Origin of the sequence: Klebsiella michiganensis, assembly GCF_002925905.1 — a bacterium.
GTDB lineage: Bacteria > Pseudomonadota > Gammaproteobacteria > Enterobacterales > Enterobacteriaceae > Klebsiella > Klebsiella michiganensis.
The window spans coordinates 453,339-499,675 of record NZ_PRDB01000004.1 but is presented as its reverse complement, the minus strand read 5'-3'; the positions used below and the strand labels follow the sequence as shown (position 1 = coordinate 499,675).

48 protein-coding genes (1 of these 48 only partly in view) are annotated in these 46,337 nt (G+C 56.0%); 16 read left to right on the top strand and 32 right to left on the bottom strand.

Features of this window, described 5'->3' with window-relative positions; translation table 11 throughout:
• The 19 genes from CDA56_RS13450 to CDA56_RS13360 form a co-directional block, all read right to left on the bottom strand.
• A partial coding sequence (locus CDA56_RS13450) for a beta-ketoacyl synthase N-terminal-like domain-containing protein (protein WP_277949466.1) occupies positions 1-474 on the bottom strand: 474 nt, incomplete at its 3' end.
• Positions 471-1,202, bottom strand: a complete 732-nt coding sequence (locus tag CDA56_RS13445) for a 3-ketoacyl-ACP reductase FabG2 (protein ID WP_014227117.1) — start codon at positions 1,200-1,202, stop codon at positions 471-473. The genes CDA56_RS13450 and CDA56_RS13445, both read right to left, overlap by 4 nt.
• A complete protein-coding gene (locus CDA56_RS13440; protein WP_014227116.1) occupies positions 1,199-1,675 on the bottom strand; it encodes a hotdog family protein in 477 nt (158 codons plus the stop codon). The genes CDA56_RS13445 and CDA56_RS13440 overlap by 4 nt, the downstream gene beginning before the upstream one ends.
• The gene (locus tag CDA56_RS13435) at positions 1,672-2,841 is read right to left on the bottom strand and encodes a beta-ketoacyl-[acyl-carrier-protein] synthase family protein (protein WP_049084052.1); all 1,170 of its coding nucleotides are present in this window, start codon (positions 2,839-2,841) and stop codon (positions 1,672-1,674) included. Before CDA56_RS13435 ends, CDA56_RS13440 begins: the two co-directional genes overlap by 4 nt.
• Before the next feature lies 1 nt (position 2,842).
• A complete protein-coding gene (locus CDA56_RS13430; protein ID WP_014227114.1) occupies positions 2,843-3,427 on the bottom strand; it encodes a DUF3261 domain-containing protein in 585 nt (194 codons plus the stop codon).
• On the bottom strand, positions 3,420-5,741 hold the full coding sequence (locus tag CDA56_RS13425) for an MMPL family transporter (protein WP_103814818.1): 2,322 nt from the start codon (positions 5,739-5,741) through the stop codon (positions 3,420-3,422). The genes CDA56_RS13430 and CDA56_RS13425 overlap by 8 nt, the downstream gene beginning before the upstream one ends.
• A complete protein-coding gene (locus CDA56_RS13420) occupies positions 5,710-6,315 on the bottom strand; it encodes a LolA family protein (RefSeq protein ID WP_014227112.1) in 606 nt (201 codons plus the stop codon). Before CDA56_RS13420 ends, CDA56_RS13425 begins: the two co-directional genes overlap by 32 nt.
• Positions 6,312-6,734, bottom strand: coding sequence for an acyl-CoA thioesterase (locus CDA56_RS13415; protein ID WP_064357703.1), 423 nt, complete (start codon positions 6,732-6,734; stop codon positions 6,312-6,314). Before CDA56_RS13415 ends, CDA56_RS13420 begins: the two co-directional genes overlap by 4 nt.
• A gap of 3 nt (positions 6,735-6,737) precedes the next feature.
• A complete protein-coding gene (locus tag CDA56_RS13410) occupies positions 6,738-8,429 on the bottom strand; it encodes a glycosyltransferase family 2 protein (protein WP_064357705.1) in 1,692 nt (563 codons plus the stop codon).
• The gene (locus CDA56_RS13405) at positions 8,420-8,773 is read right to left on the bottom strand and encodes an ApeI family dehydratase (RefSeq protein ID WP_032719973.1); all 354 of its coding nucleotides are present in this window, start codon (positions 8,771-8,773) and stop codon (positions 8,420-8,422) included. The genes CDA56_RS13410 and CDA56_RS13405 overlap by 10 nt, the downstream gene beginning before the upstream one ends.
• The gene (locus tag CDA56_RS13400) at positions 8,760-10,109 is read right to left on the bottom strand and encodes an AMP-binding protein (RefSeq protein WP_049084046.1); all 1,350 of its coding nucleotides are present in this window, start codon (positions 10,107-10,109) and stop codon (positions 8,760-8,762) included. Before CDA56_RS13400 ends, CDA56_RS13405 begins: the two co-directional genes overlap by 14 nt.
• Complete coding sequence (locus tag CDA56_RS13395) at positions 10,106-10,687, bottom strand: COG4648 family protein (protein ID WP_032694223.1); 582 nt, start codon at positions 10,685-10,687, stop codon at positions 10,106-10,108. The genes CDA56_RS13400 and CDA56_RS13395 overlap by 4 nt, the downstream gene beginning before the upstream one ends.
• A 6-nt stretch (positions 10,688-10,693) precedes the next feature.
• Entirely contained in the window at positions 10,694-10,927 is a 234-nt protein-coding gene (locus CDA56_RS13390; protein ID WP_104011370.1) for an acyl carrier protein, read from the bottom strand.
• A 30-nt stretch (positions 10,928-10,957) separates the two neighbouring features.
• A complete protein-coding gene (locus tag CDA56_RS13385) occupies positions 10,958-11,215 on the bottom strand; it encodes a phosphopantetheine-binding protein (protein WP_049084044.1) in 258 nt (85 codons plus the stop codon).
• Positions 11,196-12,011 carry a lysophospholipid acyltransferase family protein gene (locus CDA56_RS13380; protein ID WP_032719974.1) on the bottom strand — a complete coding sequence of 272 codons (816 nt, stop codon included), beginning with the start codon at positions 12,009-12,011 and terminating at the stop codon, positions 11,196-11,198. Before CDA56_RS13380 ends, CDA56_RS13385 begins: the two co-directional genes overlap by 20 nt.
• Complete coding sequence (locus CDA56_RS13375) at positions 12,008-12,730, bottom strand: beta-ketoacyl synthase chain length factor (protein WP_032694225.1); 723 nt, start codon at positions 12,728-12,730, stop codon at positions 12,008-12,010. The genes CDA56_RS13380 and CDA56_RS13375 overlap by 4 nt, the downstream gene beginning before the upstream one ends.
• 76 nt (positions 12,731-12,806) lie before the next feature.
• Positions 12,807-13,868 carry a class I SAM-dependent methyltransferase gene (locus tag CDA56_RS13370; RefSeq protein WP_014227102.1) on the bottom strand — a complete coding sequence of 354 codons (1,062 nt, stop codon included), beginning with the start codon at positions 13,866-13,868 and terminating at the stop codon, positions 12,807-12,809.
• Between the two features lie 63 nt (positions 13,869-13,931).
• The gene (locus tag CDA56_RS13365) at positions 13,932-14,321 is read right to left on the bottom strand and encodes an LptM family lipoprotein (RefSeq protein ID WP_014227101.1); all 390 of its coding nucleotides are present in this window, start codon (positions 14,319-14,321) and stop codon (positions 13,932-13,934) included.
• Between the two features lie 413 nt (positions 14,322-14,734).
• Positions 14,735-15,784 (bottom strand): AI-2E family transporter, encoded by a 1,050-nt coding sequence (locus tag CDA56_RS13360; RefSeq protein WP_009654337.1) that lies wholly within the window; start codon positions 15,782-15,784, stop codon positions 14,735-14,737.
• A 341-nt stretch (positions 15,785-16,125) separates the two neighbouring features.
• Between CDA56_RS13360 and CDA56_RS13355 the strand changes: the two genes are divergently transcribed.
• A complete protein-coding gene (locus CDA56_RS13355) occupies positions 16,126-17,346 on the top strand; it encodes an MFS transporter (protein WP_102803189.1) in 1,221 nt (406 codons plus the stop codon).
• Here CDA56_RS13355 and CDA56_RS13350 read toward each other — a convergent pair whose 3' ends face one another.
• The gene (locus CDA56_RS13350; protein ID WP_102803188.1) at positions 17,347-17,904 is read right to left on the bottom strand and encodes a DcrB family lipoprotein; all 558 of its coding nucleotides are present in this window, start codon (positions 17,902-17,904) and stop codon (positions 17,347-17,349) included.
• Between the two features lie 73 nt (positions 17,905-17,977).
• Positions 17,978-18,643, bottom strand: coding sequence for a 7-cyano-7-deazaguanine/7-aminomethyl-7-deazaguanine transporter (locus tag CDA56_RS13345; protein ID WP_025106844.1), 666 nt, complete (start codon positions 18,641-18,643; stop codon positions 17,978-17,980).
• A 166-nt stretch (positions 18,644-18,809) separates the two neighbouring features.
• On the opposite strand from CDA56_RS13345, the gene tusA reads away from it, so the two are divergent.
• Positions 18,810-19,055 (top strand): sulfurtransferase TusA, encoded by a 246-nt coding sequence (tusA, locus tag CDA56_RS13340; protein WP_004106582.1) that lies wholly within the window; start codon positions 18,810-18,812, stop codon positions 19,053-19,055.
• Positions 19,056-19,133: 78 nt separating this feature from the next.
• On the opposite strand, the gene zntA is transcribed toward tusA, so the two are convergent.
• Positions 19,134-21,338, bottom strand: coding sequence for a Zn(II)/Cd(II)/Pb(II) translocating P-type ATPase ZntA (zntA, locus tag CDA56_RS13335; protein WP_102803187.1), 2,205 nt, complete (start codon positions 21,336-21,338; stop codon positions 19,134-19,136).
• A gap of 78 nt (positions 21,339-21,416) precedes the next feature.
• Complete coding sequence (locus CDA56_RS13330) at positions 21,417-22,043, bottom strand: lysoplasmalogenase (RefSeq protein WP_004855080.1); 627 nt, start codon at positions 22,041-22,043, stop codon at positions 21,417-21,419.
• A 142-nt stretch (positions 22,044-22,185) separates the two neighbouring features.
• Between CDA56_RS13330 and CDA56_RS13325 the strand changes: the two genes are divergently transcribed.
• Positions 22,186-22,545: a DUF2500 domain-containing protein gene (locus tag CDA56_RS13325; protein WP_004855078.1), complete on the top strand. Its 360-nt coding sequence runs from the start codon at positions 22,186-22,188 to the stop codon at positions 22,543-22,545.
• Between the two features lie 14 nt (positions 22,546-22,559).
• Here CDA56_RS13325 and CDA56_RS13320 read toward each other — a convergent pair whose 3' ends face one another.
• Entirely contained in the window at positions 22,560-22,838 is a 279-nt protein-coding gene (locus tag CDA56_RS13320; protein ID WP_004106574.1) for a DUF1145 family protein, read from the bottom strand.
• On the bottom strand, positions 22,828-23,424 hold the full coding sequence (rsmD, locus tag CDA56_RS13315; RefSeq protein WP_014227097.1) for a 16S rRNA (guanine(966)-N(2))-methyltransferase: 597 nt from the start codon (positions 23,422-23,424) through the stop codon (positions 22,828-22,830). Before rsmD ends, CDA56_RS13320 begins: the two co-directional genes overlap by 11 nt.
• Positions 23,425-23,616: 192 nt before the next feature.
• Here rsmD and ftsY point away from each other — a divergent pair, with 192 nt between their 5' ends.
• The 4 genes from ftsY to rpoH all read left to right on the top strand — a co-directional run bounded on the left by ftsY (position 23,617) and on the right by rpoH (position 27,967).
• On the top strand, positions 23,617-25,134 hold the full coding sequence (gene ftsY, locus CDA56_RS13310) for a signal recognition particle-docking protein FtsY (RefSeq protein ID WP_102803186.1): 1,518 nt from the start codon (positions 23,617-23,619) through the stop codon (positions 25,132-25,134).
• Between the two features lie 2 nt (positions 25,135-25,136).
• Complete coding sequence (gene ftsE, locus CDA56_RS13305; protein WP_004106557.1) at positions 25,137-25,805, top strand: cell division ATP-binding protein FtsE; 669 nt, start codon at positions 25,137-25,139, stop codon at positions 25,803-25,805.
• A complete protein-coding gene (ftsX, locus tag CDA56_RS13300; protein WP_025106848.1) occupies positions 25,798-26,856 on the top strand; it encodes a permease-like cell division protein FtsX in 1,059 nt (352 codons plus the stop codon). The genes ftsE and ftsX overlap by 8 nt, the downstream gene beginning before the upstream one ends.
• Before the next feature lie 256 nt (positions 26,857-27,112).
• Positions 27,113-27,967 carry an RNA polymerase sigma factor RpoH gene (gene rpoH, locus CDA56_RS13295; RefSeq protein ID WP_004106554.1) on the top strand — a complete coding sequence of 285 codons (855 nt, stop codon included), beginning with the start codon at positions 27,113-27,115 and terminating at the stop codon, positions 27,965-27,967.
• A gap of 32 nt (positions 27,968-27,999) precedes the next feature.
• Here the strand turns inward: rpoH and pdxR are convergent, their stop codons facing one another.
• Positions 28,000-29,514, bottom strand: coding sequence for a MocR-like pyridoxine biosynthesis transcription factor PdxR (gene pdxR, locus CDA56_RS13290; RefSeq protein ID WP_102803185.1), 1,515 nt, complete (start codon positions 29,512-29,514; stop codon positions 28,000-28,002).
• Positions 29,515-29,631: 117 nt separating this feature from the next.
• Between pdxR and CDA56_RS13285 the strand changes: the two genes are divergently transcribed.
• On the top strand, positions 29,632-30,897 hold the full coding sequence (locus CDA56_RS13285) for a 4-aminobutyrate--2-oxoglutarate transaminase (RefSeq protein WP_014839711.1): 1,266 nt from the start codon (positions 29,632-29,634) through the stop codon (positions 30,895-30,897).
• Positions 30,898-31,295: 398 nt separating this feature from the next.
• Here the strand turns inward: CDA56_RS13285 and CDA56_RS13280 are convergent, their stop codons facing one another.
• Positions 31,296-32,300: an IS110-like element IS4321 family transposase gene (locus CDA56_RS13280; RefSeq protein WP_000427623.1), complete on the bottom strand. Its 1,005-nt coding sequence runs from the start codon at positions 32,298-32,300 to the stop codon at positions 31,296-31,298.
• Between the two features lie 73 nt (positions 32,301-32,373).
• Between CDA56_RS13280 and CDA56_RS13275 the strand changes: the two genes are divergently transcribed.
• Together CDA56_RS13275 and CDA56_RS13270 are read left to right on the top strand one after the other, a co-directional pair.
• On the top strand, positions 32,374-33,618 hold the full coding sequence (locus tag CDA56_RS13275) for an aromatic amino acid transport family protein (RefSeq protein ID WP_032694228.1): 1,245 nt from the start codon (positions 32,374-32,376) through the stop codon (positions 33,616-33,618).
• Positions 33,619-33,874: 256 nt separating this feature from the next.
• A complete protein-coding gene (locus CDA56_RS13270; RefSeq protein ID WP_014227091.1) occupies positions 33,875-34,978 on the top strand; it encodes a branched-chain amino acid ABC transporter substrate-binding protein in 1,104 nt (367 codons plus the stop codon).
• A gap of 509 nt (positions 34,979-35,487) precedes the next feature.
• Here CDA56_RS13270 and panM read toward each other — a convergent pair.
• Positions 35,488-35,874: an aspartate 1-decarboxylase autocleavage activator PanM gene (gene panM / locus CDA56_RS13265; RefSeq protein ID WP_102803184.1), complete on the bottom strand. Its 387-nt coding sequence runs from the start codon at positions 35,872-35,874 to the stop codon at positions 35,488-35,490.
• 420 nt (positions 35,875-36,294) lie between these two features.
• Between panM and livK the strand changes: the two genes are divergently transcribed.
• From livK to livF, 5 genes are read left to right on the top strand one after another with little or no spacing between them, the layout of a single operon-like run.
• Positions 36,295-37,404 carry a high-affinity branched-chain amino acid ABC transporter substrate-binding protein LivK gene (gene livK, locus CDA56_RS13255; RefSeq protein ID WP_032751577.1) on the top strand — a complete coding sequence of 370 codons (1,110 nt, stop codon included), beginning with the start codon at positions 36,295-36,297 and terminating at the stop codon, positions 37,402-37,404.
• A 60-nt stretch (positions 37,405-37,464) separates the two neighbouring features.
• Complete coding sequence (gene livH / locus CDA56_RS13250) at positions 37,465-38,391, top strand: high-affinity branched-chain amino acid ABC transporter permease LivH (RefSeq protein ID WP_014227088.1); 927 nt, start codon at positions 37,465-37,467, stop codon at positions 38,389-38,391.
• On the top strand, positions 38,388-39,668 hold the full coding sequence (gene livM, locus CDA56_RS13245; RefSeq protein WP_102803183.1) for a branched chain amino acid ABC transporter permease LivM: 1,281 nt from the start codon (positions 38,388-38,390) through the stop codon (positions 39,666-39,668). The genes livH and livM overlap by 4 nt, the downstream gene beginning before the upstream one ends.
• Entirely contained in the window at positions 39,665-40,432 is a 768-nt protein-coding gene (gene livG, locus CDA56_RS13240; RefSeq protein WP_004855045.1) for a high-affinity branched-chain amino acid ABC transporter ATP-binding protein LivG, read from the top strand. Before livM ends, livG begins: the two co-directional genes overlap by 4 nt.
• 17 nt (positions 40,433-40,449) lie before the next feature.
• Positions 40,450-41,163 carry a high-affinity branched-chain amino acid ABC transporter ATP-binding protein LivF gene (livF, locus tag CDA56_RS13235; protein ID WP_004126158.1) on the top strand — a complete coding sequence of 238 codons (714 nt, stop codon included), beginning with the start codon at positions 40,450-40,452 and terminating at the stop codon, positions 41,161-41,163.
• Positions 41,164-41,207: 44 nt separating this feature from the next.
• Here the strand turns inward: livF and CDA56_RS13230 are convergent, their stop codons facing one another.
• The 4 genes from CDA56_RS13230 to CDA56_RS13215 all read right to left on the bottom strand — a co-directional run bounded on the left by CDA56_RS13230 (position 41,208) and on the right by CDA56_RS13215 (position 46,061).
• A complete protein-coding gene (locus CDA56_RS13230; RefSeq protein WP_102803182.1) occupies positions 41,208-42,803 on the bottom strand; it encodes a UxaA family hydrolase in 1,596 nt (531 codons plus the stop codon).
• A 33-nt stretch (positions 42,804-42,836) separates the two neighbouring features.
• Positions 42,837-44,147 (bottom strand): MFS transporter, encoded by a 1,311-nt coding sequence (locus CDA56_RS13225; RefSeq protein ID WP_009654269.1) that lies wholly within the window; start codon positions 44,145-44,147, stop codon positions 42,837-42,839.
• An 18-nt stretch (positions 44,148-44,165) separates the two neighbouring features.
• The gene (locus tag CDA56_RS13220; RefSeq protein ID WP_049079028.1) at positions 44,166-45,065 is read right to left on the bottom strand and encodes a dihydrodipicolinate synthase family protein; all 900 of its coding nucleotides are present in this window, start codon (positions 45,063-45,065) and stop codon (positions 44,166-44,168) included.
• Positions 45,066-45,293: 228 nt separating this feature from the next.
• Entirely contained in the window at positions 45,294-46,061 is a 768-nt protein-coding gene (locus tag CDA56_RS13215) for an IclR family transcriptional regulator (RefSeq protein WP_102803181.1), read from the bottom strand.
• Positions 46,062-46,332: 271 nt separating this feature from the next.
• Here CDA56_RS13215 and ugpB point away from each other — a divergent pair, with 271 nt between their 5' ends.
• A protein-coding gene (ugpB, locus tag CDA56_RS13210) for a sn-glycerol-3-phosphate ABC transporter substrate-binding protein UgpB (RefSeq protein WP_004855028.1) crosses the window boundary here: on the top strand, positions 46,333-46,337 show its 5' portion. The gene runs 1,312 nt beyond the window's last position; only the first 5 of its 1,317 coding nucleotides appear in the window; the start codon lies at positions 46,333-46,335; its stop codon lies off the right edge, out of view.

The window sequence follows — 46,337 nt, the reverse complement described above, 5'->3', positions numbered from 1 at the left end:
AACGCGACCGCGCAATCCGAAAAACAGCCCGGTGTTGACGGCGGTGGTATGCGGCATCATCTGTACGTAGGTGGTGCCGGTGATGTTATTGGTGTGTTTTTCGGTCAGCATAGTGGCGAATTCACTCACTGGTCCGGTGCTGCCGGTTGAGGAGCCATAGGCGATACCAGTTTCGCCGTTGGTTAGCACTGCCTCGCCAATTAGCCCTGCCTGTTCCAGCGCCAGTTCAGTGGCGCGAGTGGACATCAGCGATACGCGGCCCATGGAGCGAATACGCTTACGGGTATAATGCTCCGGTGGGGTGAAATCATCGACCGGCGCGCCCAGCAGCGTATGCAGGCCGTCATAAACCTGCCACTCCGGCATTTTGCGTACTGCGTTCTCGTAGTCAAGCAGTCTGGTGGAAACGGCCTGCCAGCTTTCTCCAAAGGCGGTGACACCGCCCATGCCTGTAATCACCACTCTACGCGTCATAACATCCCTCCATTGATGGAAATCACCTGACGGGTCACGTAGCCCGCCACATCCGACATTAAATAGCTGGCAAGCCCGGCCACTTCGTCCGCATGGCCCATCCGTTTCATGGGGATCATTGACATCGCCTCTTTAAGCGCGGCCTCTTCCATTTCGATCATCCCGGTGTCGATAAGCCCCGGTGCGATGCAGTTGACGGTAATTTTGCGTTTTGCCAGCTCAGTTGCCAGCGCTTTCGTCGCCCCGATAATCCCCGCTTTGGCCGCGCTGTAGTTAACCTGGCCCCGATTGCCCATTACGCCGGAAACCGAAGAAAGCGTAATGATTCGCCCGCCCTTACGCGCGCTAATCATCGGCATGATGCACGGCTGAATAACGTTGTAGAAGCTATCCAGATTGGTGTGGATCACCGTATCCCAGTCGTTATCGCTGAGCGCCGGGAAGGCCGCATCGCGTGTGATACCAGCATTGCTCACCACGCCGTACCACGCGCTATGTGCCTCGATATCCTGCTCTAACACCTTGCGGCACTGCTCGCGGTTGGCGACGTCAAACGTCAGCAGGCGGCCAGCGCCGCCTGCGGCGAGAATCGCATCCAGCGTCTCCTGCGCGCCCTGCGCATCGCGATGATAATGGACGCCAACAATAAAGCCGTCCGCTGCCAGTTGGAGGGCGATAGCGCGACCGATTCCCTTGCTGGAGCCGGTAACCAAAACTGAACGATTCATGCGGACGCTCCTTGTTGAAATAGGGTGTTAAGTTCTTCAGATGTTGGCTGGAAGGTGTTAACCCTACCAGTAGCCAACGTCTCTTCGCCAGCGGCAATCGTGCATTCAAAGCTGCCGAAGCGCTCATCCTGCATCAGCAACGTGACGGAGACATTCAGCGTTAATCCGGCGGGAACAATCCCCGCCGCGCAGACCAGTTCACGCGCGCCGAGCACCATGCCTAAGGAAATACTCTCTTGTCCCTGCCGGTGGCGGTGCCAGCCTGACCAGACGCCAACGGTTTGCGCCATAAGCTCCAGGGCAAACCAGCCGGGGAGATGGCCTTCTGCATCGAGAAAGGGGGCCAGCGTGCCATTGGCCGATACCGTGACTCGGCAGAGGGTGGAGTCGTCCGTCACATTTACCACCTCATCAAGCAGCAGCATTGGCTCGTCGTGCGGCAGGTATTCGCCGGGGGGTAAATAGTCGCTCATGAGATCCTCCCGAGCAGAATACTGGCGTTATTGCCGCCAAAGGCAAACGAGTTTGACAGGATAACTGGACGTTCAAGCGGCTGCGGCTGCTCGATGATACCGCAGGGCGGCAGCGTTTCGTCGCGTGGCGAGGAGCGAAAATTCTGCGGCGGTAGTGGCAGGTTGCGTTGCAAAATTAGCATACCGATCGCCGCTTCGGTGATCCCTGCTGCACCCAGCGTGTGGCCGGTTAGGTGTTTAGTGGAACTGCATGGCACCGTTTCGCCGAACAGTTCGTGCACCACTCTGGATTCAATCTGGTCGTTAAGCGGCGTGGCGGTACCGTGCAGATTGATGTAGCCCACCTGCTCTGGCGTGATTCCTGCGTCGTGCAGCGCCTGATGAATGGCGCGGATCGCTCCTTCACCTTGTGGATGCGGCGCTGAAATATGGTATGCGTCGCTCGACTCGCCCACGCCCAGTAAAGCAATAGGCTGCGGTTCACGAGTCAGCAGCATCAACGCGGCACCTTCACCAATAGTAATGCCATTGCGGTCACGACCGAACGGCTGGCACAGCGTTGGGGAGAGGGATTCCAGACTGTGGAAGCCATTGATCGGCATTCGGCTCAGCGTATCCGCACCGCCGACAATCGCGACGTCCGCTAGCCCGGCTTCAAGCAGGCGGCGTCCGCTAATTATTGCCCGGGCGCTGGAAGAGCAGGCGGTTGACAGCGTGAATGCCGGGCCAGCCAGTGCCAGCCAGCGGCTAAGAAAGCGCGATGGGTCTCCCAGCTCTTGTTGCGGGTACTGCCAGGCCGCGCTTTCCTGTCCGTTAAGCGTCAGATTAACGTGCGTATCGCCTTCATCAAGTCCAGAGGTACTGGTACCGAGTATCACGGCAATCCGGTCCCGTCCGTACTGCGTAATAGCCTTATCGACCTGCGGCTGAATGTGTTTAAGCGCCGCCAGTAGTAATTGATTATTGCGTGAACGATGGGCGCTGAACTCATCGGGAATGACCGGCAGTTCGCCATCTACACCGGCTAATACCGCGTGCGGATGTCCCCGAAGCCAGCCTGAACGAGGGCGCATACCGGGTGCCACGCCGCGCGTCAGGTTGGCGGCAATTTCATTGTTATCGCTACCCAGCGCGTTGATCATGCCGACGGCAGAAATATAGATCATTTCAGTCACCCAGATATTGAATGGTGATGTGGTATTTAAAGACATGTTGTTCGATGCTGATCGGCTCACGCTTGCCTTTGCGATTCAAATAGATGATTTCGGTGACCAGCTTACCGCTGGCGTTGCGCAGTTCGCGCTTATCGCCGCAGTCGATCAATGTCCAGCCTTTTGGCAACTGCGACTCCCAGGCGTGAATTGGCCAGTGGCTGAGCATGACATCAGCCAGCACCTGGCTTGCTGGCGGCAACTGCGGTACCACGATTGACTGTTCGCTGTGCAGCCCTTTTTCATCGTAGGTCACAAGGAACAGGCGAATGCCGACAGAAGAGAGTCCTGCCAACGTGAGATTTTTATCGTCAGCATTGAGCAGTACCAGCAGCGACTGGGTTTTGCCGTTAAAGCTGCCGGTGAGCAGTTGCTGTGAATTAATCGGCGGAGAGATGTCCGGCAAAGGCAGTGTGACGCGCGTGCCCGGCTCGAGCCAGGCCTGAGGGCGCCCTTGTTGTTCCGGCTGCGAGCTGCTGCATCCGGCCAGTATCAGCGTTGCGATCAGAGCGATGGCGCGCCAGAACGTCGGTTTAATCATTATCTTTTTTTCTCTTTTTCGCGGGCATCGCCAGTGGTGAAAGCAGAAACGCGGTGAAAATACCGCTTACTAGTACAATGCCAAAACTGCTGATAGCCTGGGTGGCGCTAAAAACCAGCATGCCCAAGGTCAAGATCGTAGTTAGCATCGCCAGCGTAATCGCCAGTAGCGACGTCAGCGGAGTGCCGCGCGGATTGCTAAAAAACAGCGTGTAGTTAATGCCAATTCCGAGCACCAGCACCAGCGCCAGTAGCGAGAACAGGTTTACCGTATGACCGCTCAGCGAGAGTACGGCCAGCCCGCAGCCAAGGGATAACATCGACGGCACCAGGCTTATTAGCCCTTTTTGCCACCCAAGCCGAATCATCGCCCCGCAGGCAATCACCGCTAGCGCAACGCACAGCAGGCCGGTCAGGATATGACGATAAAGTGTGAACAGCTCGTCGAAGCTGCTTTTGCGATCCACCCACGCAACACCAACATATCTTGTGCTGAGAGCATTTAGCGCTGCGCTATTGTTCACGCCTTCTACTGGCACTAGTACGCCGCTTTCTCCATCTGCCAGCGTTATCCACAATAGCCGCCACCCTTCGCTAGCCGGGCTGGCAAGCCAGGCATCAACCGTTACCTGCATGGCGTTGAGGTCGGGATTTACTGCCGTTAGTCCTGCGTTATTCAGGGCTGCGGTAACGGTGGGCGCAGCATTTTTCAACAAACTAAGATCCTGCTGCTGTCGGGCGAGCGAATTTAGCGGAATGGTGCGATACCCGCTGAGCCATCCTTCTGTTTTCGCTTGCTCCAGCTCGGGGGTAAAGCGTTCCAGCCGCTCCAGGGTTTGCTGGGCAGATTTGCCATAAACTACGAACCATTTCTGGTCGACGCTTTGTCCGGTGAGCGCGGTAATGGCTTTTTCCTGGGCCAGGATGTCCTGCGGCAGCGTTTGTAGCTGTGATATATCATCATCAACGCGCAGCGTGGCAAGACCTGCCAGCGAGAACAGCGCCAGCACCACAGGTAAACCGATGGAAAGCTTTTTATTGCGTCGCCATGCGGCAAGCCAGCGCAGCATTTGTACCATGGACGGAACAGGACGGACGGGCAGACCACGACATAGCCACGGATGCCAGAAAATCACCGTTAAACAGGAGGCGCTTAACCCCATCACCGCGAAGACCGCCATCTGACGAATACCGGGGAAGGGGGCGAGCATCATAATCAGGTACGCCGCTACGGTAGTCAGTAGCGCCAGCAGCAGCGCATTCCGCACTTTAGCGAGGCTTTGCCACGGTGACATTTGTGCACCGTGCACCATCCGTTCGGTCAGATAATAGAGCGTATAGTCAGCGGAAATTCCGATAATGCTCATGCTCATCACCAGCGTCATCAGATGCAGCTCGCCGAAAATAAGCAGCGTCACGACCGTGCCCGCCAGCGCGCCAATAGCAATGGATATCAGACACAAAAGCAGCGGGCGCAGCGAGCGGAATACCGCCATAATCAGCAGAATCACGCCGAACAGAGTCGCCACGCCGAGGGTGGAGATATCCTGTTTCGCCTGCTGGCTGGCGTAATCGCTGTAAAAGAGCGTGCCGCGAGACAGCAACTTTGCCTGCGGATATTGCGCTTTAAGTTCAGCTTCCAGCGTTTTTAGCGTGGTGACCAACCGATGCGTCTGCTGCATGTCAAACGAGGAACCGGCCAGCTCGCCATGCATCAGATACCAGTAGTTGCCCTGTTTATCCTGAGTCACCAGCCAGCCGTCCATCAGCCGCAGGCGTTGGCCGTTTTTGGCCATTGCCAGCTGCGAGCCGCGCATCAGCATCAACGGATCGTTTTGCAACTCTTTGCCGCTAACGCCGGAGAATGCCGAGTAGAGTTGGGAAAGTATCCATTGCGCCTGCGCCTCGCCGCCGTTTTGCAAACGCGAACGGGTGTCGCTATCGATTAGTCCGTTGCGATGCTGCCAAAAAAAAGCTCCCCACGCCTGCTGGCTGTTGGCGTCCATTGGGCCTTTCACTTCAGCCAGCGCCTGCGATTTTTGCAATCGCATCAGCCAGTCGTGAGCTACCGCCGGATCGGCTTTCTTACCAGGGCTTACCAACCAGACCAACTGTCGGTCGAGACGCTGCATGAAACCGTCGTTCAGGCTCGGAGGGGTCTTCCCCAGTGTTTGCTTTGGCAGCATCGCCAGCACGCTACTGTTTAGCCGCGCCTGAGGCAGCTGCGTTAGCAGAACGCCCAGCAGGATCAGGCAGGCGATTCCCCATAGCAACGCAGGGCGTTTACTGGGCGGCAAAGCGTTGGCGTTCGTCATCGGTGAGTTGCGCTGGCGTGAGTTGATGTTGGGAAAGTGCGATATCGGTACGATCGCCCTGCTTGTCGTTGAGTTGAATGCTCTCCAGATACGTTTTTCCGGCTAAATCAATGGTCGCGAAAATCTTATCCAGCGGCGTGGTGATGGGGGTCAGGCGCAGCGTCCAGCGTCCTTCGCCTAAGTCTACAAACTCTACGCGGAAATTCTCTTCCAGCACTTTACGATCGGCCTGGAACAGCGCGCGCAGCAGATGGTTGAACTGGAACATCTGAGGGTTGTTCTCGGCGGTGATGGTTTGCGGCGGCTGGCCGTTAATCACTTGCACCATCCGCTTGTCATCCAGCAGCAACTGCATCGGGAAAGGGCTGGTTTGATCCCATAGTAAACCCTGGTCGCGGGCGATCAGCATCTTCCCCTGAGATCGCAACGGCTGCGGCAGATCCTTAATCGTTCTGGTTTGATCGAAATGCGCCCGGACCACCGGCTGTTCGGTAAAGCGCTGTTGCAGATTATCAAGCGTCAGGGCGCTGACTATGGGACTGATGAACAGCGCCAGCAGTGGTAAGAATCTCATGGCGTAACTCCCATACGTTCAAACAGAATCGTGGGGCTGACAAAGCACAGTTCACGACTCTTTTCTTCAACCGCTACCTGAATGGTGTAGCCAGTCGTTGCCCGCTTTCCTGTTTCGGCATCGAAAATTTCATAACCGATGCGCAGGCGGTTTTCGAACTCCTCTATACGCGCGCGGACGCGAATGCGCTGCTCAAAGGTCAGGGGATTACGGTACTTTACGCGCGCATCAACCACGGGCCACAGGTAACCCGAGGTTTTCATCTGTCGGTACCCGTAGTCGAACTGGTTCAGAAGCGCTTCGCGGGCAATCTCAAAGTAGCGGAAGTAGTTGCCGTGCCACACCACGCCCATCATATCAACGTCGTGGAACGGAATAGCCAGCTCGACTTCAGCCGTAAAGCGGGGATCGTTCAGCACCTTTTATTCCTTGTGTTTGGTGTCCGGCAGTTGCCAGAAATCGAAAAAGTTAAACCAGTCCAGCGGCGACTGGAGCGCATAGTGCTCGAGGCGTTCGGCGTAGCGCTCGATAGTTTTCTGCAAGGCATCCTGACGTTCGGCGCGCGGCAGCAGCAGCGGATCGGCGAACGGTTCGCAGTGAATACGCAGCGTTCCCTGCTGGCGCAGGGCGAAAATCAGATCCACCTGACAACCTAAAATCGAGGCGAGAATGAACGGCCCCTGTGGAAACGGAGCGGGTTGGCCCATAAAGCGGCTCCAGCAGACGCGCCATTCGCCGCCGCGCTGGGGATTAACCGCAATGCGATCGCCGACAATGGCAATCCACTCGCCGCGCTCTAGCTTCTCTTTAAGCTGGATGGCGGTCTCCGGGCCGATGTCGGTGACCGGCATCAGGTTGAGTCCAGCCTGCGGAGCCATTTCCTGCATAATTTGCTTAAAGCGCTGGGCATTGTCGCTGAATACCAGCGCGTTGATGATTTTGCTGCCCTGTAATTGCGCTAGCGCGCGGCAGGCTTCAACATCGCCCAGATGTGATGCAAGCAGCAGCTTGCCGTACGGTGAGTTGACGTTGAGCGCTTCTTCCGCGCCAGGCGAAAATACCACATCGCGGCCCAACCGCAGCTCGCCGCGCCAACTGGCAATTTTATCGAGCATTGCATTTCCGAAGCGCAGAAAGTGCTGGTAGCTGGTGAGCGAAGGGGGGACCGGCATCAGACGCTCGGTGAGCTGTTCGCGTACGCGAGATATCCAGTTCCGCGAAGCTTTACGAGCAGTGGAAGCCGTGAGCCAGTAAACGGCGACCACTGGATAGAGTAGCAGAGTAAATGCCTTGCGCCCTAGCAGGCGCCATACCAGAAGCATCACACGCATTCCCCACAATCCCCTGACCTCCTGCTGATGCGCCCAGTGTGGCGATGTGTGGCGGAACAACAGCGATGGGATGCGCGGCAGCATGCCGAAGAACAGTCGCGTGTGCATCCGTGAGATACGCAGGTTATCTTTGAAGGCGTCGAAATGAGATAGCCCGTCCAGCGGATAGGTAACGCGGGTTGGGATAAAATAACTGGTACTACCCTGCCAGTAGAGACGCACCATAACTTCAGTATCGAAGTCCATCCGCTTACCTAGCGCCACGCGCTGCGCTAGCCGCAGCGTTGGCGCAACCGGATAGACCCGAAAGCCACACATGCTGTCTTTCAATTTAAGCGAAAGCGTTTCGATCCACACCCAGACGTGGGTCACCCAGCGCCCATACAGGCGTGAGCGGGGAATGGAGTCATCATAAATTGGCTGTCCGGAAATCAGCGCCGTCGGGTGTTCCTCGGCCAGTGCAAGCAGTTTGGGAATGTCTTCAAGAGCATGCTGGCCGTCGGCATCAACCTGGACGGCATGACTAAAGCCAGCTTCCGCTGCCGTCTGCATGCCGCGAATAACCGCTGCGCCTTTACCTGAGTTAATCGGCAGGCGAATTAAAGTCATATTTGCAGATGCTGCCGCTAATCGTTCGAGTTCCTGTTGCGTACGGAAATCGCTGCCATCATCAACTACGATGCAGTGCAGGCCAAACGGCTGAAGACGCGCCATCACGCGCGACATCATCGCGCCGTGGTTATAGCAGGGGATCAGCACGCACGGGGAAAAATTTAACGGCATAAACGGATCTTCCCGCTGCTGGCTGTGTGTCGCGCTTCGCCGTCGTGGCGCTGATAGCTAAAGGTGAGTATTTGCCGTTCTTCCTGCCAGAGCACGGTGAGCGTAACGGCTGTCTCCGGCAATAGCGGCGCCTGGAACTTCACGTTCTGAATACTATGAAAACGCCAGCCGGGCGCGAGTAGGGTGGTAGCGTAATGCATCACCCAATCTATCTGCGCAACGCCCGGGAGCAGCGGCTGGACGGCAAAATGCCCGCGAAACCAGAACAGCGTGGGGTCGAGATATAAATCGATTTGAATCTGATGAGGTTGTGCTTGATGGCGCTCAATTTCATGGGGTTTCATGAAATAACTCCTGTAATTGCGCATAGACACGCTTGTTCATACTGTTTACCGGAATTTCATCAATCACCCGCCAGTAGCGGGGAACGGCGACCGGCTCCAGCCATGAGCTCAACGCTTTCCGCCATGTTAATTCCTGGGTTTTACCCCAGCGCTTTCGCGCGTTGTTATCCAGGACCAGCAAGGCGCCCACGCTTTGACGGCTGCCGCGTGTTACCGTTAATACCGCTGCATCAAGGATGCCGTCCAACATCAGCAGGCGCTGCTCCACTTCGCTGAGCGAAATGCGCTTCTCTTCAATTTTGACCACCCGCCCCCGGCGTCCAATCAGGCCGAACTGTCCATTTTTTGAAAATTGCAGAATATCATCGAGTAAAAAGCCATCAACATCTGCGATTAGCGGTGAAATAACGCGAAATGAACCATTTTCCTGATGGATGCTGATGCCAGGAAAAGGCAACCATTTCGCATCATCTTGTTGGTAATCGCGGCAGGCGATAACGCCGGTTTCAGTACTGCCGTAGATTTCATCCACCCAAACGTTCAGCCAGCTAGCTGCTCGCGCGGCATCTGACCAGGAGAGCACACCACCCGCGGACAGGATCATCTCTACCGGTGGGGGAGCGAGCTGGCCGTCGAGGCGTTTGAGGAATGCAGGGCTGCTGATAAACGCGTACCGATATTTATGGCTCAGAGCCGCCAACTGCTCTGCGTACCAGAGCATCCCTGCGTGGAGAGGCAGACCTAAGGCCATCGGCAGGAAGATACGGAATGTCAGGCCGTACAGGTGTTGAGGTGTGACTGAAGCGACTATGCGGCAATTTGCAAGACGATCGGCAAAGCGCGTTGCCAGCAGCTGTGCTTCGTTGTTGAGAAGGCGTATTGGTTTGTTCACACGTTTTGGCTGACCAGTCGATCCGGAGGTAAACAGCTCAATATATGCATCGTTGTCGATTGCTGGAAAGGCGAAGGATTCAGTGGCGAGCGTCATGGCGGAACTGACCACCCGCAGCGAGCCCTGCCAGTCCAGCACTTTATCGCTCAATAGACCGTCAAACAGGGTGTGCTGCTCACTCAATAATGTTACGCGGCAGTGTCCAGGGAGCACCGGTATTTTACCTGCATGCAGCGTTGCCAGCAGCGCGACGATGAACAAATAGCTGTTTTCAAAACATAGCGCCCAGCGATCGCCTTCCTGCTGTTGCAGGTATTCAAGCAGATGACCGACATCCTTGCGCAGATGCCCAAGTGTCCAGGTATGTCCTTCCTGCCATGCAATCGACGTGTCGACCGGGCGAGGGGCGTTGAGCCACTGGGCCAGAGTGAGGATCGGCTTCATTGATTATCTCTTTTCATTACCCGCCGGCGTACTAACCACTCACCGGCCATCAGCATGCCCATCAACAGATAAGAGAGCATCCCGTTCCACGCCGTCCAAATGGACATGTCGCCGTGCAGCGCGGTTAAGAGCGCAATGCTGCCGTTGAAGATGAAAAATGCGCACCAAATTTGTGTCACTCGGCGTGTATAACGAACGGCAGTTTCTGGAAGGTCTGGTTCTCGCAGTCGTGCCAGGCGTTCGATAATCGGCATAGCTGACCACAGCGAACCGCCAAAAACCGCTAGCATGACGCTGTTCACTACCACCGGGTAAAACAGTAGCAGTTGGTGAGTTTTGAGCAGATAGCTGGCAGAGCACAGCGTGATGCCTGCGGCAGCAACGATCTGTGTGACGATGCGTAGTGGCCCCGCCTGTCGTCGGATCTGACGACAGCGTAAAAATAGCAAGAGTGCAATTAGCGGCAGCAGCCAGCGCAGGCCGTTATGCGCCAGACCAAACCAGATCAAAAATGGCCAGGTCAGCAGCAATAAACCTGTCAGCAGGGTGATGACCGGCAGCGACCGTGCGCCTGACACGGAGAATTATGCTTCTTTGAGCAGGCGTTCTACCGCATCGACGACATCCTGCACGGTACGAACGGCTTTAAACTCTTCCGGCTTGATTTTCTTACCGGTTTTCTTTTGAAGATGTACGATCATGTCGACTGCGTCGATGCTATCCAGCTCCAGATCCTCGTACAGGCGCGCTTCAGGTTGAATTGCCTGCGCGTCGACTTCGAACAGCTTAATCAGCAGCGCGGAGACTTCTTCGTAAATGGCGTTTTGTGCGGTCGTAACGGCGTCTCCTCAGGTACGTTGCGCATGAATGAAAGATGCCAGCGTGGCAACGGAGAAAAAGTGCTGACGCATCTCTTCACTCTCGGCGGACAGCGCCACACCGTACTGGTTTTTCACTGCCAGACCCAGTTCCAGAGCATCGATTGAGTCCAGGCCCAAACCATCGCCAAACAGCGCCGCTTCGGTTTCGATATCGTCAACGGACAGTTCGTCCAGGTTCAGTGTATTTATGATCAGATTTTTAATTTCAAGATAGAGCGCTTGCATCATTAATTCCTGTGCCAGGCGTAGTACCTGATTGTAATTGAAGCAAAATATGCCGGTTTAACTGCCTTGCCGCCAGCGCCGGTTCTTGTATGTTTGCATCGTAAAATTGGTTGATTTGTAGCCGCTCACCAACCGCAATGGTAAAGCGTGGTTTCGTTGGCGGAGCATCATACCACTTGCTCTGTTTGCCCAGCATATGCTCGGTACAGCGGATAACGACTACGCGCAAATCGCTACCGCAGCGAACCGCGATATTGGCCGCACCGCGCTGTAGCGTCATTTTTTCGCCAGGTAACGTGCGCGTTCCCTCGGGAAAAATCAAAATGGTGTCACCCTGTTGTAAACGCTGGCTGCTGGCCGGAAGCAGGGCATCAGCCTGATCGTTAATCAGATAATCCGCCGCGCGAATAACGCCGCTGAGAAACGGATTTTTCAGCAGCGCGCTCTTCACCAGGCAGTCTGTTTCGGGCATTACTGAAGCGAGCATGACATAATCGATCAGGCTAGGGTGGTTGGCGACGATCAAGCAACCGCGCTCCTGGCGCAAAACGTCGCCGCCTTCAATGCGAAAATCGAGTACACCAACGGCTTTTACCACGGTGAGAAAGAATCGGAAACTGGCTGAAATGCTGCGCCGTGCGAGTCGACGGCGACGGGCTTTGTCGCGAATCGTTGCCAGCAGCAGATTAAACCAGACAAGCGAGAGCAGCAGCCCGCCAAGCCCGAAAAGCGCGAAACAAAAGCCGGTCATTGCCGCTCGCCAAAGACGGTTTAGCTTGGGTAGCATACTATTCATGAGCGGCACCACTGCCACTGCACGCGCTCACCGGGGATGGTGAATGTGCTGGTATTCTGCAAATAGTGTTGTAAAAACAGCAAACTTTGCGGTAGCTCGCTCTCCTCGCCAACCTCGCAGCGTTGGGTTTTACACTGCCATTCGCTACCAGCCTCAATAATCCACGCCGTTGCATAGGGCCAGGTGGGCATCAAAGGTGGTAGCTGCGGGTGATAAAAAACAGGCAGGAAACCGTCGAAATCGACTATTAAAATACGCTGGTACCCCGCATTCAGCAGACCCATGACTTCATACAATCCCTGCTGGAAAGTATCGCGGCCGGCGGAGAGCGACGATGAAACGATCGGCTTTTTCGCGGCGATAGTCAGATTACCTACGGCGGAGTTATGCACGGATAAGGCGAAATCGGTTGGAGAGAGCGCCTGCTCTGTCGCCAGCGCGTGCAGGATCCGGTAGTTACGCTCCAGCTCTCCGTGGCGGCTGGTGTACACAACAGCATCTATCTCATGGCGACGGAGTATTGCCAGCCCGCACTCGACTGCCAGCTTACTACCGGAGCTGAGCCGGCGGGCCGTCATCATTGGCAGCTCGCTGAGCTTAGCCAACGGTGCCGTGGGGTCGATGGCGTGCAAATGCCGTGACCACTTTTGCCACTGTTCGGTGCCACTGACCCCAGGAGCCATGGCTTGCCAGTCAATTATGTTAAATGAAAATGTCATCCGCTCGCGTCCGCGATCAATCAATGATTTTGCTGGCGTTAAATTGAACGCCAAAACAGCGAGTAACGCTGCTTTGTTATTTTATTTTCTGGCATATCAATAAGGTATGCCCAACGCCTAAATTATCCTGACGTTGTTCTACCTGGAATCCTGCCATTTCCAGATAGCGATAAAACTTGTCGACGCTGTAGAACCGGCTGTAACCGTTGGCCATGCAGGTAAAATAGAGCGAAGACGCATTCAGACTGAAAGATGCAGCTTCAAATTTCTGCGCGTCCCAGAACAGTTCCAGAATGCACAGGCGAGCGCCGGGTTTCATCACGCGCGCCACGTTACTGAGCATGGTGATAATTTGTTCTGGTGAAAAGCAGTCAAGAAATTGACTCATCCACCAGACATCCGCTTCCCCGGGAAGGTGCGCGTCGCTCAGCATATCCACAGCATGGAAATCGATGCGGTGGGTAAGGCCTGCATTTTCTATATTTTCACGAGCCAGTGCAATTTGTTGAGGCAAATCTAATAACGTTACCGCGATATTTTCATCATACTGACAGCAGCGTAAAGCCCACTTTCCGGTATTTCCGCCTACATCGTACAGGGTTGCGGGCTGGCTGGCGAATACATACGGCAGTGCAGCATTGAATGCCCCGTCAGAATAGTAATGATCAAAAGCGAACCAGCTTTTACGCGCCGCCTGCGGTAACTGTGCCAGGGCTGGATAAATCGTGGGCCAGTCGCCAAATACTTTTAACCCGGTTGGCTTTCCTTCCTGGAGCGCATTTTCCAGAAAAAACAATCCCTGATAACAAACATCCTGTGTGAAATCCATATTTACCCGGGTCATTGTATCATGAAGTAAGAAATGTCCTACTTTAGCGAGATAATAGCACTCTCCTTTATGAGTAAGGATACGTCCACTTAATCCCATATCCAGCAATACGCTGACGGCGTATTCATTTACCTCGCAATGCTCACAAATAGCCTCCAGCGTCGCACCGAGTTTACCTTGATGGTCGAGGTAATCTAGTACGCCTGAGTTGCGTAGGCATAATGCAGTTTGAAAAAGCATGGGGGCAAAAGCAATCCGCTGCGCTTCGGTAATAGCATCCAGTGCGCTGAGAGTGTCCTTTTTGTACACGATTGACACAGCCTTTACAGTTTAGTGGGGGAACGGGCCGTTATTGGCCCAAAGAGAGTTCATTTACCGAGCTGAGTCCGCAGCAAGGGTAATTTGAATATCTTTATCAAGGTTGTGCACCCAGCGGTTATAGTTTCTATGAATTTTTCCACCGGAGGCCATCAGGTTAATGCTGCTGGCATAGTTGATGGAATAGCTGGTTGCGGAATAGTTAATTTTAATTTCAGCAATATGGTCGCGTATTTGTTGGCGGGCATTGATCACCCCCGGCCCAGCGTCTGACATAATCCATTCTCTCTGGGCACCTGCCTTGATGATTGCATTTTTAACCTCGGCTTCGGTATGGCCTGCGCTTACTGTTGTATGGATTTGTTCAATGGGCGCTGTACGGGCACAGCCTGCCAGAGCACCGATAATCGTTGCGGCGGCAACCCAGCGAATTATTTTTTTCATGAATACTCCCTATCATTTTATTGGTAAAAAAAATAATATATCGTGTTGGAAATATTGATACGTAGATGTTATGCGGCTATCGTTTTTATTCTACATTAATTCGTGTGTTTGTCTGCTTTTAAGTCGTTCAGATAGATGGAGACTCTGATGTTAATGGTTTTTTATTGTCAAGACGAATAATGGAGGCCGCTTGTTAGAGGCCGGTGCAAAAGTATAATTAAATTAATATGCTCTATCAATGAATATAATCAAAGGAGGGATGTTTCTGCTCTGTAGCGAAAAAGTTGAAAATAAATAGCAGGTGAATAGTGTTCTGTTGTGATTTATCTATGAAGCTTATCTGAATAACGTATTTCCCGCATACCCGCTTTTTTAAATACGGGTATACGGATGCATTGATACGACAAGATCAGCTAGCCCGGTAGCCTGCTTTTGGGGCGCCCGGGCCCGAGCAGGATGGCTAACTTACTGCCGCCCCTGGTGGTCTCCATCCATATTTTACACACGCTGGTTAACGGTACCGACAGCAGCATTCCCACCGGTCCAAGCAGCCATCCCCAGACCAGCAACGAGAGGAAAACCACCAGCGTAGACATGCCCAGCCGGTGGCCCATCATGCGGGGTTCGAGAATATTGCCGATAATCATGTGCACGACTAAAAAGAGTGCGCCGACCAGCAGGCATTCATAATATCCGTTAAAAAGTAACGCCTGGATCATCGGCGGGACGGCGGAAATCACCGAGCCAATGTTAGGCACATAGTTCAGCAGAAAAGCCAGCACGCCCCACATCAGCGCAAACTGCACCCCCATTAGCATCAGCCCTAACCAGATAATCACCCCGGTCCACAGGCTAAGCAGCGTTTTCAGCGCCAGATAATGCGAAACGCCTTTTAACGCCCGATGAAGACCGGCGATGTGGATTTGTGGGTTGTTGAGGGCAAAACGGAGTTTATAGGGCACATGCCGGACTTCAAAAAGCATAAATACCACCGTCATAACCAGCAGAACGACGCTGGCCATGGCGCCGGACAGCCCGGTCATCAGGGTGGTCGTGAACGTCATCAGCTTGTCGGAGTCTATGCGTTGCAGCATACGCTCCGGGGACATATGAATATGCAAAAAGGGCAGCGCCTCCTGCAGCCGCAGGACTTTTGCCGTCAGCTCTTTATTATATTTTGGCATCATGGCGACAAATTCGTTAACCGACGCGGCCAGTACGCCAATTAACGCGGTGAGCACGATCAGCATCACCACCACTACGATAGTAATGGCGACCGGGCGACGCACGCCGCGGCGAATAAACCAGGTGACCAGAGGGTTGAGGACAATGGCGAAGAACAGCGCCAGTAATAGCTGCACGATGATATCTGCCGCGGCGTGAATACCGGCGAGGATAACCACCAGTGACGCCAGTTTGAGCAGAATATGCATGCCCGTTTTATCGGGCTGAGGGGTTGTCATTCACTCTTCCTTTCTATGATTTTCATTAAGAGCCCACTCCATTAGGGCTATTTTACTTGCCATTTTGAACACGGGCAGTGCTCGACAAAATACGAAAGTATTTTGAACGCCCTTCAGGGCGGCCCGGAGGGCGAGCGTAGCGAGTCAATCCTCACGTACTCCGTGTACGCTCCGGTTTCTGTGCGCTGTCCGTGTTCAAACTGCCTGCGACAATAACGCCTGGTGGGATAGGCTCTAAGTGTAGCGGCTGGCTTGCTGCCAGGAATCCTAATCTGGCTGCTGATTTATAACGTGTGGCGTGGTAGAAATGAAACACAGTTGTAAAAATCTGGTGGAACCCGATGCCCGAAACCGTCGCCGAACCGGCGCTTAATGGATTGCGCCTCAATCTGCGGATTGTCTCTGTCGTGATTTTTAACTTTGCCAGCTACCTGACCATTGGCCTGCCGCTGGCGGTATTGCCCGGCTATGTTCATGATGTGATGGGGTTTAGCGCCTTTTGGGCCGGGCTGGTGATTAGCCTCCAGTACTTCGCTACGCTGCTCAGCCGCCCTCACGCCGGGCGCTATGCCGATCTGCTGGGGCCAAAAAAGATCGTCATTTTCGGCCTGTGCGGCTGCTTTCTGAGCGGACTCGGCTATCTGCTGGCGGCGCTCTTCGGCGGCTTGCCCGTGGTTAGCCTGGCGCTGCTGTGCCTTGGCCGGATTATCCTCGGCATCGGGCAGAGCTTCGCGGGAACCGGCTCAACGCTGTGGGGCGTCGGGGTAGTCGGTTCGCTGCATATCGGGCGGGTCATTTCCTGGAACGGCATTGTCACCTACGGAGCGATGGCGATGGGCGCGCCGCTCGGCGTGCTCTGTTACTCGCTGATTGGCCTGCACGGGCTGGCGTTGACCATTATGGCGGTCGCGCTGGTGGCCGTGCTGTGCGCGTTGCCGCGGGCGGCGATCAAAGCGGGCAAGGGTAAAGCGATGTCGTTTCGCGCGGTGCTGGGGCGCGTCTGGCTCTACGGCATGGCGCTGGCCCTGGCTTCGGCGGGTTTTGGCGTTATCGCCACCTTTATCACTCTGTTTTATGATGCTAAAGGCTGGGACGGCGCGGCCTTCGCACTGACGCTGTTTAGCTGCGCCTTTGTCGGCACTCGCCTGCTGTTCCCCAACGGAATTAACCGCCTCGGCGGGCTGAACGTGGCGATGCTCTGTTTTGTCGTCGAGATTATTGGGCTGCTGTTAGTGGGCCTGGCGGAGACGCCGCTGATGGCGAAAATCGGCACTTTCTTTGCCGGAGCCGGTTTTTCGCTGGTGTTCCCGGCGCTTGGCGTGGTGGCGGTGAAGGCCGTACCGCAGCAGAACCAGGGGTCGGCGCTGGCAACCTACACGGTATTTATGGATCTCTCGCTGGGGATCACCGGTCCGCTTGCCGGGCTGCTGATGGCGTGGGCGGGCATTTCATCGATCTATCTGGCGACGGCGGGGCTGGTTGCGGTGGCGCTGCTGCTGGGATGGCGGTTAAAAAAACGGCCCCCGGTCGGTGAACCGGAGGCCGCGGCGTCAGGCCAGTAGTTACTGGATGACGAGGGTGTTGATAATGTTTTCCGCTTCGGTCTGCGCCTGCTGCTGGTTATCCGCTGGCAATGTGATTTGCAGCGTCAGCAGTTTGTCATCAACCTTGCCGAGAAGGACGGAAGACCAGGCGGTCTGACCCTTGGCGGAGATGATGCTGTCCAGCTGTTGCAGCGTGTGGCCTTTGATCTCAATGGATTTATTGCTCACGACCTGCAGCTGCGGGTCGCGGCTGCGCTGCTGCTCTTCCAGACGCTGGCTCATCACCGCCAGATCCTCGTTGGTATTGTCACCCACAATCACGATCACCGCTTTCTGGCCGGTGGCATCAGAATAGACGTGCATATTGTTGGCCTGGGTGCCCAGCTTGCCGCTCTGGTCGGTCATACCGGCTGGCAGGGAGAAGCTCAGTTTGCCATCCAGCAGACTAATAGGTTGCCCGCTGGCGTTGCTTTCCGCAGCAGCCCCGGCAGTCGGCGTTTTTGTATCGCTGTTATCACAGGCCGCAAGACCCACAACCAGCAGGCCAATACCGACATATTTAACCAAATTGCGCATTGACATCTTCCTTTCGATAAACGGCCATTAACGGCTCATTCGCTTATCTTATCACATCGTTTCGTGAGTACTCTTAACCTGGCTGCAATGCGGATAAATCAGATTTATCTGCCAGTTTTTTCAGCAGCATATTCAACAACATGCCGTACATCGGCAGGAAGAATACGATGCTAATCAGCACCTTGAAGCAGTAGTCGACGATGGCGATTTCACCCCAGTGCGCCGCCATAAACGGGTCCGGGCTGCGCCAGAAGGCGATAAAGAAGAAGGCCAGCGTATCGCTGACGTTACCAAAAAGGGTGGATGCCGTGGGCGCCAGCCACCAGCGGCGGTTTTGACGCAGGCGGTTAAAGACGTGGACGTCGAGGATTTGCCCCAGCGCGTAGGCCATAAAGCTGGCGGCGGCGATACGGGCGACAAACAGGTTAAAGCTGGTTAATGCGGCAAACCCCTGCCACTCGCCCATATAGAACAGCGCGGAAACCCCGTAGGAGATAACCAGCGCCGGGATCATGACCGCGAGGATAATGCGTCGCGCCAGCGGAGCGCCGAAAATCCGCACCGTCAGGTCGGTGGCGAGGAAAATAAACGGAAAGCTGAATGCGCCCCAGGTGGTATGAAAACCAAAAATGGAGATCGGCAGCTGCACCAGATAGTTACTGGAAGTGATGACCAGCAGATGGAAAAGCGATAGCCAGATCAGCGCTTTTTTACGCTGTACGGTAGTAAACGGACTCATATTGTGACCTTTTTAGTGGTTGGGGTGAGGGAACCCAATAAAAACGGCTGCATGATACTGCGTTGCGAGCGTATTGCAATGGTTGTTTTTCGCGCAAACGTTAACCTGGCTTGCGTACTGGCGAACTGGGGGTAAACTAGGGCCGTTTTGTTAATGTGAGATGAAAATGAGCGAACTTTTCTCCAGCCCTGACCATACGCTTGATGCGCAGGGGCTTCGTTGCCCGGAACCGGTGATGATGGTGCGCAAGACAGTGCGTACGATGCCGGTGGGCGAGACGCTGCTAATCGTGGCCGACGATCCGGCGACGACCCGCGATATTCCCGGTTTCTGCCGCTTTATGGAGCATGAGCTGCTGGCGCAGGAAACCGAGGCGCTGCCGTACCGCTATCTGATCCGTAAAAGCCACTGATCCAGGCTACAAAAAACCAGACCGCGCGAACCTGTAGCCCGGGCAAGGCGCGTCAAGCGCCGCCCCCGGGTATTGTCCCTACTTCTTACGTAGCAGCCGCAGCGCGTTAGCGGTGACCAGCACCGTCGCCCCGGTATCCGCCAGCACCGCCAGCCACAGGCCGGTGAGACCAAGCAGGGTGGTGACGAGGAAAATCCCCTTCAGACCCAGCGCGATAGCGATGTTCTGCCGGATATTGGCGTGAGTGGCGCGCGCCAGCGAAATCATCTGCGCCAGTCCGGTGAGGCGATTGTGGGTCAATGCCGCATCGGCAGTCTCCAGAGCGACGTCGGTGCCGCTGCCCATCGCGATGCCAATGGTCGCCGCTTTCATCGCCGGCGCATCGTTGATCCCGTCGCCGACCATGGCCAGCGGCGACTGGGCATTAAGCGCCATCACCGCCTGCACTTTATCCGCAGGCAGCAGCCCGGCGCGGAACGCCAGCCCCAGTTCGCTGGCAATAGCCGCCGCCGCGCGCGGATTGTCGCCGGTCAGTATGATTCCCTGAACGCCTAACTGATGGAGTTCATCCACCGCCTGGCGAGCATCATCGCGTAGCGTATCGCGCAGCGCCACAATCCCCAGCAGCGCCTCATCGCGCATCACCAGCACCACGGTTTGCCCCGCGCTCTCCAGCTGCTGAATAGGTTCATCGTACTGTGGATCGCGATTTTTACCCGCGGCGCAAATCAGCACCTGACGTCCTTCAACCCGCGCCTCAATACCGGATCCGGCCAGCGCGCGCTGGCCGCTTGCCGGTGGAATGACCAGCTGGCGCTGCTCCGCCTCACGTACGACGGCCTGGGCTAACGGGTGGCTGGAGCCTTGCTCCACGGCGGCCGCCAGCGCCAGCAGATCGTTTTCGCCGATGTCTGCGGTCGTCATCACCGCGGTGACGCGCGGCTGGCCGATGGTCAGGGTGCCGGTTTTATCAAACGCCACCTGGCGCACGCGTCCCAGCTGCTCCAGCGCCGCGCCGCCTTTAATCAGCGCGCCGCGACGCGCCGCCACCGCCAGCCCGGAGGTAATCGCCGCCGGGGTTGAGATCACCAGCGCGCACGGACAGCCAATCAGCAGCAGCGTTAAACCTTTATAGATCCACGGCAGCCATGCGCCCGCAGACAGCAGCGGCGGAACAATGGCCACCAGCAGCGCGACGACCATAATCGCCGGGGTATAGATGCGGCTAAAGCGATCGATAAAGCGCTCAATCGGCGCGCGGCGCTCTTCCGCTTCTTCAATCAGCTTAAGGATACGATCGATAGCGCTGTCGCCCGGTTCGGAGATCACCGTCAGCTGTACCAGACGATCGACGCTGGTCGCGCCGGCCGCCACGCGTTCCCCGGCGTTACGCTCCACCGGTACGGATTCACCGGTTAGCGCGCTCTCATCGAAGCTGGCGAAGGGCGAGAGCAGCTGGCCATCGGCGGGCAGGCGGCCTCCGGCGGCGACTTCAATCACGTCGCCGGGGCGCAGGTCGCGCTGGGCTACGGTTTCACGCACGCCGTCGCGCACGCGGATTGCCGTGTCGGGTTTCAACGCCATCAAGGCGCTGACGCCTTGCCGCGCGCGGCTGGCGGCCCAGCCCTCAAGACGTTCGCCGATTAAGAACAGCAGCAGGACCATCGCCGCTTCGGCGGTGGCGCCGATAAACAGCGCGCCGATGGCTGCGACGCTCATCAGGGTTTCAATGGCGAACCAGCTTCCGCTTTTGATCAGGCGTATTGCTTGCCGGGCGACCGGCCACAGGCCGACCAGCGTGGTTGCGATGAAGGCGATTTCGCCCAGAGGCGGGCTGAACTGCTCCAGCCCCCAGCTGAGCGCCATCATGGCGACGAGGGTGAGGAGCGGCAGATTCTCGCGCAGCCAAGAGGTGGGCTCCTCTGCCCGTGGCGCGTTTTCATCACGCAGCTGATAGCCCGCGGCGCGCACGGCGCTTTCGATCTGCGGACGGACATTGCCCTCGGCGTTGACCAGCAGCTTTTCGGTGGCGAACAGTACCTGCACCTGGCTGACCCCCGGCACCTGGCGAACGGCGGTTTCGACCTTGCGGGCGCACGCCGCGCAGTCCATGCCTTCTACCAGCCAGCTAAAGCGCGCGTGACTCAGCGCATCGTTTTCAGCGGCGGTTTCGCTGCTGCAGGCGGGGTCCGCGCAGCAGCTTTCCGCAGGCTGCGCGGCAGGGGTAAATTTTAACGATGAGAAGTGTGGGACTTTTTTATCCTGCGATTCTGGAGCCGACATAGGACCCTCCGGGTAATGATAATTTTCTCATTACCCGCAGGATACACTCTGGAGTCGACTCCAGAGTCAAGCGCTTAATTACAAATAGAGCGCGCGGACGATCAGGAAGTGCCCGGCGAAGTAAAATGCCGAGGAGATCGCGTTGTCAGCGCGGAAGCGGCGGCGATAATGGCTGATGAGCCAGACCGCGTTGCCGAGCAGCAGGGATGCCGCGCCAGCGAAGCCGGACAGGGCGGTATCCGTCGGGCGGGCGAACCACAGCTCACCGGCCAGCCAGACCATCACCAGCGTCATCGCGATAAAGGTAAACACCGGCATCCGCATCTCTTCCAGACGCGTCCAGATAATCGCCAGCAGCAGCGCGCCGAGGATCAGCAGCACCAGCGGCAGCGGCCAGAAGAAAGATAGCGTCAGCTGGCTGGCAAACCAGATGGTGTAGAGCAGATGCGAGAGAAAGAACGCCCCCACGGCGTACATTACCCGCTGCCGCGGCAGCAGGGTCAGCGCATCGCCGACCAGCGAGGCGCAAAGCCCGGCCAGCACCAGATAGCTGATGGCGTTAAACATCGGCGCTTGCCAGGCCAGTAACAGAAGCAGGATCAGCGTGACGGGTTTAAACACCCAGCGACGCCAGGCAGGCCCACGATAGGACGCATCGACGTAAAGCCATGCGGAGAAACAGACAGCAATAAATGACCAAAGCATAGTAAGTCCCTGTATCTGTTATCATTACGTAAGTGATTGTACTTACAGTACTGAATCTCAGTGTAGTGGTTTGCAGAGGAAGATGACAATGATAATCAAGCCACAGTATGCTTATTCCTGATAATTCCTGGGGGCAAGGTGAATGAGTAAAGTTCCGCTGTTTTTTATGGTTGCCGTTGCCATCATTGCGGTTGCCGCGTCGTATCGCTATGTGCAGCAGCGTCGGGAAAAAATGGATAACGATGCCGCGCCGCTGTTGCAAAAACGGGTGGTGGTGAGCAATAAGCGGGAGAAGGTGATTAACGATCGCCGTTCGCGCCAGCAGACGGTGACGCCTGCCGGCAGCGAAATGCGTTATGAAGCAAGCTTCAGGCCGGAAAGCGGCGGGCTGGAAGTGGTTTTTCGTCTGCAGGCGCCGCAGTATCATGCGCTAAGCGTCGGCGATAAGGGCGTCCTGAGCTATAAAGGTTCGCGGTTTATGGGCTTTACGCCAGACCCCTGAACCTTTTCCTGGCATTACTTCTTCTTCAGGGTCGCCTTGAGCTTTTTCTGCCAGGCGACCAGTTCGAACACGCCGAAGATGAAAATACGAATCTGCTCGAAGCGCCCCAGCGGCGGCATCTCTTTCGTCTGCGTCGCCTTGAGCAGCGTCAGCTGCAGGCCGTGCATCAGAATCATAAAGATCAGCGCTACGTTAACGAAGATGTTCAGCGGTTTTGGGAACGGTTGAAACAGGTTCAGCAATAAAAACGCCCACACGCACAGCATCAGCAAGCGGCCAAAATTAATCAGCATGGTTTTCTCCTTGGGCCTCACGTTGATAGAGACGGTAGGCGACCTGTCCGGCCACTTTTTCACGATAGACGTGCCAGTTCATCGGCACCGGCGGTAAACCGTTTTCGACTTCACTCTCAATGTAGACAAGCGCTTCATCGCTAAGCCAGCCGTTGTTTTCCAGCAGCTTTAGCGTCTCTTCAAGCAGTCCTTTACGAAACGGGGGATCGACAAACACGATGTGATGCGGCGTGCCCGCCTGAGCAAGAAACGCTAAAGTATTGGTATTGACCACTTTAGCGTTGCTGGCTTTGAGGGTCGCCAGATTTTTTTGCAGCTGCTGCGCGACGCCGCGTTCCATTTCCAGCAGCGTGGCGCTGGCCGCATAGCGGGAGAGGGCTTCAAGGCCCAGCGCGCCGCTGCCGGCGAAGCAGTCGAGGCAGTTCGCGTCAACGATCGACGGCGCCAGCCAGTTAAATAGCGTTTCGCGCACCCGGTCGGTGGTCGGGCGCAGACCCGGGCTCTCCGGCACCGGGAGTTTACGGCCCCGCCATTGCCCGCCGATAATACGGATCTGGCCGCTGCCCGCGTGGTTTGGTTTCTTCATCTCTTTGCTCAAGTCTCAACTTCCGGGCTGCTATTCTAACGATCGGCGGCGGTTGACGAAACCTTAATCCGGGGGCGGTGATGCGAGTTAAGTTAAGTGGTAGACTATCCGACTAATTTCATCATTTTTCAGCTTCCGCTACCTACTGGCCGAAGCTGTGCCATGAATTAACAGCGAGGAGTGTAGTCGCAAATGGCGAAAGACAAAAAACGTGGCTTCTTTTCCTGGCTGGGCTTTGGTCAAAAAGAACAGGCGCAGGAAAGCGAAACAGAACAAAAAGTAGAAGCCCAGCAAGAGGTTGAAGAACCGGCTCAGGAAAGCGAAGCGCCTGCGGTTGCGCCGGAAACGGTCGACGCCACTGCGACAGAGAAACAGGATGCCGAAGCCTTTGCCGCCGAGGTGGTTGAGGTGACCGAGCAGGTTGTGGAGAGCGAACAGCCGCAGGCGGTTGTCGAATCCCCGGCGGTTGAGGAGATAGCGGAGCAGCCCGCGGTTGAAGAGACGGTCGCTGAGCCGCTGGTGGAAGAGGTCATCGCCGAGTCGGTAGTGGCTGAAGCCGTCGCTGAACAGACGCCGGAAGAGGTCATTACCGAACCGGAAACGGCAGTTATTGAAGAAACCGCCGTTGACCAGCCGGAACCAGACGAAACGGTAGAAGAGGCTGAGGCCGATATCACCGATGAAGAGCTGGAAGCACAGGCTCTGGCGGCGGCCGATGCGGCAGAAAACGCCGTTGAAGTGGTGCCGGACGAAACCGTCGTGACGCCGTTAGAGCAGGAAAAACCGACCAAAGAAGGTTTCTTCGCCCGCCTCAAACGCAGCCTGGTAAAAACCAAACAGAACCTCGGTTCCGGATTTATCAGTCTGTTCCGCGGTAAGAAAATCGACGATGATCTGTTTGAAGAGCTGGAAGAGCAGCTGCTGATTGCCGATGTCGGCGTGGAAACCACGCGTAAGATCATCACGCGTCTTACCAACGACGCCAGCCGCAAGCAGCTGCGCGACGCCGAGGCGCTGTACGGCCTGCTGAAAGAAGAGATGGGCGATATTCTGGCGAAAGTGGATGAGCCGCTGAACGTAGAAGGCAAAACGCCGTTTGTGATTCTGATGGTCGGCGTCAACGGCGTCGGTAAAACCACCACCATCGGCAAGCTGGCGCGTCAGTTCGAGCAGCAGGGCAAGTCGGTGATGCTGGCGGCGGGGGATACCTTCCGCGCGGCGGCGGTTGAGCAGCTCCAGGTTTGGGGGCAGCGCAACAATATTCCGGTGATTGCCCAGCACACCGGCGCGGATTCGGCATCGGTCATTTTCGACGCCATCCAGGCGGCGAAGGCGCGCAATATTGACGTCCTGATTGCCGATACCGCGGGTCGTCTGCAGAATAAATCGCACCTGATGGAAGAGCTGAAGAAGATTGTCCGCGTCATGAAAAAACTCGATGTCGATGCGCCGCATGAAGTTATGCTGACCATTGACGCCAGCACCGGGCAGAACGCGATTAGCCAGGCCAAACTGTTCCATGAGGCGGTTGGACTGACCGGTATTACCTTGACTAAGCTGGATGGGACCGCCAAGGGCGGGGTTATCTTCTCGGTTGCCGATCAGTTCGGTATTCCGATTCGCTACATCGGTGTTGGCGAACGTATTGAAGATCTGCGTCCGTTTAATGCGGGCGACTTTATTGAGGCACTTTTTGCCCGAGAGGATTAAAAATGATTCGCTTTGAACAAGTCAGCAAAGCCTATCTCGGTGGGAGACAAGCGCTGCAGGGGGTGACTTTCCATCTGCAGGCGGGCGAGATGGCGTTTCTGACCGGCCATTCCGGCGCGGGGAAAAGTACCCTGCTGAAGCTTATCTGCGGTATCGAACGGCCCAGCGCCGGCAAAATCCTTTTCGGCGGCCATGATATTAGCCGCCTGAAGAGCCGCGAGGTGCCGTTTTTGCGCCGTCAGATTGGCATGATTTTCCAGGACCACCATCTGCTGATGGACCGAACCGTTTACGATAATGTAGCGATCCCGCTGATTATCGCCGGCGCCAGCGGGGATGACATCCGTCGCCGCGTCTCGGCGGCGCTGGATAAAGTCGGGCTGCTGGACAAAGCGAAAAACCTGCCGATTCAGCTTTCAGGCGGGGAACAACAGCGCGTGGGCATCGCCCGCGCGGTGGTGAACAAACCTGCGGTCCTGCTGGCGGATGAACCGACCGGTAACCTCGACGAGGCGCTGTCGGAAGGGATCTTACGTCTGTTTGAAGAGTTTAACCGCGTTGGGGTGACGGTGCTGATGGCGACGCATGACCTGGGGCTTATCTCCAGTCGTCCGTACCGCGTCCTGTCCCTCAGCGAGGGGCATATGCATGGAGGCCACATCGGTGAATAAGCGCGAGGCAATGAACCACATTCGCCGATTCGGCAATCGATTCGACCGTTTCCGCAATGCGGGCGGAGCGGGCGGTAGCGGCGGGCGCAATGCGTCGAAGCGGCCAAAAGCGGCGCCGAATCCGGCTTCCCGCAAGAGCAACGTATTCAATGAACAGGTGCGCTACGCCTGGCACGGCGCGGTACAGGATCTGAAAAGCACGCCGCTGGCGACGTTTCTGACGGTGATGGTGATCGCCATTTCGTTGACCCTGCCAAGCGTGTGCTACATGGTCTACAAAAACGTCAGCACCGCGGCGTCGCAGTATTATCCCACGCCGCAAATCACTGTTTATCTGGAAAAAACGCTGGATGACGATGCGGCTGCCCGGGTAGTCGGCCAGCTGCAGGCGGAGCAGGGCGTCGAGAAGGTTAACTATCTGTCGCGCGATGAAGCCCTTGGCGAATTCCGCAACTGGTCAGGCTTCGGCGGCGCGCTGGATATGCTGGAAGAGAACCCGCTGCCGGCGGTGGCGATCGTGGTGCCGAAGATTGATTTCCAGAGCGTTGAAGCGCTGAACACGCTGCGCGACCGCGTGAGCCACGTTCAGGGCGTTGATGAAGTGCGTATGGATGACAGCTGGTTTGCGCGGCTCTCGTCGCTGACCGGGCTGGTCGGACGCGTTTCGGCGATGATCGGCGTACTGATGGTGGCGGCGGTCTTCCTGGTGATCGGCAACAGCGTGCGTCTGAGCATCTTCGCCCGCCGCGATACCATTAACGTGCAGAAACTGATTGGCGCGACCGATGGCTTTATTCTGCGTCCGTTCCTTTACGGCGGGGCGCTGCTGGGGTTCTCCGGCGCGTTTCTGTCGCTGATCCTGTCGGAAATTATGGTCATGCGCCTGTCGTCGGCGGTCACCGAAGTGGCGAAAGTCTTCGGCACGCAGTTTGAACTCAGCGGCTTAGGCTTTGACGAGTGCCTGCTGATGCTGATTGTTTGCTCGATGATTGGCTGGGTCGCCGCCTGGCTGGCAACCGTTCAACATTTACGTCACTTTACTCCCGAGTAGTAAAAATCTGGTATAATCTTTCCCTGCACTGAATATCTCTCTGCAGGGAAAGAGTCCCTGTCGACGCTTCCCTAAACTTCATAACCATGTCACATTTTGTGCGTAATCTATTCACATCATTGCATGGAACTTGTGGATAAAATCACTGTCTGATACTAATGTGAGTGATATTCTCGTTGCTCATCAATGCTGGCATGTTTGTTGCTCCGTTGTGAGGACAGAAAGATGCCAGAAGATATCGATTGAGAGGATTTGAATGACCAAAGATATGCAAACTTTAGCCTTAGCCCCCGTTGGTAACCTGGAATCGTACATCCGGGCTGCTAACACTTGGCCGATGTTATCGGCTGATGAAGAGCGGGAGCTTGCTGAAAAGCTGCATTACCAGGGCGATCTGGAAGCAGCGAAAAAGCTGATCCTGTCTCACCTGCGCTTTGTTGTTCATATTGCTCGTAACTACTCGGGCTATGGCCTGCCGCAGGCGGATCTGATTCAGGAAGGCAACATTGGCCTGATGAAAGCCGTGCGCCGTTTTAACCCGGAAGTGGGCGTGCGTCTGGTTTCCTTCGCCGTGCACTGGATCAAAGCGGAAATTCATGAATACGTGCTGCGTAACTGGCGTATCGTGAAGGTCGCGACCACGAAAGCACAGCGTAAGCTGTTCTTTAACCTGCGCAAAACCAAGCAGCGTCTGGGCTGGTTTAACCAGGATGAAGTCGAAATGGTGGCCCGCGAGCTGGGCGTGTCGAGCAAAGACGTGCGTGAGATGGAGTCACGTATGGCGGCGCAGGACATGACCTTCGACATGTCGTCGGATGATGAGTCCGATAGCCAGCCGATGGCGCCGGTGCTCTATCTGCAGGATAAAACGTCTAACTTTGCCGACGGCATTGAAGACGATAACTGGGAAGAGCAGGCGGCAAACAAGCTGACCGACGCGATGCAGGGTCTTGACGAACGTAGCCAGGACATCATCCGCGCCCGCTGGCTGGACGAAGACAACAAGTCCACGCTGCAGGAGCTGGCAGACCGCTACGGCGTGTCGGCTGAACGTGTACGTCAGCTTGAAAAGAACGCCATGAAAAAACTGCGCGCCGCTATCGAAGCCTAATCTGAGCGCCAGTCCCCCGATAACGCCCCACATTACGATGGGGCGTTTTGTTTTTCTGCCTCCGCCAGCGCCTGCGGGCAGTGCATTTTCAGACACTCAAGCAGGACGTTGAACGCCGGTTCCATCTGCGTTTCCGGCTGCGAAGCAAAACCCATCAACAGCCCTTTCTTCCGCTGCGCCGTCAGGTAATAGCGCGACAGCGGACGCACTAAAATATGGCGCGCGTTGGCATCGCGGGCAATCGCCACGTCATCCGCCTCATCCGGCAAATTCAGGATCAAATGCAGTCCGGCATTATCGCTGAAGTCCGACAGCGCGTGCGGCCCGCAGTGCCGCTGAATCAGCTCGGTCAAAAAGACGCGACGGCGGCTGTAGAGCAGGCGCATGCGGCGAATATGCGCCGAGTAATGACCGGCGTTGATAAATTCCGCCAGCGCCAGCTGAATAAGCGAATGGCCGCCGCGGTAGAGCTCGGCGTGGGCGTTTTTGAGTTCAGCCGCCAGCGGGCGAGGCAGCACGACGTAGCCCAGCCGCAGCCCCGGGTAGAGCGTTTTACTGAACGTACCGACGTAGACCACCGGCGCTTCGGGGACTAAGCCCTGTAGCGCCGGGATCGGCTGGCCGGAAAAGCGAAACTCGCTGTCGTAATCATCTTCCACAATCCAGCTGCCGTGCTGATGGGCCAGGGTGAGCAGGCGCTGTCGGCGCTCAAGGCTCATTACCGCGCCGAGGGGGTACTGATGGGATGGCGTAACGAAGATCAGCCGCGGCGCTTCGGCTATGCTTTCGGGCGGACACAGGCCGCTGGCATCAACCACTACGGGCTCGGCCCGCACTTCATTCATCGCCAGCACATGGCGAATGCCCCAGTAGGACGGCTCCTCCACCCAGGCGAGATCGCCGCGGTCGCACAGCATGCGGGTGATCAGGTCGATAGCCTGGTGGATCCCTTCAGTAATAAGAATTTGATCTGCCTGGCACTGAACGCCGCGCGCTACTCTCAGATAGTCCACCAACGCGTGCTGCAGCTCGGCCGTTCCGCCGTTACAGCTATAGCTGAGCTGTTCGGGTTTTGGACGGCGACTGATACGCGCCTGGATTTTACTGAACAGCGGGTGGGGAAACGCATTGACGTCCGGTACGCCGGGGATAAATGCCCCCCACTGACGCGGGCTGGCGCTGATGTGCCCCAGCAGATGCTGGCCGCGCCGGGAGATGGGCGCGCTGGCTGCTAGCACAGGGCTGCTTTCACTGGCGCTGCTGGCGGGAAGAAACATATCGGGCAGCGTTTTTGCGACGAATGTTCCGCTGCCGCGACGGGACACGACGTACCCCTCAGCCAGCAATTGTTCGTAAACTGTTAAAATTGTGTTGCGCGACATTCTCAGCTCTCCCGCCAGATCCCGTGAAGGGGGCAGGCGGCTATGGGGCGGGAGAGAACCATCCAGAATGGCGTGGCGAATCGCCTTGTAAAGGCGCTTGTGCAGGAGCGGGTCGGTTTCTTTCTGCAATCTGACCAGCACCAGGTCTGCGATAAGCGAACGCAATTGGATCCCTCAGATAATCTGAATTGGTACTCGATTATAGGGCCAAATCCTGTGTAAATAAACGACATAGTTTCGGATTTGTTGCGATAACGTGACACACATGACAGGAGATTCTCGGTGAAAAGTTCAGAACTGAATCAGCGTCGCCAGCAGGCGACTCCGCGCGGCGTAGGGGTGATGTGCAGCTACTTTGTTGAGAAAGCGGAGAACGCTACGCTGTGGGATATTGAAGGGAATGAGGTGATCGATTTCGCCGCCGGCATCGCGGTGCTGAATACCGGCCATCGCCACCCCAAAATCGTTGCCGCCGTTGAACAGCAGCTGCAGGCCTTTACCCACACGGCTTACCAGATTGTCCCGTACGAAAGCTATGTCACGCTGGCCGAGCGGATTAACGAACTGGCGCCGATTGACGGTCCGGCAAAAACGGCGTTCTTTACCACCGGGGCGGAAGCCGTTGAAAACGCGGTGAAAATCGCGCGCGCTTATACCGGTCGTCCGGGGTTGATTACCTTCGGCGGCGGCTTCCACGGCCGTACGTTTATGACCATGGCGCTGACCGGCAAAGTGGCGCCTTACAAGATTGGTTTCGGCCCGTTCCCGGGCTCGGTTTATCACGCCGTCTACCCTAACGCCGCCCATGGCATTACCACCGCCGATGCGATGAAGAGCCTGGAGCGCATTTTCAAAGCGGATATCGCGGCCGATCAGGTGGCGGCGATTGTGCTGGAGCCGATTCAGGGGGAAGGCGGCTTTAACGTTGCCCCGCCTGAGTTTATGCAGGCGCTGCGCGCGCTGTGCGATACCCACGGCATTCTGCTGATTGCCGATGAAGTACAAACCGGCTTTGCGCGCACCGGCAAGCTATTTGCGATGCAGCACTATGATGTGAAGCCTGACCTGATGACGATGGCCAAAAGCCTGGCCGGCGGTTTCCCGCTCTCCGGCGTGGTAGGTCGCGCCGAGGTGATGGATGCGCCTGCGCCGGGCGGTCTGGGCGGCACCTATGCCGGTAACCCGCTGGCGGTCGCGGCCGCGCATGCGGTGCTGGACGTGATTGAAGAAGAACAGTTGTGCCAGCGCGCTGAGCGCTTAGGCAGCCATCTGAAAGAGGTGCTGAATCAGGCGCGTCAAAGCTGCCCGGCGATTGCTGACGTACGCGGCCAGGGGTCGATGGTGGCGGTAGAGTTTAACGATCCGCAAACCGGCGAGCCGTCGGCGGAGATCACCCGTCAAATCCAGCAACAAGCCCAGGAGAACGGCCTGCTGCTGCTGAGCTGCGGCGTCTATGGCAACGTCATTCGCTTCCTCTATCCGTTAACGATTCCGGATGCGCAGTTTACGAAAGCGCTGGATATTCTGGCCCGCGTGCTGAAGGGCTAGTCAGTCTTACATCCAGTTGCGGCGGCAGGGAAGCCCAACAGAAACAGGAAGCCGCAGTCTGGTTATTCATGCTCAGCGTGAGTGGTATTTCACCCTGATATCACCTTTTTTCCGGCGGCGCACGCTGCCGGAATAAAACGGAATCTATGGTCACTCCCGTTTTTGCAACACCGATTTTGACGACAAGTTGGCTTGCTTGAATCTATCCGGCGTCTGAATGGGATTTTATTCCCGCGCCTTGATGAGTTCCGCGCCTGATGAACCTCCAGAAAATATACGGCTTCAATGAGCCTTTCCGTTTTACAGGTTCCTCAACAGGCCGGTGGGCCGTTAGTATCATCAATATCAGTATTCGCAAAACCAGATCAGTAATTCTTTAAACCGGTGTATTTCTGCCGTTATGCTACATAAGTTTGCTGTCGTGCCGTTAGGGCCCAGGCTATTCTGGCCAGCTTGTTTGCCAGAGCACAAGTGACGACAAAGTTGCTTTTCCGGCACAGTAAATCCCTGACCCAATCGGCCAATTTGCCAGACTGGTGTTCCAGTTTTTGTATGAATACCCTGGCACATTGAACCAACAAAGTTCGGATCTTTTTATTACCTCGCTTACTAATTCCCAGCAATGTCGTCCTACCTCCCGTGCTGTACTGCCGAGGTACAAGCCCTGTTGCCGCCGCAAAGTCACGGCTGCTGGCGTACTGCTTCCCGTCGCCAATCTCAGTTGAAATAGTACTCGCTGTCAGTGTTCCGACGCAGGGAATGCTCAGCAAGCGCTGTCCAACCTCATCTTCGTCCAACTTTCGTTTCAACTGGGATTCCAAATCTTTAATCTGCTCAACAAGATAGTGATAATGCTGTTGTAATTTCAGCAATAACTGGCTGAGGTAAAGAGGCAAACTATTATCCTCAAGAATGGTACTCAGTCGGCTAATAACGGCAGCTCCTCGGGGAACGCTAATGCCAAATTCCAGCAGAAAAGCATGCATTTGATTGGTTGTTTTTACCTTATCCTGAACCAGGGATTCACGGACACGATGCAGAGCCCGCATTGCCTGCTGAGATTCCGTTCTGGGCTGCACAAAACGCATAGACGGACGCGATGCAGCTTCACAAATAGCTTCGGCGTCGACAAAGTCGTTTTTATTGCTTTTAACGAACGGGCGGACAAATTGTGGTGATATCAGCTTTGGGGAATGCCCCAACTCTTCCAACTTGCGTGCCATAAAGTGAGAACCGCCACAGGCTTCCATTGCGATGGTTGTAGCGGGGCATGTCGCCAAAAATTCGATCAACTTTGGCCGGGTAAATTTTTTACGGTAAACAGCCTTCCCGCGACGATCCTGGCAATGAATATGGAAAGAGTTTTTACCCAGATCGATACCAATGAGCGCAATGTTTTCCATGATAGTTCTCCGAATGAAAGCCTGTCCTCAGCATAGTACCGGGAAGGAGGGAGTGACCATCTCATTAAATATTATGTCTGACAACTCCACCTTTTCTCCGGCTCTGACGAGCCGGGAGCGTACCGCTGTACCTGCAAAATCCCTCAGTTTCATTGAAGGCGTGTCGATGATCGTCGGCACCAATATCGGCGCTGGGGTGCTATCCATCGCCTATGCCTCCAGCAAAGCGGGCTTTCTGCCGCTGCTGTTTTGGCTGATTGTGGTCGGTAGCCTGACGACCATCACCATGCTCTACGTGGCGGAATCGACGCTGCGCACGCGTAAGCATCTGCAGCTTAGCGGCCTGTCGCAGCGCTACGTCGGCCGCTTTGGCGCGCTGATGATGTTCCTCTCTGTTTGCGTCAACAGCGTCGGCGCGCTGACGGCTTATATGACCGGCAGCGGAAAATTATTGCATTCGTTATTCGGCATCTCGCCGGCCCTGGGCAGCGCGCTGTTTTTTATTCCGGCGGCCGGGGTGCTTTATCTTGGCCTGAAGGCGATTGGCAGGGGTGAGAAATTCATCAGTATCGGCATGGTCGTTATGATAACCATTTTGGTTGCCGCGACGTTGCTGAAAGAAACCGCGAGCGTGAGTTATTTACTTGAAGGTAACTGGCTGTATATGGTGCCAGTGTTTAATGTGGTCGCGTTCTGCTTCTCCGCGCAGTATATCGTGCCGGAAATGGCGCGCGGTTTCGCCGATAAACCGGAGAAGCTGCCGAAGGCCATTATGGTGGGGATGTTATTAACCTTTTGCCTGCTGGCGCTGGTCCCGCTTTCGGTGATTGCATTAAGCGGGCTGGATAATATTTCTGATGTGGCAACCATTTCCTGGGGCAGGGCGCTCGGCGAGTGGGCTTTCTTCTCGGCAAATCTTTTTGCGCTCTGCGCGATGCTGACCTCCTATTGGGGGCTGGGCGGAAGCTTCCTGACCAATATTTTCGATCAGTTTCGCCTGGGTAACGACGAGCAGCCGTTCAAACGCTTTAAGGTGCTGTTAGTGGTCGCCGTGCCGCCTTTTATTCTGGCCTATAGCGGGATGGTGTCCTTCGTGAACGCGCTCTATTTTGCCGGAGTATTTAGCGGGGTGATTTTATCTATCATGCCGATCCTGATCCTCAAAGGCTCGCGTCGGCAGGGTGATATCACCCCCGGCTGGACCTGCCCGGCGCTAATCACGCATCCCTTAATCCAGATCTTCATCGTATTGCTCTATCTTTGCAGCGCCGCCTACGCCATCGCTTCGGCCTTTGGCTACCTGCCTGCGGGCTGGTAGTCGCGTTGCTCATGCCACCGCGTTCGGTTTATTCCGGCGCGGGTTTTTATTTGTCACTTATCTGTTACATACTCCGCAATTTTATCGTTTCCAATTCTCCTGAATGACGGTATGTTTAGCATAGTGTGCTGCAAAAGCGCAGGCGGCAGACCCTAATCTAACTATCATATGCTTTTCTTATGTGTCTAATTAGAATAATGCGCTAATAAACAACATCACAACAAATGCAAAAACCATAATAATGGGGAGCCTCAGGATGAATATGAAGGGTAAAGCGTTACTGGCAGGATGTATTGCCTTAATCATGAGCGGTGCGGCAATGGCCGAAGATATCAAAGTCGCCGTCGTTGGCGCGATGTCCGGTCCGGTAGCGCAGTACGGTGACCAGGAGTTTACTGGCGCAGAGCAGGCCATTGCCGATATCAACGCCAAAGGCGGTATCAAAGGCAATAAGCTGCAGATGGTAAAATACGACGACGCCTGTGACCCGAAACAAGCGGTTGCCGTCGCTAACAAAGTGATTAACGACGGTATCAAATACGTTATCGGCCACCTGTGCTCTTCTTCCACCCAGCCGGCGTCTGATATCTATGAAGATGAAGGCGTGCTGATGATCACCCCGGCGGCCACCGCGCCGGAGCTGACGGCTCGCGGCTATCATCTGATTCTGCGCACCACCGGTCTGGACTCCGATCAGGGGCCAACCGCTGCCAAATACATCCTGGAAAAAGTGAAGCCGCAGCGCATCGCGATTGTCCACGACAAACAGCAGTATGGCGAGGGCCTGGCCCGCGCGGTACAGGATAACCTGAAGAAGGGCGGCGCTAACGTGGTGTTCTTTGACGGTATCACTGCCGGTGAGAAAGACTTCTCTACCCTGGTGGCGCGTCTGAAGAAAGAGAATATCGACTTCGTCTACTACGGCGGCTACCACCCGGAGATGGGGCAGATCCTGCGTCAGTCTCGCGCCGCTGGCCTGAAAACGCAGTTTATGGGGCCGGAAGGGGTAGCGAACGTGTCCCTGTCTAATATCGCGGGCGCTTCTGCGGAAGGTATGCTGGTCACCAAGCCGAAAAACTACGACCAGGTTCCGGCGAACAAACCGATTGTGGATGCGATCAAAGCGAAGAAACAGGATCCAAGCGGCGCGTTCGTGTGGACCACCTATGCCGCGCTGCAGTCGCTGGAAGCGGGCCTGAATCAGTCAGAAGATCCGGCTGAAATCGCTAAATACCTGAAGGGCGCAACGGTCGACACCGTAATGGGGCCGCTCACCTGGAACGAGAAGGGCGATCTGAAGGGCTTCGAGTTCGGCGTGTTTACCTGGCATGCTAATGGTACGGCGACCGACGCCAAATAATTTAACCTGCGCCTTTCACGCCGCAGATGCGTTGTCTGCATCCCTCAACCCCGGTCACTTACCGATGTAAGCTCCCGGGGATTTCGGGTCTTGACGCCTTTCTGCAACGCGAAATTCTTGGTTAAATCAGTTGATCCTTGCCTCTTCGCATAGGCGAGGAGAAAGGTAAAAGCAAAAAGGCAACGTAAGTTGCCTTTTTTAGTCGGTAGCCCGGGTAAGGCTTTACGCCGCAACCCGGGGAATGCGCCGGGGTTGATGCATTGGTGCGGTTTCTTCCCGGGTCGCGCTGCGCTTACCCGGGCTACAGGCTGGTGCGGTCTGGTTTTTTGTAGCCCGGGTAAGGCGTTACGCCGCAACCCGGGGAATGCACCGGGGTTGATGCATTGGTACGGTTTCTTCCCGGGTCGCGCTGCGCTTACCCGGGCTACAGGCTGGTGCGGTCTGGTTTTTTGTAGCCCGGATAAGGCGTTACGCCGCAATCCGGGAATGTTCAGCCTTCTTTCGCCGATTTATTGCTTTTTTACCCAAGCGCCGGTTTGCGCGTTAAAGCCCAGCGCCTGCATAAACGCCGCCATCACGCCGCGGTCTTCCGCGTCGGCATCCGCGATGCGCCAGCTGCTGATTTCCGGGTTATCCCTTAGCACCTCTTCCACTAAATACTGTCCGACGCCGCGACGGCGGGTCACTTCACGCACGCACAGCGCGCTGAGTTCGCTCTCAACGCCGTTTAGCGTTACGCGAACCGCGGCCAGCAGGCGCTCATTGAAGCGGGCGGCATAAATACGATGGCTCTCATCCAGAGCCAGCGCCGCGAGATCCTGCGACGGCCAGATTTTACCTAAGTCGATGCGATCCTGATCGCTGAAGTGCTGTAAACGAATAATGGTCAGTTTCATACGCGAGGGTCCAGTCAAAACAGAGGCTTTAGTGTATCCAAATTCCCTGCCAGGCGGAGCGCCGTTTTTTGCCTGTTCATCAGGGGATTCGTTTTCCTGGAAGGAGCAGGGTAGAGCAATTCATCATGGATCGAAAAATAAGCAGAATTTTAACCTGATATGTAGCGTTTTATTCCGCCTTATGTATCGTTATTTTATGCTGTTTACTGGACTTTTTTTGTTTATCTTCCAGCAAATACAGAATATTATCTTTGCTTAATCGACTGAAAAATAGAGATTTTACTCTGTATTCAGGCAAAAAACCTCGCTAAACCATTAAAGATAATGGTAAAAGTAGCGTTGTTTAATAAAAGTACAGAATGCTTTTTAACCATAAAAATACAAAATATTTACACCACATCACGAACGGGGTTCTGCAGCATGAAAAGGAACGCGAAAACGGTTATCGCGGGGTTAGTCGCACTGGCGATGTCCCAGGCGGCTTTTGCCAAAGATATTAAGGTCGCCGTTGTTGGCGCGATGTCTGGCCCGGTAGCCCAGTGGGGCGATATGGAATTCAACGGCGCGCGTCAGGCGATCAAAGATATTAATGCCCAGGGCGGCATCAAGGGCGATAAGCTGGTTGCCGTGGAGTACGATGACGCCTGCGACCCGAAACAGGCCGTTGCGGTGGCGAACAAAATCGTCAATGACGGCATTCAGTACGTTATCGGCCACCTCTGCTCTTCTTCCACCCAGCCGGCATCCGATATCTATGAAGATGAAGGCATTCTGATGATCTCCCCGGGCGCGACCAACCCGGAGCTGACCCAGCGCGGCTATCAGTACATCATGCGTACCGCCGGTCTGGACTCTTCGCAGGGGCCGACCGCCGCAAAATACATCATGGAAACCGTCAAGCCGCAGCGTATTGCTATCATTCATGATAAGCAGCAGTACGGCGAAGGCCTGGCGCGTTCCGTCCAGGATAGCCTGAAAAAAGGCGGCGCGAATATCGTCTTCTTCGACGGCATTACCGCCGGTGAAAAAGACTTCTCCGCGCTGCTGGCGCGCCTGAAAAAAGAGAATATCGACTTCGTTTACTACGGCGGCTACTACCCGGAAATGGGCCAGATGCTGCGCCAGGCGCGCTCCGTGGGCCTGAAAACCGTGTTTATGGGCCCGGAAGGCGTGGGTAACGCGTCGCTGTCCAACATCGCGGGCGATGCGGCGGAAGGCATGCTGGTGACGATGCCAAAACGCTATGACCAGGACCCGGCCAACAGCGCTATCGTTGACGCGCTCAAAGCCGAGAAGAAAGACCCGAGCGGTCCGTATGTCTGGATCACCTACGCCGCCGTGCAGTCGCTGGCGCAGGCGATGGACCGGGCCGGAAGCCAGGAGCCGCTGGATTTAATCAAAGATCTAAAAGCTCACGGCGCGAAAACCGTGATTGGGCCGCTGAATTGGGACGAAAAAGGCGATTTGAAGGGATTTGAATTTGGTGTCTTCCAGTGGCACGCGGACGGGTCATCCACCCTCGCGAAATAAGCCATAAGACAAGTTATCCCACCGCCCGTGCAAAGCGGGCGGGTAGAAAAAGGTTACCTTATGTCCGAGCAGTTTCTCTATTTTCTGCAGCAGATGTTTAACGGCGTCACGCTGGGAAGCACCTATGCGCTGATTGCCATCGGCTATACCATGGTGTACGGCATTATCGGTATGATCAACTTCGCCCACGGCGAGGTCTATATGATTGGCAGCTACGTCTCCTTCATGATCATTGCCGCCCTGATGATGATGGGCATTGATACCAGCTGGCTGCTGGTTGCCGCCGGATTCGTCGGCGCTATCGTGATTGCCAGCGCCTACGGCTGGAGTATCGAACGCGTGGCCTACCGGCCGGTGCGCAGCTCAAAACGCCTGATTGCGCTGATCTCCGCCATCGGGATGTCCATCTTCCTGCAAAACTACGTCAGCCTGACGGAAGGTTCACGCGATGTCGCGCTGCCGAGCCTGTTCAACGGCCAGTGGACGGTGGGCAGCAGCGATAACTTCACCGCCACTATCACCACCATGCAGCTGGTTATCTGGGTGGTGACGTTTATCGCCATGCTGGCGCTGACGCTGTTTATCCGCTATTCCCGCATGGGGCGCGCCTGCCGCGCCTGCGCTGAAGACCTGAAAATGGCCAGCCTGCTCGGGATTAACACCGACCGGGTGATTGCGCTGACGTTTGTGATCGGCGCGGCAATGGCGGCGGTTGCCGGCGTTCTGCTCGGTCAGTTCTACGGCGTAATCAACCCGTACATCGGCTTTATGGCCGGGATGAAGGCCTTTACCGCCGCGGTGTTGGGCGGCATCGGCAGCATTCCCGGGGCGATGATCGGCGGGCTGATCCTCGGTATCGCCGAAGCGCTCTCTTCTGCCTATCTCAGTACGGAATATAAAGACGTGGTCTCCTTCGCGCTGCTGATCCTGGTTCTGCTGGTGATGCCTACCGGTATCCTGGGCCGTCCGGAGGTAGAAAAAGTATGAAACCGATGCATTTTGCGATGGCGCTGCTGTCCGCGGTGATGTTCTTTATCCTGGCGGGCGTCTTTATGGGCGTGCAGCTGGAGCTGGACGGCACGAAGCTGGTGGTGGATACCGCCGCCGATATCCGCTGGCAGTGGATCTTTATCGGAACCGCAGTGGTTTTCTTCTTCCAGCTGCTGCGTCCCGTTTTCCAGAAAACCATGAAGAACGTCTCCGGGCCGAAGTTTATTCTGCCGGCTATCGACGGTTCGACGGTAAAACAGAAGCTGTTCCTGATCGCCCTGCTGGTTATCGCCGTGGCGTGGCCGTTTATGGTGTCGCGCGGGACGGTGGATATCGCTACCCTGACGATGATCTATATCATCCTCGGCCTGGGCCTTAACGTGGTGGTGGGGCTTTCCGGCTTGCTGGTGCTGGGCTACGGCGGTTTCTACGCCATCGGCGCCTATACCTTCGCGCTGCTGAACCACTATTACGGTCTGGGCTTCTGGACCTGCCTGCCGCTGGCGGGGCTGGTGTCGGCGGCGGCGGGCTTCCTGCTTGGCTTCCCGGTCCTGCGCCTGCGCGGCGACTATCTGGCGATTGTCACGCTTGGCTTTGGCGAAATCGTGCGCATCCTGCTGCTTAACAACACCGAAATAACCGGTGGCCCGAACGGCATCAGCCAGATCCCGAAACCGACGCTGTTCGGCCTTGAATTCAGCCGCAGCGCCCGTGAAGGCGGCTGGGATACGTTCAGCAACTTCTTCGGCGTGAAGTACGATCCCTCCGATCGCGTGATTTTCCTCTACCTGGTCGCTCTGCTGCTGGTGGTGTTAAGCCTGTTCGTGATTAACCGCCTGCTGCGTATGCCGCTGGGCCGTGCGTGGGAAGCGCTGCGTGAAGATGAGATTGCCTGCCGCTCGCTGGGCCTCAGCCCGACGCGCATCAAGCTGACCGCCTTTACCATCAGCGCCGCGTTTGCCGGTTTTGCCGGCACCCTGTTCGCCGCCCGTCAGGGCTTCGTCAGCCCGGAATCCTTTACCTTCGCCGAGTCGGCCTTTGTGCTGGCGATTGTGGTTCTCGGCGGTATGGGCTCCCAGTTCGCGGTGATCCTGGCGGCGGTTCTGCTGGTCGTTTCGCGCGAGCTGATGCGTGATTTCAATGAATACAGCATGCTGATGCTGGGTGCGCTGATGGTACTGATGATGATCTGGCGTCCGCAGGGGCTTCTGCCGATGACCCGTCCGCAGCTGAAGCTGAAAAGTGGGCAGGCCAAAGAAGGAGAGCAGGCATGAGTCAGCCATTATTATCCGTAAACGGTTTGATGATGCGTTTTGGCGGCCTGCTGGCGGTCAACAACGTGTCGCTGGAGCTGCGCGAGCGGGAAATCGTTTCGCTTATCGGCCCTAACGGCGCGGGCAAAACCACCGTCTTCAACTGCCTGACCGGCTTCTATAAGCCAACCGGCGGCACCATTATGCTGCGCGACCAGCATCTGGAAGGGCTGCCGGGCCAGCAGATCGCCCGTATGGGCGTAGTGCGAACGTTCCAGCACGTGCGTCTGTTCCGCGAAATGACGGTGATTGAAAACCTGCTGGTGGCGCAGCATCAGCAGCTGAAAACCGGGGTTTTCTCCGGCCTGCTGAAGACGCCATCCTTCCGCCGCGCCCAGAGCGAAGCGCTGGACCGCGCCGCGACCTGGCTTGAACGTATTGGCCTGCTTGAGCACGCCAACCGGCAGGCCAGTAACCTGGCCTACGGCGACCAGCGCCGTCTGGAGATTGCCCGCTGTATGGTGACCCAGCCGGAAATCCTGATGCTGGATGAGCCCGCGGCGGGGCTGAACCCGAAAGAGACCAAAGAGCTGGACGAACTGATCGTCGAGCTGCGCAGCCATCACAACACCACCATCCTGCTGATTGAGCACGATATGAAGCTGGTGATGGGCATTTCCGATCGTATTTACGTGGTAAACCAGGGCACGCCGCTGGCCAACGGTACGCCGGAAGAGATCCGCAACAACCCGGACGTGATCCGCGCCTATTTAGGTGAAGCATAATGGTGGTGACGCATAAGATGGAAAAAGTGATGTTATCTTTTGACAACGTCAGCGCGCATTACGGCAAAATCCAGGCGCTGCACAACGTCAGTCTGCATATCAATCAGGGAGAGATTGTCACCCTGATTGGCGCCAACGGCGCGGGAAAAACGACTCTGCTGGGTACCCTGTGCGGCGACCCGCGCGCCTCCAGCGGCCGCGTGGTTTTCGACGGTAAAGATATTACCGACTGGCAGACGGCGAAAATCATGCGCGAAGCGGTGGCGATCGTGCCGGAAGGGCGCCGCGTTTTCTCGCGGATGACGGTGGAAGAGAACCTGGCGATGGGCGGTTTTTTTGCCGACCGCGATCAGTTCCAGACCCGCATCAAATGGGTGTATGAGCTGTTTCCGCGCCTGCATGAGCGCCGGGTTCAGCGGGCGGGCACCATGTCCGGCGGCGAGCAGCAGATGCTGGCTATCGGGCGCGCGCTGATGAGCCAGCCGCGCCTGCTGCTGCTGGATGAGCCTTCGCTCGGTCTGGCGCCGATTATCATTCAGCAAATCTTCGATACCATCGAACAGCTGCGCGAGCAGGGAATGACCATCTTCCTCGTCGAGCAGAACGCCAACCAGGCGCTGAAGCTGGCCGACCGCGGCTACGTGCTGGAAAACGGCCACGTGGTGCTTGAGGATACCGGCGACGCGCTGCTGGCGAATGAAGCGGTACGCAGCGCCTATCTGGGCGGGTAGTGAAGACAAAACGCCCGGCATCTGCCGGGCGTTTTACCTGGCTACTACAGCTCCAGAGAGCGTTTCCACAGCATAAAATCATACTGTTCGAGCGCATCCGCTTTGGTGCGCCAGGTCCCACTGGCGGTGGCGATGATTTTCTCAAACAGGCCGTCGGCGATGTCCGCCAGCGGCGTGCCTTCGATAATCGGCCCGCAGTCATAATCGATAATATCCGGCATCTTTTTCGCCAGCGCGGAGTTGGTTGAAACCTTAAGCACCGGAACGATAGGGTTCCCCGTCGGCGTACCTAACCCGGTTGAGAAGATCACCACGTTGCACCCCGCCGCGACCAGGCCCGTTACCGCGTCCACATCGTTGCCCGGCGTGCAGACCAGCGAAAGGCCGCTTTCTCCCATCGGTTCGGCGTAGTCGCATACCGCGCTTACCGGCGCTCTGCCGCCTTTTTTCGCCGCGCCGGCGGATTTGATGGCGTCAGTGATCAGCCCATCGGCAATGTTTCCCGGGCTGGGATTATCGGCGATGGTGGTACCGAAGAAGTTCGCGACATGCTCATAGTTTTTCATCAGCGACAAAAACTTCTCTTTCAGCTCGCGGGTCGCGCAGCGTTGCACGATATCCCCTTCAGCGCCGCACAGCTCGGGGAATTCCGCCAGCCCCGACGCGCCGCCGAGGGCGACAAGACGATCCGACACTTCGCCCATCGCCGGGTTAGCGCTGATCCCCGAGAACCCGTCAGAAGCGCCGCACTTAACGCCGATTTTGAGGTGGGAGAGCGGGACGTCCTGCCGCTCGGCGACGGGGGCTTCGCGGATCGCGTTATAGGTTTCAGTCAACGCATCCTGCATCATTTTTTCTTCGCTACTCCAGTCCTGCTGTCTGAAGTAAATAATCGGTTTGTTGAAATTCGGGTTGCGCTTCGCCAGCGCGGTGTTGAAATCAACAATCCGCGCTTTTTCACAGCCGAGGGCAAAAACCGTCACGCCAAGAACGTTGGGATGATCGGAATAGGCGGCCAGCACGTCGCACATCGTCATGCTGTCCGAGGTGGCGCCGCCGCAGCCGGAATTGACGGTAATACAGCGGATGCCGTCAAGATGCGGGAAGGGCAGATGCCGGGTATCGTTTAATACTCCTGCCGACGTCACCTGGCGAGCAAAATTTTTCAGGCCGTTATTGGCGTAGCCGAGGGCGTCGTTCAGCGCATCGGTGACGCGCTGAACGTTGCGGTTTTCACAGAATACCAGCGGAATGACCAGCCAGTAGTTCGCGGTGGCGACCCGGCCATCTTCGCGCACGATCCCCTTGAAAGTCCGCTGCTGCCAGGCGGAAACATCCGGCTGCTGCCAGTCATAGGGCGCGACGTCGTCAAGCGAAACCGGGGCCGCGTAGTGTTTGATATTCTCAGTGGTAATGGCTTCGCCGCGGGTGATGGGGCGCGTCGCTTTGCCGACCGGAACGCCGTACAGCGACACGATATCGCCGGGCGCAATATCCTCGGTGGCGAATTTATGTTTGGCTTTGACATCGCTACGCAGAACGTAGGCTTCATCGTTCCAGTGAACCCGCTGCTCTTTGCGTAAGTCCTGCAGCGCAACGATCAGGTTATCGGTAGGGTCAATTTTTAAGATGGTCTGCATGTTCATTATCCTTTGTTATAAGCGCATCAGGACTTAGTGATGGGGGACCGCGACGCCGTTTGTCGCTTTTCTGCCGGCAAGGGCGGCAATCAGCAGCGCGCAGCAGACGGTGATGAGCGACAGGGCGACCAGACCCGCCGAATCGTTGCCGAAGAAGGCATCGACCTCAACGCGAATCAGCGGCGCGAGGAAGCTGCAAAATGCGCCCATGGTGGTGCAAAAGCCGATACTGGCGGCCAGCGCCGAGCCTGACACAATCTGCGCCGGGAAAGTCCAGAAGATAGGTTGCACGGAGAGGAAGCCGATGGCCGACAGCGAGAGCGCGGCAATGGCGAGTACCGGGCCGGACCAGGCAGAAACAAACAGCCCCAGCGCCGCCGCCAGCATACAGATGACTGAAATCAGCACCCGACGGGCCGGCATTTTGTCCGCCAGACGCGGAATGTAATAGACGCCGACGGCGGAGCAGGCCCACGGAATGGCGGCAACCAGCGACTCCTTAAAGCCGAGGGTGGAGCCCATTAGCGAGGCGACTTGCGAAGGCAGGAAGAACATCAGACCGTAAACACTGATCTGGATGGTGCCGTAGATCAGCGCCAGGTGCCAGACTTTCAGGCTTTTCAGGGCGGTGCCGACGCTGCTGGTTTCCGTCTGCCGCTGCTCCTGCTGAAGCTGAGCAATCAGCGCTTTTTTCTCTTCGTCGTTCAGGAATCGCGCTTTGGCCGGCGTATCATCAAGCCAGAACCAGGCAAAGATCCCCATGATGACCGCCGGAATGCCTTCGATAAAGAACATCCAGAACCAGCCGGGTTTGCCGAGGAAGCCGTGCATTTCCAGAAGCGCCCCGGAGATGGGCGAGCCTAAGGTTAATGCCAGCGGCACGCCGAGCACGAAGATACCGACGACGGAGGCGCGAACTTTATTGGGAAAGTAGATTGAGGCCAGCAGCAGAATACCGGGATAAAAACCGGCTTCGCCTAACCCCAGTAAAAAGCGCAGAACAATAAACTGGGTTTCCGTCTGCACCAGTCCGGTGAGGGCAGAGAGAACGCCCCACAGCGCGGTGGTGATGCTTAACCATTTTTGCGCGCCGATTTTATTCAGAATCAGGTTAGCGGGAATACCAAACAGCGCATAGGCGGCGAAAAAGATCCCCGCGCCGAGGGCGAAGGCGGAATTGGAGAGCCCAATATCCACCTGCATCGCCTCTTTGGCGAATCCCACGTTCACCCTGTCGATAAAGGCGATGAAGTACAAAATAAACATCAGTGGCACCAGGCGCTTCCATGATTTGGTAATCGCGGAATTGAGGGCCGGATTGTCGTAAGCTGTGATGGTTTTCATAATACCTCCGCGTGGGGGTCAGGCATTAATTTCAATACCAGCGCGGGAAAGTATCCGCAGAATACTTTCGGTCTGGCAGGTGGCGAGCGAGCTAAACGGTGGCGTGCAGCGGTCGGACTGAATAATTCCGCGCAGCTGTAACGCTTTTTTAAATGTTGGAATGAACGGATCGTTAACCGCGTAAATATCCATTAACCCATCCACTTTTTGCTGATACCGCGAAATTTGCTGCACATCGTTATCGTTAAATGCCTGCATCCAGTCGCGGAATATTTCAGGGCAAATATTGGATAACCCGCCAATACATCCATCGCCCCCCGCCAGGACATTGTGCGCGAAGTTATTGTCATAACCGGCATACACTTCAAAATACGGTAGTTCAGATTTTACCTGGCGAATCACCTGCGACGTGTGATTGGTGTCCGGAATGGTGTCTTTAAGACCGACAATATTTGGGAACTCGCTGGCGAGTCGTAAACAGACCTCCGGTGAGACGCAATAGCCGGTACGCTCCGGAAAGTTATAGATGAATATTTTGGCGGCGGTGCGGCGGGCAATCTGGCTATAAAATGTATAAATGCCTTCATCAGTCAGGCGGAAGTACCACGGGCTGATAATCATGACGCCATCCAGCCCGCACTCATCTGCATAGTTTGCCAGCTCTACGCACTCGTCAATATCCATGCGGCTGGTACCCGCATAGGCCTTTATTCCCTCGCGCGGGAACTCTGCCGCCATTTGAATTATCTGACGGGATGTTTTCATATCCAGCGAGAAAAACTCGCCGGTACTGCCCATGACGACAAATCCCGATACGCTGTTTTTAATAAAATCGTACAGGCGAAAATTTCCGTCAGGATCCAGCCTGCCCTGCTCATCAAAAACCGTTATTGCCGGGGTGATGTAACGACTTTGCATATTCAACCTCTTTGTTGTTCGTATATACAAACACTGTTTGTATTTGCGATTAAGCATAAGTAAACACGCCATCGACGTGAAGTCAAATGGCGTAAAAGGCGGATGGATAGTTGATTAACTCAATGAATAAATAGGGAATTATGCAGAAGAGACGGGCATCACGGCGGATCATTAAATATCGGTATTGTGTGGGTAATCACAATTCCGACGGCACCGCTGGCGAATAAATCAGTAATTTTTAATATCAGTCAGCTTATTCAGCACGCTTTCGATACGACCCTTTGCCTCTTTTAACGCGCGAATAACCTGCTGCGTTTTTTCATCGCTGGCGCGGAAAGAGGGCAATGAGACGCTGATCGCCGCCAGAATAATGCCTTTCTGCAGCAGGGGGACGGCAAAGCAGATGGTATCGTCGTTGATTTCCCGATCGTCCATGGCATAACCGTTGGCGGCGACCCATTCCAGCTGCTGACGAAGCTGAGCCATATTCGTTACGCTGCGGGCGGTAACGGAAGGAAAACCCTGCGGATAGAGCTCCAGGATCTCTTCGTCGCGGTGCTTATGCAGCAGCGCCTTGCCCAGGGCAGAGCAGATTGCCGGAAGGCGAGTCCCTACCTTAGAGACCAGCTGCACGGTTTGGTCGCCCTGAACTTTATCAACATAGAGCACCCAGGCGTCATCCAGAATGCCGAGCTGGCAAACTTCATTGCATTCATTGACCACCGCGTGCATTTCGCTATTGATCGTTTTCAGCCAGAACTCTTTTTCCACCGTTGAGCTGGCCAGAACCGCGCACGAGATCCCCAGCGTATATATGCCGTTGCGATCGTCGTGGCTGATATATTTCCGGTACTGCAGCGATTTGAGGATCGGGAAAATGGTTCCCTTTGAAATATCCGTTTTGAGCGATAGCTCGGAAAGCGTCATTCCGTCCGCGTTGGCTAAGGTTTCCAGAATGAGTAAAACGCGTTCGGTAGGTTTATGAAGCGTCTTCATATTTTTCCTTATGACGGCTCGCCGGAGAGTGCTGTTTAACGCCCCCTATTTAACTACAGATCCCCGCTTATCTGTAGCCTGCACCACCTCTCTTTTTCGCTTTGCCATTTCCCTGCCACTTTTTTTTCACCGTTTCATCATGTTTTTGCCAATTTATTGTAATATTTTTGTAATGCAATAGTTATTTTTCTGTCATTCGAGCATGTCATGTTACCCCCGCGAACATAAAACGCGTGAAATCGCGCATCCGGAACAACAAGAGAGATAACCGATGAT

What these genes read in the sequence shown, in the direction of transcription:
- CDA56_RS13445 (WP_014227117.1), bottom strand. Translation starts at nt 1,202, where the DNA reads ATGAATCGTTCAGTTTTGGTTACCGGCTCCAGCAAGGGAATCGGTCGC.
- CDA56_RS13440 (WP_014227116.1), bottom strand. Translation starts at nt 1,675, where the DNA reads ATGAGCGACTATTTACCCCCCGGCGAATACCTGCCGCACGACGAGCCA.
- CDA56_RS13435 (WP_049084052.1), bottom strand. Translation starts at nt 2,841, where the DNA reads ATGATCTATATTTCTGCCGTCGGCATGATCAACGCGCTGGGTAGCGAT.
- CDA56_RS13430 (WP_014227114.1), bottom strand. Translation starts at nt 3,427, where the DNA reads ATGATTAAACCGACGTTCTGGCGCGCCATCGCTCTGATCGCAACGCTG.
- CDA56_RS13425 (WP_103814818.1), bottom strand. Translation starts at nt 5,741, where the DNA reads ATGACGAACGCCAACGCTTTGCCGCCCAGTAAACGCCCTGCGTTGCTA.
- CDA56_RS13420 (WP_014227112.1), bottom strand. Translation starts at nt 6,315, where the DNA reads ATGAGATTCTTACCACTGCTGGCGCTGTTCATCAGTCCCATAGTCAGC.
- CDA56_RS13410 (WP_064357705.1), bottom strand. Translation starts at nt 8,429, where the DNA reads ATGCCGTTAAATTTTTCCCCGTGCGTGCTGATCCCCTGCTATAACCAC.
- CDA56_RS13405 (WP_032719973.1), bottom strand. Translation starts at nt 8,773, where the DNA reads ATGAAACCCCATGAAATTGAGCGCCATCAAGCACAACCTCATCAGATT.
- CDA56_RS13400 (WP_049084046.1), bottom strand. Translation starts at nt 10,109, where the DNA reads ATGAAGCCGATCCTCACTCTGGCCCAGTGGCTCAACGCCCCTCGCCCG.
- CDA56_RS13385 (WP_049084044.1), bottom strand. Translation starts at nt 11,215, where the DNA reads ATGCAAGCGCTCTATCTTGAAATTAAAAATCTGATCATAAATACACTG.
- CDA56_RS13380 (WP_032719974.1), bottom strand. Translation starts at nt 12,011, where the DNA reads ATGAATAGTATGCTACCCAAGCTAAACCGTCTTTGGCGAGCGGCAATG.
- CDA56_RS13375 (WP_032694225.1), bottom strand. Translation starts at nt 12,730, where the DNA reads ATGACATTTTCATTTAACATAATTGACTGGCAAGCCATGGCTCCTGGG.
- CDA56_RS13365 (WP_014227101.1), bottom strand. Translation starts at nt 14,321, where the DNA reads ATGAAAAAAATAATTCGCTGGGTTGCCGCCGCAACGATTATCGGTGCT.
- CDA56_RS13360 (WP_009654337.1), bottom strand. Translation starts at nt 15,784, where the DNA reads ATGACAACCCCTCAGCCCGATAAAACGGGCATGCATATTCTGCTCAAA.
- CDA56_RS13355 (WP_102803189.1), top strand. Translation starts at nt 16,126, where the DNA reads ATGCCCGAAACCGTCGCCGAACCGGCGCTTAATGGATTGCGCCTCAAT.
- CDA56_RS13350 (WP_102803188.1), bottom strand. Translation starts at nt 17,904, where the DNA reads ATGCGCAATTTGGTTAAATATGTCGGTATTGGCCTGCTGGTTGTGGGT.
- CDA56_RS13345 (WP_025106844.1), bottom strand. Translation starts at nt 18,643, where the DNA reads ATGAGTCCGTTTACTACCGTACAGCGTAAAAAAGCGCTGATCTGGCTA.
- tusA (WP_004106582.1), top strand. Translation starts at nt 18,810, where the DNA reads ATGAGCGAACTTTTCTCCAGCCCTGACCATACGCTTGATGCGCAGGGG.
- zntA (WP_102803187.1), bottom strand. Translation starts at nt 21,338, where the DNA reads ATGTCGGCTCCAGAATCGCAGGATAAAAAAGTCCCACACTTCTCATCG.
- CDA56_RS13330 (WP_004855080.1), bottom strand. Translation starts at nt 22,043, where the DNA reads ATGCTTTGGTCATTTATTGCTGTCTGTTTCTCCGCATGGCTTTACGTC.
- CDA56_RS13325 (WP_004855078.1), top strand. Translation starts at nt 22,186, where the DNA reads ATGAGTAAAGTTCCGCTGTTTTTTATGGTTGCCGTTGCCATCATTGCG.
- CDA56_RS13320 (WP_004106574.1), bottom strand. Translation starts at nt 22,838, where the DNA reads ATGCTGATTAATTTTGGCCGCTTGCTGATGCTGTGCGTGTGGGCGTTT.
- rsmD (WP_014227097.1), bottom strand. Translation starts at nt 23,424, where the DNA reads ATGAAGAAACCAAACCACGCGGGCAGCGGCCAGATCCGTATTATCGGC.
- ftsY (WP_102803186.1), top strand. Translation starts at nt 23,617, where the DNA reads ATGGCGAAAGACAAAAAACGTGGCTTCTTTTCCTGGCTGGGCTTTGGT.
- ftsE (WP_004106557.1), top strand. Translation starts at nt 25,137, where the DNA reads ATGATTCGCTTTGAACAAGTCAGCAAAGCCTATCTCGGTGGGAGACAA.
- rpoH (WP_004106554.1), top strand. Translation starts at nt 27,113, where the DNA reads ATGACCAAAGATATGCAAACTTTAGCCTTAGCCCCCGTTGGTAACCTG.
- CDA56_RS13280 (WP_000427623.1), bottom strand. Translation starts at nt 32,300, where the DNA reads ATGGAAAACATTGCGCTCATTGGTATCGATCTGGGTAAAAACTCTTTC.
- CDA56_RS13275 (WP_032694228.1), top strand. Translation starts at nt 32,374, where the DNA reads ATGTCTGACAACTCCACCTTTTCTCCGGCTCTGACGAGCCGGGAGCGT.
- CDA56_RS13270 (WP_014227091.1), top strand. Translation starts at nt 33,875, where the DNA reads ATGAATATGAAGGGTAAAGCGTTACTGGCAGGATGTATTGCCTTAATC.
- panM (WP_102803184.1), bottom strand. Translation starts at nt 35,874, where the DNA reads ATGAAACTGACCATTATTCGTTTACAGCACTTCAGCGATCAGGATCGC.
- livK (WP_032751577.1), top strand. Translation starts at nt 36,295, where the DNA reads ATGAAAAGGAACGCGAAAACGGTTATCGCGGGGTTAGTCGCACTGGCG.
- livH (WP_014227088.1), top strand. Translation starts at nt 37,465, where the DNA reads ATGTCCGAGCAGTTTCTCTATTTTCTGCAGCAGATGTTTAACGGCGTC.
- livM (WP_102803183.1), top strand. Translation starts at nt 38,388, where the DNA reads ATGAAACCGATGCATTTTGCGATGGCGCTGCTGTCCGCGGTGATGTTC.
- livG (WP_004855045.1), top strand. Translation starts at nt 39,665, where the DNA reads ATGAGTCAGCCATTATTATCCGTAAACGGTTTGATGATGCGTTTTGGC.
- livF (WP_004126158.1), top strand. Translation starts at nt 40,450, where the DNA reads ATGGAAAAAGTGATGTTATCTTTTGACAACGTCAGCGCGCATTACGGC.
- CDA56_RS13230 (WP_102803182.1), bottom strand. Translation starts at nt 42,803, where the DNA reads ATGCAGACCATCTTAAAAATTGACCCTACCGATAACCTGATCGTTGCG.
- CDA56_RS13225 (WP_009654269.1), bottom strand. Translation starts at nt 44,147, where the DNA reads ATGAAAACCATCACAGCTTACGACAATCCGGCCCTCAATTCCGCGATT.
- CDA56_RS13220 (WP_049079028.1), bottom strand. Translation starts at nt 45,065, where the DNA reads ATGCAAAGTCGTTACATCACCCCGGCAATAACGGTTTTTGATGAGCAG.
- CDA56_RS13215 (WP_102803181.1), bottom strand. Translation starts at nt 46,061, where the DNA reads ATGAAGACGCTTCATAAACCTACCGAACGCGTTTTACTCATTCTGGAA.